Origin of the sequence: Planococcus sp. CP5-4_YE (genome assembly GCF_019042655.1) — a bacterium.
In the GTDB taxonomy this organism is placed as follows: Bacteria; Bacillota; Bacilli; order Bacillales_A; family Planococcaceae; genus Planococcus.
In genome coordinates this window covers 1-55,946 of record NZ_JAHPZO010000017.1, presented here as the reverse complement: position 1 = coordinate 55,946, position 55,946 = coordinate 1, and the positions used below count along the sequence as shown (strand labels likewise).

The window sequence follows — 55,946 nt, the reverse complement described above, 5'->3', positions numbered from 1 at the left end:
GCGTTAGGTATAGGAGGATTTACAATGATTAAACGAAATAAAGCTTGGGCTTTGACAATAATCGCCAGCTTGGCTGTAATACTCGCAGCATGCGGCGGGGAACAGGAAACTGCGACAGATACAGAAAGTACTGCAGAACAAGACGGACTGGACAGTGTCCAGGAACTGCGCTTGACGACAGGGTCTGGGGTTCCGACCATGGATTCCGTGTTGGCGGACGATGCAGTATCATTCACTATGCTGAACAATGCAGGCGAAGGTTTGTATCGCCTGGATCAGGAGAATAAGGCGATTCCAGCTATGGCTTCGGCCGAGCCTGAAATCAGCGAAGACGGCTTGAGCTATACCTTTAAATTGCGTGATGCGAATTGGTCTAACGGCTCCCCTGTGACGGCGCATGATTTTGTCTTTGCGTGGCAGCGTGCAGCCGATCCGGAAACAGGCTCTACTTACGGGCCGTATATGATGGCTGGAACGATCAAAAATGCTGAGGCGATTGCGGCAGGTGAAATGGATAAATCGGAACTCGGCATCCAAGCGGAAGACGATCAAACACTGGTCGTCACGCTGGAACGGCCAATTCCTTATTTCTTGTCCTTGATGGCATTCGGAACGTTTTACCCGCAGAACGAAGCGTACGTGACTGAACATGGAGATGACTATGCCATGGACTCATCCAAACTGATATCGAATGGGCCGTTCACGTTGACAAACTGGGACGCTACGGCGATGTCGTGGGAATTGGAGAAAAACCCTGAATACTGGGATGCGGAAAATGTGAAATTGGATACAGTCGAATTCAATATCGTTCCGGATCCAGGGACTGGCGTTAATTTATATGAGACTGGGGAAGCGGACCGTGCCGGCTTGGCTGGCGAATTTGCCATGCAATACGCAGACGATGAAGAAGTCGTGCGCGTATTGAAGCCGTCTGTTTATTATTTGCAATTCAACCAACAGCGTGAAGGCGAATCGACACCACTTGCGAATCCGAAATTACGCAAAGCTTTGGCGCTGTCGTTTAATAAACAGGATTTGGCGGATATCGTTCTCGCCAACGGATCGATTCCGGCAGATTTCTTGGTCCCAACGGAGTTCACATTTGATGCGAGTAATGAAGATTTCCGCACCGTCAATGGGGATATGATGGAATTCAATGCTGAGGAAGCGAAAGCATTATGGACAGAAGGTTTGGAAGAAGAAGGGCTGACGGAAGTGAGCTTGGAGTACTTGAGCGGCGATACGGAACTTTCCAAAAAAATCGATGCCTATATGCAAGACCAGATGGAAGGCAATCTGGCTGGTTTGACGCTTGAGATGAGCCAAGTGCCATTCAACGTCCTGCTCGATAAAAACGAAGCCCAGGATTACGATATCCAAAGCACAGGCTGGGGCCCTGATTTCCAAGACCCGATCACATTCCTTGATTTGTTCGCGACGGAATCACCTCAAAACACGATGGCGTATTCCAATGAGCAGGTGGATGAATTACTCGAACAAGCAAACGGCGAACTTGCGTTAAAGCCAGAAGAGCGCTGGCAAGCGTTAGCGGAAGTTGAGAAAATCCTCGTGGAAGAAGATGCAGCCATTGCCAATATGTATCAATTCGGCAGCATGGCATTGCAAAAACCGTATGTGCACGATGTCATTACGCATCCGTTTACTGGCGACTTCAGCTATAAATGGGCGTATATTTCAGGAAGAGAATAACAAAAGGAGGATGGCAGCTGCCATCCTCCTTTTTGTTCAAATATTTAACTTAAAACGCGCCCGAGCCGCCGCCACCGCCGCCGACTCCGCCTCCAGTTCCGGCCATTCCACCGCCGCTTGCGCTGGCTGTTGCACTTGTCGTGGTGCTGGCCGAAACGAATACAGCCGTCATGAGGACCGGGTTTATCGCGAAGCCAGAGACATCGTTTGCCGGCTCAGCGGCTGTAAAGGCATTCGCTTTTCGCTCGGCTGTTTTCTGGTCGCTGCCGAGTAAGTATGCATAAGCGCGCTGCTTTTCGTCCGGCGTTAACTGCTCCCATTGCTTAGTTGGTAAGTTGTCCATAGCGGTTTGCATGCTGCGCCATTCATAGCGCACCCGGTGGCCTTCACGCGTAATCGGCGAATAGCCAATCGCAAATCCGAGAGCGAGCATCGCAAGCGCAATAGATGCGGCCATCCAGGGCAATAATCCGTAAATGCCCGAAACGATGGCGAGGCCGATGAAGACCGCGCTCATGCTGCCGGCCGCCCAGCGTAGGCCGCTGTGTTTTTCATAAAAGTCGTGAGCCGTTACTTCGGCTTTTACTTCTTTATTCCACTCGGCGGTTGCTGCATTGTAATCTTCGTGATTGAGTTCATTTTTTGTATAGATCTCCACTTCTTCGAGCGTGAACTCCTGGCCGTCTCCGATCGTATCGAACAATAGCCCGATCAGCACCGCTTCGTGCGGGTGGTCGGTGTTGCGGTCGGCCAGTGCAAAATGGTCTTCCGAGAGTTGGCGGACTTTGCCTTTTCTCATCAAATCCAAAATCGCCGCCGACATGCCGTTCGCCGCTACATAGGTCGGATTCGTGAAATGAAGCAGTGCAGGAATGCTCATCGAATCTTCCGGAACGAAAAATTCATAAGTCCCGCTTCGGACTTCCCGTTTACGTCTTGATGCCTTCAGCCAAGTAAATAGCACGAGCCCGATGAGTAGCGCACCGAGTATCGCAATGGCGGGAATCCCAAGTGATTTTGCGATTTGCTGATTGCGGGCGAACGCTGCTGCTTCATTTTCGAGTTCTTCGCGGTCATCCGCGAGCTCATCGCGCACTGTGCCGTCTTGCGCTGTGACAGCAGGGAACAATCCGGATTCAAAAATGGCACGGATGTCCGCATTTTTTTCGGCTGGCACATTGCCTAAATCAAAAACCGCAGTCCCGTCTTCTGTAACGCTTGCTGTATCAAACGCCTCACCATATCCGAGCACTTCGGTTTCCGATGCGGGGGCAGGCGGGATGACTGTAATCGTCATATCGCCGTACTCGCTTTCGTTGCTTGCATCAAAGAACGGCCAGTAGAACTCGGCCCCGTCTTCAAACTTTTCGACAGCCCCAACGATCCGGTAGTTCAGCTCGACTTGGATCGTATCGCCTTCATTGCCGGAGCGGTAGATTTTGTACAGGCCGTTTTCGACTTCCACTTCCAAGTCCCGGCGGCTGTCGCTCGCGGTAAACTCCTCGATCGACGTTCCTTCTTTTGGAATCAAGCTTCTTGTGATCCCATTAAACTCATCTTCGAATTCGTACGTGAATTGCTCCGTAACATCCGCGGTGCCGTCTTCATTCAACTGGGCCTCGATTTGCACTTCCGTAATATCGAAATCAACTGCAAACGCCTGGACCGGGACGAGCAGCAGGAAAATGAAAATGACTAAAGCAATTGCTTTTCTATTTCTCACGATTCATCACCTCTTGTATAGGAGTACGGTTGAGGAGAGAGAAGGTTTCAAATGAGATGAATGCAGAGGGGGCGCTTGGCTGTACGAAAATAAAAAACCAGGCAAGGGAGAAGTTCCGAGCCTGGTTTCGATTCATTTATCAATCGCTTATTCAATTTATCAATTCAACCGTAATGCTGCCATTATCCGACTGTAAATCCACTACATTCTCGCCGCTGCCGAACACGCTGTGGCGGTTTTTCACGCCGAACACGGAAACCGTTCCCCAATCGACATTCGCCCGGATCGTTGCGTTTGTTGGCTTCACTCGTGTTTCCACAGAAATTGCGCCGTTATCGGCTTCGAGGCTGATCGTCCGGTCGAGGTCGACAGTGGACAAATGGATGAGCCCATTGTCGGTTTTCGCACGCACATTGCTTTCGATATCTCTCAAGTCAATAGCGCCATTGTCCGTTGAAACTTCAAGTTCATCTGCCTGGATGTTGCGAAGCTGAAGCTGTCCGTTGTCAGTGCCGACTTTCAGTTTCTTCGCCAGTACCTGTGCCAATTCGATATCGCCGTTGTCCGATTTGACGCTTGCTTGATCCGCATTCATTTGCGTGAGTTCGATGCGGCCGTTATCCGTTTCGATGGACAATTGGCGGCTGTCGAGACTCTCGCCAGTGATCATGCCGTGGTCGGAATCGATTCGGATTTTGTCATACAGTTTCTTTGGCAAGCGGACGTCGAGCTTTGGTGATTTCATGCTGCCGGTAAAGCTGAAGATACCCCATTTTCTTGGCTCTTCTTTCAAGGTGATGACGAGCGTCCGGTTGAGGATATCGACAGACAACTGCTGGCGGTAGCTTTTATCGGTGATGTCGGCATGCATCTTGCCGTCTTCCGAAGGGCCGATGGTAAGCATGCCGTTATCAATCTGTATGTCGACTTGATCGAATTTATCTTCCGTCAGTTCATTCGCCGCCGTGCTGATGTCGTTTTGATTGAAATCAAACGACTCGATCAGTTCATCGGCGATTTCTTGTGGCGAGCCGAGTTCATCGGCAATTTCGCTATCTGTCTTGCCATCTGCCTGCCCGTTCGCGAAATACTCGCGGATGTCCTGGAGAATATCGTTTTGTTCTTCTTTCGGCAATTGTTTCAACGCTGTTTCAAGTTCTTGCAAAAATTGGTTTTCAGTCATTTTGCACACCCTCTTCAATTAGTTGGTTGACCCCATCCGTGAAACTTTTCCATTCTTCGAGCTGTTCCTGTAAATACGTCCGGCCGAGTTCGGTGAGTGAGTAATATTTCCGCGGCGGGCCTTCGCTTGATTCCTGCAAGTAGGTGGTGAAATAGCCTTCCTTTGTGAGCCGTCGGAGCAGGGGATAGACGGCGCCTTCCGAGATGGCGATGCGGCTCGAGATTTTCTGGACGAGTTCATAGCCGTAGCGGTCCTGTTTATCCAACAGCACCAGCACACATAAATTCAATACGCCTTTTTTAAACTGGATGTTCAATGGGATTTCCTCCTTTCTTAGCTAGTATTTTATAAACAGTAGTGATTAATGAATAATATATCATCTAGTATTGTTCAATGCAAGGTACTGAGATCAATTAATTGAAAATTATTTTTTCTATAGTCAATTCGCTTTCTATAAACATAGAAAAGCTAGCTCCCATTATGTAGAAAGGGGGGAGCCAGCTGTTAAGGCGATTATTCAAAAAAATCCGGCCTTATTTCGTCGTCATCTTTTTTATGTCATTCAAGCTCAAGCCAGTAGCCATTGGCGATGAAGCCGAAAGCGGGATCGCGTATTTCACATCGGCCTGTGTGCCGAGCGGGTGGGGCTTCAGTTGAAAATGATCGATGGCTGTACCGATCGTGTGTGCAGCCGACTTTAATTTCGGATCCATTAAAGGAATGTAATCGATGTCAATCAAGGACTCGGATACATCAATGATCCTCACCGCTTGTTCATCCAGGACCGCCGCTAGTTGGAGAAAGGTCCATTGTTCCCTGGCGGCGATGGAATTGTAATGGTTGTGCCCATTGACATACAGCCCAGCACGCTGCTTGGGTTTCAGCAATTCCCACATCGGGATATCCGGCGCAATGCAGCGTTTTTCTTTTTCGGAGTTTTTGGTCGTTCCATGGACGGGATGATGACCGAAGACGATAAGCGGCAGGTCACCGGATTCTTGGACTACTGTTTCGAGCCATTGTTGTTGGACAAGGTCCAAGGTTCCGCCCCAGTCTTCGTAATTTTGTTCTTGGGCAGTATCCAGAAAAGCCAAGACGGCATGGTCTGTTGAAATCGTATGAAAACGCTCTTGCTGTGTGATATGGAGGACATCTTTTCGGTTCATGGCATAGACATCATGGTTGCCGAGTACGTGGACAAACGGTTTTTGATGGTGACGAATTATAGCGTAGATATCTTCCAATTCGTCAGCTGAACCGAAATTCGTCAAATCACCAATCGATACATACAGATCCGCGGGAATCGAGAAAAACTGTTCCATGAAAGACTCGAAAAACGACTGCCGATCTTCCCGGATAAACGCATAGCTCTCTTTTACCGAAGGAAAATGCAAATCTCCAATCACTGCAATTTTCATTCTGTTCAACAACTCCCTCTGCATTTAATAACACCAGTATCTCAGACGACTGCTGAGCTGCAGTAAACGCAGTGTAAAGAATTGTGAAAGTGCGGATCTAAAGGTCACTGTAGAAGAATGCAGTCATTAAAAAAGCTACACCCATCCATGCGTAGGGCATGTAGGTATAGCCTGGCTGAAAGTCAAAGAATCCCTTCGGCAATAATCTTATCCAGCTTGCGGATATCGACTTTCTTATTCAAATTCAGTTTGAAGTTTCCGGCTCTTGTCCAGAGTTGGATTTCCGCGTTGGCATCGAACGTGCCGGCATTCTCGGTCGAGTACATATTGATCGACTTGAACGGAATCGTATAGATTTCAACTTTTTTGCCGGTCATTCCCTGTTTGTCTGAAATGATGATGCGCTTGTTTGTCACAACAGCGGTATCTCGCACGGTTTTATAGGCGACTTTCGCTTGTTCGCCGTCCACCAGCAAATCCTTGACCGAGTCCGGTACATCAATTTCCTGGACAAATGTCCAGCCCATCATTGCATTCAATTCTGCCATTGGAATTCCCCCTATCTGTTATTGATACCAGTATGGCATATGTCAGAAAGAGGGGCTATAAAAATGAATGGACTATTCAATTGACAGTCGTCGGATCAAATGGCTGTTCGACACAGGCTGAATGGGAAATTATAGTATGTTAAAATGACCAGGAAAGAAGTGTTTTAAAGGATGTTCAGTTATAGGAATCATCCTTTATTATGTAACGGAGGAGGACCATAATGCTTGCCGAAATGTATAAAAAACGTGAAAAACTCGCCTATGTATTTCTCGTCGGAACGCTGGCCAGTGCGCTGATATTTTTCATATTCGCGACGCCGAAAACACCCTCGGACTGGGTGGAACTGCTGTTTTTCCTGTTCCCGATTGGCTTAAGCATAGCGATCGTATTGATCAGCCGAGCGCATTATAAAAAAGTGAAGGACATTGAAATTCCACAATCCGAAAAGCAGCTCCTGGAGCTGAAAGATATTGTCATCAAGAAAGATGCAGCGCTTATTCCGAGGCTGTTACTATTCGAAAAAAGCGGTCAGTATGTCGGAAGTGTCGAAATCGCGAAAACTTCCTGGTGGGTGTATCCGTTCCTATTTTTTGCTTCTTCGCTAATTAGCTTGTTTCCAATGACTTATAAACTGGCAAGCAACGACGGCACAAGCGAAATAACCTTCCGGAAAACAGGATGGCTGAAGCAGTCGAAAGTTGAGATTTTCAATAAGGAACAGAAAAAAATCGGTACGTACATACAAGAAGAATTAAAAGCGCTGTTCAATATCAGAGGAGTATTGTATGACGAAGAGGAAGAAGCGGTGCTGTCCATTAAAGCGTCCGGATTCTCTGGCAGCTTCAGTTGGAATGACCAACAGGGGAGGCGCTTGGCGTACTTCTATAATGGCATGTTTCCTCATGAATACACGCATCTCTTCAGGGATACACATAACGACATCGTCGAGCTGGCGGAAGATACTGCAGATAAGGACAAGATTCGTTTACTGGCAGTCATCGGATTTATTTTCTTTACGCGAATCGAGCAATAAACGACGTGAAGACACTGCAATGGAGGAAGTGTTTGTACAATGACTCCATCGACACGGAAAGAAATGATGGACCGTCTGGATTTCCTTATCGGAACTTGGGCAATCGAAGTGTTTCATCCAGAGCTTCAACCACCGCCGATTACAGGGGAGGCAAGTTTCGAGTGGCTGGATCACCGTTATATTATTCAGCGCACGCGGATCGACAAGCCTGAATTTCCAAGCAGCATGATCATCTATGATTGGGACGATGCAAAGGGGCAGTACGTGCAGCATTATTTTGATTCGCACGGCGTGACGCGCTTATACGAGATGAGTTTTCAAGATGGCCTCTGGAAGTTGTGGCGGACCACGCCCGATTTCTCACCGCTCGATTTTCATCAGCGTTTCAGCGGCACAGTGAATAGAGCGGGAAACCTTATCGAAAGTTCCTGGGAACAATCAGCAGACGATGTTCAGTGGGAGCATGATTTCGGGTTGAATTATGAGAAAAGTAAAGAGTGAAAGCCTCCTGGATTGCTTGGGGGGCTTTTTGACTGTGTAAATGAAAATTTTGGGAATATTAGATCAGAGACAGGACTTTTGATGTCTTTATGAGTATTGTAATAAAAATATCGAAATTTATATTGAATTATTTTTTAATTCAGACTATTATTTGTTGTAGCAAGAAAATAAAGGAAATGGAAGGAGAATAATATGAAAAAAGGAATTACTGGAATCTTTATGGGGTCGCTTTTATTTGTAGGAGCTTCTCTGAACGTAGCAGCCGATGAACATGTCGATAAAGACTGTGGTGATTTTTCAAGCCACGAAGAAGTTATGGAGTTTTGGTACGCGAATGGGTATAGTGCAGAAAACGACCCGCACGATCTTGACCGCGATAATGACGGGCTCGCTTGCGAAGTCAGCCAATCAGAATACGATGATTATGTAGCGAGCCAAGAAGCTGCCGGATCTGATGACGAGGATTCTAGTGATCAGGAAGAAGCCGTAGAAGAGGAAGAAGAAGGCGCAGCTTTGCCGGATACTGCTTCGAACGGGCCTTTGATGATGTTATTTGGCGCTGGAGTTGCCGGGGCAGGATCACTGCTGTTATTCCGTAGAAAGAGACAAACAGCCGATCAGCAATAGGCTGTCTGATCAGCACTTATACAAAAGAGCAGCGGGATTGAATATTCGCCGCTTTATCCGAATCTAAAAAGGACTGCCCTTAAAAGTCATGATTATGACCTTTTGGGGCAGCCTCTTTAATGCGAGGTGATGCTAGATGAAGCGTTGGTTGGGCTTGGTGCTCCTGTTTATTGGTGTAAGTATTATCATAGTGAATTTTTTGGAGTGGAATACTGGCCATACAGCTGCACAGGATTTCACTGAGAAAGAAGCGGATGAAGTGGCGGAAGTGGCTCAGACACTGGAAAAAGAAATGATCTTTACACCGCCTTCCATTGAAGAGCCGACTCCCGTGTTCACAAGCGATATTCAACAAGAGGCAGGTGCGAATATCGCGACATTGCTTATCCCCAAGATTGAACAAAAATATTCGATTTATTGGGGAACAGATCCTTCAACCTTGACTCAAGGCGTCGGCATGTTCGTCAGTGATTTGACGACGGTGCCTGGCGGTTACGGCCATACCGTGCTAAGCGGCCACCGGGATACGGTTTTCACTCGATTAGGTGAACTCGAAAAGTCCGATTTGCTTCATGTGCAATACGGCGATGAAATTTTTATATACGAAGTCACGGATACGTGGATTACGCACGAAGACGATCGAACAGTCATTGTCGAAAAAGAGGAATCTACTCTCACTTTGACGACTTGCTATCCTTTCGACTTTATTGGCTATGCCCCGGATCGTTATATCGTTCAAGCCGAGTTAGTTGCTGAACAAAAAATCAAGAATTAATAATTGAAACCTAATGGATGCAAGTTAGCTTGCAAGTCAGTTTTATAGCCACGAAAAAACAGCTGCCCGGGTGGAATTTCCATCCCAATGGGCGGCTGTTTTAAATTGGCGAATGCCAAGCTCAGGTGATGGATCGGCGAACGGTGTTTCAGTCTGCATTCATGCTGTAGGTGTCGGACGTTTCGCAGACGGCTTTTAAATTGTTCAAGGTTTACTCCATGGAGTTGTTCATCAGCTTTTGGATGATGAGTTTGTTGACGACTTTGCCCACCAATTTCCCGGGCAGTTCATAATTCATGCCCAAAGAGATTTCGAGGCCTTTTACTTCCGGGATATAAGTTCAAAACTGATCGGATGTGATCCCTCCCTTAACGGTGCCTCTCCATGAATAGCCATTGCCGTCTTTGCCTGTTTCCACCACTTGAACTTCAATCGGCAAATGCATTCCGAGCATTGTGTATTTCATATCCATGGTCGTGCCGGCCTCTCCTTGGCCCACCAAATTTTCGGGTTCCGAAAGGCCGAGATACCATTGAAACCAGTGGCGCGGGTCAATTGCGTAATGATAAACTTCATCAATCGGCCGGTCAATATAAACGCTTTTTTATATTCCACATACCATGATCCTCCTCATTCGTGCTCCGGATACGGGAAGTGAGGTTCGAATGGTTCTTCGCCTCATAGGTGTTGAAACGATGTGGGAACTCTTTGTGCCGATTACAACTAATGCCAAACAACCGCCAATTCTTTAAACTGAATTCGGTGAATGTGCAACTACAGAAAATGAACTGAATTCATTTTGCGATAAATTAGGCACTACTGTTATATAGAAAATGGGGCCAAACTGCAATTTATTATTAGAGTATTCAAACTAAATGAAATTGTACCGACTAATATCAAATACGAAAAGGAAGGACTTTGAAAATTTCTTAGCGAATATGCTTGTAGAGATAGATTCTAAGCATATGGGCAATAAAAAGTAGCGACAGGAGGAGTCGAAATGAAAATCCTGATTCTCGGCGGCACCCGGTTTTTGGGGCGCTTTCTCACAGAGTCGGCGTTAAAGCGCGGGCATGAAGTGACGCTATTCAACCGAGGGAAAGAAAATCCGGAACTTTTTCCGGAAGTGGAGAAATTGATTGGCGACCGGGGAGGCGATTTGTCGGCGCTAAAAGATGGCGAGTGGGACGCGGTCATCGATACATGCGGATTTGTGCCGCACGTGGTTCGTGAATCGGCCAAGATTCTTGCAAAACGCACAGGGCATTATACTTTCATCTCGAGTGCCTCCGTTTACGATGAATTGGAAAGCCCGGGAATCAGGGAGGAGCATCCCGTCGGCCAGATGTCTATGTCGGATGCAGAAGAGATGACGGAAGGCATGACCAATCTGCCAAATAATGAATACTACGGAGAACTGAAGTTTTTATGCGAGCAGGAAGTGGAACAGCAGTTTACCGGGCATAGCCTCATCGTCCGCCCTGGGCTGATCGTCGGGCCATATGATTTCACAGGACGCTTCAGCTATTGGATTAACCGTGTGGCAAAGGGCGGCCAAGTGCTGGCACCCGGCCGTAAAGACAAGCGTATCCAATTTATCGATGTCCGGGATTTAGCAGAATGGATCATCCATCTGGTTGAACAACAGCAAAGCGGGGTGTTCAATGCGGTCGGGCCCCAATCGCCATTGACGATGGAAGCTTTTTTAGGCGAATGCCAAAAAGTGTTGAAAAGCGATGCGGAAATTGTTTGGATAGATGAAGCGTTTCTTCTCGAAAATGACGTCGGCTATTGGATGGAGCTGCCTTTATGGATACCGGACAGCGAACGGATGGAAGGGTTTCTATCGCTTGATATCGATAAAGCGCTTGGGAAAGGGTTGTCGTTCCGCCCGCTTTCTGAAACCATCCTCGATACGCATAAATGGGAGCTCGGAAACAAAGCTCTGGAGCGTAAAGCAGGGCTTGCCTGTGACAAGGAACAAGTGGTGCTGAAGAAGTGGAAAAACCAATAAATGGATATCTAAACTTCGGATTTCCCACTTAGCCCACTTGTGACAACTATGCTTTTTCCGGGATTTCTTCCAAAGTTTAGCGGTAATTCATTTCGGGAAACTAAAAGACTGTACTTAATTAAAAGCAGGTTAATAGTTGGAATGGAGGAGAAATAAGATGGCACAACAGCATACTCATGAAGATGCAGTAGAAACGGTCAAAGATCTCATCAAGGATATTAAGGTCGCAATGATGACGACGGTCGTGGACGGCAAACCCGTGTCGCGCCCGATGCAAACGCAGGAAACCGAATTCGACGGTGATTTATGGTTCGTCACTTTGAAAGACACGGATAAATACGATGAGATTGCGTCGAACCCGACGGTCAATTTGGCATATGCCGGAAAATCTTACGTCTCCGTCAGCGGTACGGCTGAATTCATGGAAGACCTGGAGCGCAAGAAGAAATACTGGAACCCGATCTTCGATAAAATGCTGGAGACCAGCTACGACGATCCGAACGTGGTACTAATCAAAGTGACGCCGGAAACTGCAGAATACTGGGAGTCGGGCAATAAGCTGAAAACCGTGAAGAAGTTTGCGCAAAAGCTCACGAGCAACGAATCGGAAGATGACAATGATGGGGAACTGAACGATACGGTCGACTTCAATAAGCCCAATTAATGCATGAAGAAACAGCATCTCTTTTCAAAGGAGATGCTGTTCTTTATTGGAGAAATACTATGATAAACTGAAAAAAGGAGATGGATGATAGTGAAAGAACAATGAGGTTTCACAAGTAGGGCTTAAATGAAGAAAAGTTTTGAGTTCACATATGAAGGCCGCCATACCATCATTGAGAATCCGTGATTTAAAAGTCGAAAATTATTCATGGATCATCAATTGGACTACTCCAGTAAGGCGTAGACAATTGGGCATGACTAATTGAAGAAGATTGCAACGAAAGGGATGATATCAGATGGCAATCCGTAATCAATTGTCAGCGTCAGGAACAACTCACGCAAAGCCTGTATGGAATGGCGATCCTCTGTGTGGGGCAAGTAGGAACTGAATCGCCCATCACGCGTCATTTCAGCACATGGCTTCCTTATTAACAGAAAAAATCTACTTAATAAGGAGTGTCTCAAAATGACGCAAACAGAACAGAACCGTGCTGAGAACAACATCTCTGGTATGCGGGTGGACGCATTCATCCGCAATGACCAGTTTAATTTTATCAAAAACCAAGCAAAAATCCTGGTTCATGGCAAGGCGGCGAGCAACGACCGCGAAATAGTGGAGGTGCTGCGGCATTTGGCGCAGGAGAAAGTCTTCGGTTTATTCCCAACGGTCACTGAAGCGCAGGCATCGCTGCTCGGGGAATTAAAGGATATCGCAGATCAAGCACAAGCCGATGCTTATTTGGAACAATTGGAACCTTATCTTCTACCGTTCAAACAAGTAGCGCCAGCAGAATTGAAGAGGCTGTTTCCGAAAGCGAAAAAGCTGAAAGGGCCGAAACTTGAATCACTGGACTTTAAGCGAACATCTTATCTGGGCTGGATCGAGAGCTCGAATTTGATGTGCGTGGTAACGGAACAAAATGGGCAACTGTATGGAATCCATGGCATCTTCACGCGCAGTTCGAAACAAGGCATCTGCTCGATCTGCAACCGCCACAGTGAGGTCGGCATGTTTATCGCGAAAACGAAAGGGTCCATCCAGGATCACTTTATCAAGCGTGGCAATTATATTTGCCAGGACAGCGAAACTTGCAATGAACACATCGATACCTTGGAGCGGTTGGCGGAATTCGTCGGCCGGCTGCAAAAATAAATGGCCCAAAAGCTCTCCAGCAAATGCTGGGGGGCTTTTTGCATGAAAATTTTTGATCTTCAATAGGCGGAGCGGTGTGAAATAGCGGGGATGGGGGTACTGTATCTGTAATTACGAACTCTGCCACTGCTGCCGGCGCACCGTGTCTAGTATAGGCCAAAACCAATTGCGTTGTCGGAGAGGATGGGTTCGATGGGACCGGAACAGAATAAAACAGCGTTCAGCCTTGCTGCTTCTTGGTTCATGAAATGGGTGCTGAACAATAAAGCGGTATCTGTGCTGATCATTTTACTATTGATCCAAGTGAATATCCTGCTGCTACCGAGAATCAGCTTCATTTTCGAGCCGCTTTTGGCCTTGTTCGGCGTCATGGGCTTGCCGCTCATCATGGCCGGAGTCCTGTATTATCTGCTCAATCCGTTGATCGACTGGATGGAGTCGAAGAAAATCCATCGCATCGGGGCCATATCGATCGTTCTCATTGTGATTATTGGACTGATCGTTTGGGGGATTGCCACTTTGATCCCGGTTATTCGTGAGCAGACCATCAGCCTGCTGGATAATTGGCGGGAATATGTGGACCGGTTCATTGCACAGGTCGATGCGTTCTTCCAGATTGATTTGCTGTCGAGGCTGCAGGCGCAATTGACGGGAGGGGAAGGCAATTTGTCGACGTCGATTACGGAGCAGGCCGATGAAGTGGTGGGGACGACTGTCAGCGGCATCGGCAATGTCTTCGGCATCGTGTCGACGACCGTGCTGGCGTTGATCACGACTCCTTTCATCCTGTTCTATTTGCTGAAAGACGGCCACCATCTGCCGTATCACATCATGAAATTCGTACCGTCGCGCATGCGGGAGCAGACTTACCGCTTGCTGCGTGAAATGAATATGCAGATCAGCCAATACATCCGCGGCCAGCTGCTCGTCGCATTCTTTGTCGGTTTGATGTTCTGGATCGGCTTGAGCATCATTGGCCTCGAATACGCATTGACGCTCGGGATACTGGCAGGCGCATTAAACCTGATTCCGTTTTTGGGAACGTTTATCGCCATCATCCCGATTGTTGTCATCGCCATCGTGTTGCATTCTCCGTTTATGCTGTTAAAAGTGTTGGCTGTCTTTACGATTGAACAAACGCTGGAAGGGCGTGTGGTGCAGCCGCTCGTTCTCGGAAGCAGCTTGAATATCCATCCGGTCACGATCATCGCGGTCCTTTTGACAGCGGGAAGTTTGTTTGGGCTGCCGGGAGTGATTCTGGGCATCCCAGCTTATGCGGTGCTCAAAGTAGTATTGGTTCACTTGTTCACGTGGTACCAATCCTATACGGGCATGTATGCCGATGATTACAATCCAGCCCCGAAGCCCTTGGTTTCCGAAAAGAAAAAGAAGAAGCTGCTGAAACGGAAGAAGAAAATGACTTAGTTTTCAACGAGCGATGGAACGGTCGCGCAGGCAAAAAAATCCCGGCCATGAGAATTTGGCCGGGAGTGTTCTTCTATTAGCGAGTTTCGCTTTTAATGACTGGGCAAGACGGGTCGCTTGTCCATTCGTTCATGGAGCCGTCGTATACGGCCACATTCGGCTGTCCGAGTTTATTCAGCAATAAAGCGTTCCAGGTTGCTGCGATGCCACCCCCGCAATAAGTGATAACTTTTTTTGTGGGGTCGAGCGCACCGGTCTGTTCAAAGGCAGCACGCAGTTTTTCATCATCGTATAAGGCTTTTGTCTGTTCGTCTGCAAGGTCTGCGAAAAAGACGTTTTGGCTGCTTGGGATGTGGCTGCCTTCGTATTCTTCCGGCGACAGGCTGTCGATGAGAATGGTTTGTTCGTCATCGATGGCTTGGCGGACGTCTTCTTTCGTGGCGAGCATATCGCTGCGCCGCTGCCCTGAGAAGCTGGCTTTTGGATAGGGCGCTGCGTTTGTTGATAAGTCGCGGTTTTCCGCCTGCCATTTTTGCAAACCGCCTTCTAAAATGGCGATTTGGTCAAATCCTTCATAGCGCAATTGCCACGCGAGGCGCGAAGCCCAGTACGAAGCGGCAACCGATTCGCCGACGAGTGCGTTTTGGTCATAAACGACGGTGCGCGTGCCGTCGCCAATGCCGAGCTCGGTCATTTTGTCGATAAAAGCGTCGCGCGGTGGCACCGTGAACGGCAAATCCGATTCGCTGTCCGTCAACTCTCCGAGCAAATCAGCATACACCGCTCCCGGGATATGGCCTTGTGCAAAGGACTCCTTGCCGGACTCTACATCCGGCGGCCCACCGGCTTCCGGAAATTTCATGAATACCGTCGCATCCACAATCCGCAAATCTGGATCATTCAAATGTTCTGCTAGCCAATCGGTTGTCACGATCAATGGAATATCATTCATCTAAGAACTCCTCCTTTGTGTAATTGTCTTTACTGTAAGCTTTGTATGAGAACTCCGTCAAAAATTAGGTTTCTAAAAAACGGATAGCATGACGACCAACTCCATTTGTTGGTCCGCTATTGACCAAAAGGGGAAATGTCCATGATCTATGCAGCGCTGCTTCGCGGAATCAATGTCGGCGGCAACAATAAAATCAGCATGAAAGAACTGAAAGAAGTGTTCGAACAAGCAGGCATGTCGTCGGTCAAAACGTATATCAACTCAGGGAATATCATCTTCAAAGACGCCCGTAATAAAGAGCAAGTAACGCTTGTTTTGAAAGAGGCGATTTTTGAACGTTTCGGGCTGCGCATCAAGGTGCTCATTTATTCATTCGACGAATACAGCCGCATTGCACAAGCGGTCCCGCCGGAATGGGCCAACGACGAAGGATTGAAAAGCGATGTGCTGTTTTTATGGGAACAAGCCGATGATGAAGGCGTGCTGGAGCAATTGACTTTGAAGCCAGGCATCGATCGCGTGCAATACGTGCCCGGGGCAATTCTTTGGTCGGTCGACCGAGGGGATGTCACCAAAAGCGGAATGGCGAAAATCGTCGGGACCAAATTATATAAGCTGGTCACCGTCCGAAATGTGAATACCGTCCGCAAAATTTATAAGCTAATGGAGGAACTGAAATAAAAATAGCCAAAATATATTCCTTATTGATGGATAATTCTGATAATATAAGATTGATACAAAATATGGAAGTGGAGGCGATAAGATGGAGTTGGCAGGCAAAGTGGCAGTGGTGACAGGCGGAGCTTCTGGAATCGGATTGGCGGCGGCAAAAGCATATTTAGCGAAAGGCGTCAAAGTGGTCATTGCCGATTTTAATGAAGAAGGCGGCAAACAGGCAGCAGAGAGCTTGAAGAACGATGGTGACATCCTGTTCATTAAAGTGGATGTGGCAAGCGAAGATTCGGTGAAAGCGATGATTGATTTCGCGATCGATCAGTTTGGCACAATTGACCTGCTCGTCAGCAACGCCGGCATTGGTGCGCTGACGGAAACCCATGAGCTGAGCTATGAAGATTACCATAAAGTCATTGCGGTCAATCAGGACAGCATCTTCTTCGGTGCGAAGCACGCCATTCGCCACATGATGAACAATGGAGGCGGCGCCATCATCAATACTTCCTCGATCCTCGGAAGTGTCGGCGAAGGAGCAGCGTTTGCCTATAACGCATCCAAAGGCGCGGTCAACCTCATGACGAAATCCCTGGCGCTGCAATATGCCAAGCATAATATCCGCGTCAACGCTGTCGCGCCGGGCTATGTCGAATCCGGCATGGTGAGCCGTGAAGCGCTCGGCGAAGAGTTCTACGGCCAGCTGGTCAGCAAGCATCCGATCGGCCGTCTCGGAAACGCGGATGAAATCGCCCATGCGATCATTTTCCTTAGTGAAAATGATTTCACCACTGGCACCACCATCCTGGTTGATGGGGGCTATACCGCGCAATAACCGTGAATGCAGTAGCAGTATTCGAAAACACCTGTGCTTTGGATGGTTCGTCCAAGACATAGGTGTTTTTTTGATTTTCCCGGATTGGCGGCGCAGGGGAGTTTCTGCCAGCGCTTGGCGAGTGGAAACTAGGTGAGGCAAAAGAAGGGTTTCCGGTAAAATACATAAGTTCAGAAAACATAAAGGCCCTGCAGGTGATATGATTAGAAGATACGATCGACAGCGAAAACTCGAAGAAACCAGCCGGGCTATTGGGCTTTTTCAGTTTGGCAGAACAGGTGATGACACAATGGCAACGCAGACAAACACATACCAGACGTCTATACGTCTAACTAAAACCGCATCGGAAAAGATGAGAGGGTTCGGCATCAGCGAACGCTCATTTTTTATGGCGGACAACCCGTTTCAGGTATTTCTTGAACGCTATCCGTCGACTGCGGATGGCTCTCTTTCGGTTGCGCTGCTGTTCAGTGCAGAACAGACTGGCAGGCTGACCGACCAAGCGTCAGGGCAACTCGCTGTGCTTCACTGCGTGTTCACCAACCATCAATTATTGGTGACCAACGTGACGCTCAGAAAATCCTATCAGGCGCTCGGCACCAATTGGCAGCGCGAGGAATCGATTCAGTTCAAGAATTCGCGCGATCCGGTGCCGGTGGCATTCATGAATTTGATCAACCGGATGACACCGGCGAAAGAGCGTTCGGATTACGTGAAAAAGCGCATCTCGAGCTGGGAAGGCTATTTGAAAATCCAGGAACAGGGCATGGATATTCCTGATATCAAGACGGGCTATTCGAATCTGGCGTTCAGCCACGACTTCAGCCGCATCACCTTGACGGGCTGCCGCATGGACGACAAAGAATGGAAAAACCTGCGCAATTTGAGCGTCCGCTTGACGGGGATCGACGGCGATGTCGGCAGTGTCCTCAAGACGAAAAACCGGGCGATCGAAATCGAATTGAATCCATACATCATCAAGCAGCTGCGCGAAAAAGCGCATGCTCTTCATAAGAAGGAAGTCGTGTTCAGCAATTTCGCGGCACTCAGCCAAATCCGGAGATTGCGCCAAGGCTTTACCAATCTCGAGAAAGGCCTCGCGGTTAACCCGCAGCTCGACCGCTTATTGTTCGAAGAGCGGCCGAATGTGGCGCCATTAAAAGAAATGCCGAAGCTCACGTTCCACAACCGTTTGAATGAATTCCAGCAGCAAGCGGTGACAGGGGCGATGTCAGCGGAAGATCTCTACGTTATCCAAGGGCCTCCCGGAACCGGCAAGACGACGGTCATTTCAGAAATCTGCCTGCAAAACGCGAAAAAAGGCTTGCGCACACTCGTCGCTTCCCAGTCGAATCTGGCAGTCGACAATGCGCTCGGGCGTTTGCTTGCCCATAAAGACATCCGCATCTTGCGCGTCGGGCGCACCGAAAGCATCGAAGAAGACGGCCAGAAATTCATCGAAGAAAACGTTGGCCAGTATTGGAAAGACCATACCTTAAAAGAAATCACGGCACAGTTCGAGGCGCGTAAAGCCCGCGAACAAGAAGTTGCCCACAAGCTTGAAGAAACGGAACAGGCCTATGCAGAATTGCAGCCGGTTTTTGAAAAATGGCAGCAAGCCGTAGAAGATAAAAAGACAGCCCAAGCGAAACAGCGCGAATTGCAGTCGTCCATCGAACCGTTGCAAAACAAAACACGGGCAATCGAGCTCGAACAGCGGCAAGCAAGAAGTCGCAAGCAAAGCATCCAAGAGAAAATGGATGTTCTGCAAACGGCAATCGATAAAGCGCAAAGTCTGATCGATAGCGGGCATGGGCCCGAATGGTTCGAACAGCAACAGCAGCAAACAACCGAAACGATCGAGCAGCTCGAACGCGTACGCGAGTCCACTGAGCTGACCAAACAGTTGTCAGCACTCCGCCGCGAGATGGCATTGATTGAAGAAAAGCGCGACGAAGTGATGGAGAAAGCTAAGGAAAAGCAAGCCGTGCTCGAAACAGTCGAGGGCATGAAGAAAGTCGGCAGCTTGCTTGATGTGATGAAAGAACAGCAGATCGAAGAAGTGCCGGCGATCACTTTCTCACTCAGCAAACTCGATATGATCCGCGACAAGATGGCCGAGCGTAAAAAACTCGAAGCCTATAATACGAGCGTCACTTCAGCGATCGGCTATGTCGAGAAGTTGCTGGGGGGTTCTGGCATCGATGCGACGCAAGTGAAAGAAAGCGCCTTGTCGCAAGCGGAATCGTTCACCTCGGCTAATATCGATGAGTTTCTGGAAAAGCTGCGCGCGGTGCTGAAAAATTCGCAACACATCGATTCGAGCGTGCTCACGAAAGCGCTGAGCGGCTTATACAAACGGCAGAACGACGTGTGGCGGAGAGGCGCGATGCTAAAAGCCGCCGATGTTTATATAGAAGAATCGCAACGTGCATTCGGCCAATTGAAAAAAGCGCTGTGCATGGAACTCGAAAAGCAAAGGCAGCGCTACCTGGACTTGGACGAACGAGGACTGGAACAAGCGGAACGGCAGCGCGCAGAAATTTCGCGCATCGAACGGCGAGTGGCTAGTTTGTCCGTTTCGATTGAAGTACCGGAAGATATCGCACAAGCAATTGCCAATCACCAAACACAATTGACGCAGCTACGAAAAGACCAAGCGGATTCCGTCCAAGCGGCAGCGGATTTGGAGCAGCAGCAAGCCCAGTTGCTCGCTGAACAAACGGCATTCGACCAAGCTGAACAGCGAATCGTGGAGATTGCAGCGCAACTTGACATGGCGATGCGGCGTCTAACAGAGAAAGAGCAGGAACTTCAAGCTTTGGAAACCATCCTGTTGGCGGATCCGGAAGCGGCATACGAAGAAACCGCGAAACAACTCGCTAGTTTGTCATTCGATGTGGAATCGCTCAAGCAAGAGCAGAAAAACTTCCCCTTATTGCAATCGGTGCAGAAGCAATGGATCGGGCTTCTCGAGTCGGCGAATGAGCACGATTTAGATGAAATCCGCAAGCTGTACATCAAACACGCCAATGTCATCGGCACGACTTGCGTGGCATCTGCGCGCAAGGATTTCCAGGACAATTATCCGGTATTCGATGTCGTCATTATCGACGAAGTGTCGAAAGCGACGCCTCCTGAACTATTGTTGCCAATGCTCAAAGGCAAAAAAGTCATTTTGGTCGGGGATCACCACCAATTGCCGCCATTGCTCGGCAACGATACATTGGAAGAGACCTTAGAAGAAATGATTAAAGAGGGCAGCGGCTTTGAAGAAAAGCGTGAACTCGAAAAAATGCTCGAAGAATCGTTGTTCGAACGCTTGTATAAAAACTTGCCGGAAACCAATAAGACGATGCTCGCCATCCAGTACCGCATGCACAAAGACATCATGGAAACTATCTCGCCGTTCTACAAAGACGAGAATGTCCAATTGCAATGTGGCTTGGCTGATTCAGACAAAGAACGCGACCATTTCCTTGAGTCGGCATCCGTCAAACGCAACAACCATCTCATGTGGCTCGATTTGCCGAACGAACCGGCGTATTTCGAGAAGCGCATGAGCGGCGGGAAAAGCTTATTCAACCCGTCGGAACTTGCGGAAATCAGCCGCCTGCTGGTGGAACTTAACGATGCGGTGGCCGAAGCGAAAGCGGCCGGGCGGATTCCGGCGGACGAGCTGAAAACCGTCGGCGTCATTTCGTTCTACGGCGAACAAGTAAAGCGGCTGCAGCGCATGATCGACCAGGAATTGCGACTGCCGCATTTGACTATCCGCACCGGCACGGTCGACCGATTCCAAGGCAGCGAAATGGAGATTATCCTCCTGAGCATGGTGCGCAATAATCACAATGACCGCGGCGATATCGGCTTCGCGAAAGATTACCGCCGATTGAACGTGGCGTTGTCGCGCGCCAAGCAATTACTCGTGATGGTCGGCAGTTCCACGATGTTCACAAAACGTGCGAAAAAAGAACAGACGAAACGGATGTATCAGCATGTGCTCGATGTGGCCGAACAAAAACAAGGCGTAAAAGTGCTGCAGAAGGGGTGAGCAAGTGGACAAACTGAATAATAAGCTGCGCGCAGAATTGGCGTCCAACAAGGACGTGACGATTGTTAAAGAACTTTCGTGGCATTTGCCGTTGGTTTCTTATGACGTGTCGTTTGCCCGCGTCAAGCGGCTCAAAATGGACATTTTAATGAAAATGCTGCTGCTGGCATTTCAAGAGGCAGACATCCGACGCCCTGCCACGCTCGCTGAGATGCTGTTTGTCGAAGAGCTGTTCATCCGCGATTTGATCGATAAAATGCACAGTACGCAGTTGATCCGCTTGGATGCAAAAGGCTACCGGCTGACTGATAAAGGTTACGGCCATTTGGAAAAAGGCATTTTCGAAGAAGCGATGGAAGACGATGAGGCCATCGTATCTTTCAGTGCCGTGCACGATAGTTATGGGCTGTCAGAAGATGTGCTTGAAGAAGGCGGGAAAAACTTCCCGCCCTATCGCTATGCAATTAGCCACAATGCTGATACCGAGCGCATCCATGAGCTGTTAACGGCAGAAAAAAACAGTGCAGAAGATGGCTATCAAGTGATCGTCGCAGACATTTCATCGTGCGAAGAACATGGCACTGAATACATTCCGTGCATCGAGTTTCAATTATATGACCAAAAACAGGACCTCTTTTACGCTCGTGTCTGGAATACCCGGCTCGGCGCGTGGGATGAGATGCTTGAAAAACAGATCGAAGAAAAGGAACTTGTCGAATGGCGGGAAGCGATGAAAAATGCTGAACCGTCTTAACCAGCCGCTTTAAACTTTGAATTTCCGGAAAATGGGAGTACAATAGAGTTTGTTTCTTTAAAGCAGGCACACAAGCTTGCCTTCAGATAATCGATGATGAAAAGGTGTAATGCAAAATGAAAAATAAAATGAAAATGAATAACTACATGACCTTATTTCTCTTGGCAGTTGTCATGTTGTGGGCGAAGACCTATATCTCGCAAAAAACCCAATTTACGCTGGAAGTGGAAGGGGCGCTGCAGGAATTCCTGTTGGCAATCAATCCTTTAGGTTCATCACTGCTATTGTTGAGTTTCTCGCTATTCTTCAAAGGAACGCGGAAATACTGGGCGCTGCTTTCGATTTACCTCGGCATGTCGATCCTACTGTATGCAAATGTCGTCTATTACCGCTTCTTCAGTGACTTCATCACGTTGCCGACTTTATTCCAAACGCAGAACTTCGGCGATTTGGGCGGCAGCGTCCTGACTTTGATCCAACCGATGGATTTCCTGTACTTCGTGGATGTATTGCTTCTCGGTGCATGGGTAATTTCCAAGCGGACGGAAAAAGATATGCGCATCATCAAAAAGAGAATGGCCTTGCCGTTAATTGCGGCGGCTTTGTTAATCTCTCTCTTTAATTTGTCGCTCGCGGAATCAGACCGTCCCGATCTATTAACACGCGGCTTTGACCGTGCGTACATCGTCAAGTATTTGGGAATGTATAATTACGCCCTATATGATACGGCGGAGACCTTGAAAGCTTCTTCCCAGCGGGTCATGGCGGACAGCGACGATAATACGGAAGTATTGAACTACACGAAATCCAATTACGCGAGCCCGAATGAAGAATATTTTGGTGCAGCGGAAGGCATGAACGTCGTCTATTTGCATCTCGAATCGTTCCAGACTTTCCTGATGGATTATGAACTGAACGGGGAAGAAGTCACGCCGTTCTTGAATTCGATGATGGATGACCCGAATACGATGTACTTCGATAATTTCTTCCATCAGACAGCGCAAGGCAAAACTTCAGATGCGGAATTCATGCTGGAAAACTCCCTATTCGGCTTGCCGAAAGGATCTGCATTCATTACAAAAGGCCAGAACACTTATCAATCGGCTCCAGCCATCTTGAAAGATGAAGGCTATACGTCGGCTGTATTCCATGGCAATAATGGGACGTTCTGGAACCGCTCTGAAATCTACAAGTCTTTCGGCTATGATCATTTCTTCGATATCGAATCGTATCCGAATACGACAGAAGCGGATATGGCAGAATACGGCTTGATGGATAAACCATTCTTCGAGCAGTCGGCACCGCTTTTGGAATCGCTGCCGGAACCGTTCTATTCGAAATTTATCACCGTTTCGCATCATTTCCCTTATAAAATGGACCAGCAACTGGCGACCATCGAAAAAGGGACGACAGGCGATGCGAGCGTCGATAATTATTTCCAGACGGCACGTTATGCAGACGAAGCAATCCAGCAATTTTTCGAACAGCTTGAAGCGTCCGGGCTTGCGGACAATACGATGATCGTCATGTACGGCGACCATTACGGCATTTCCGATAACCACAATGAGGCGATGTCTGAGGTATTGTCAAAAGACATCACGCCAGTAGAGAACGCTAAACTTCAGCGCGTGCCGTTGTTCATCCACGTACCGGGCATGGAAGGCGGCATCAACGACACATATGGCGGCCAAATTGACCTATTGCCGACCGTGATGCATTTGCTCGGTGTGGAAACGCAGAAGTACGTGCATTTCGGAACCGATTTATTGTCGGAAGAACACGAAGAACTCGTCATGTTCCGCAACGGTGATTACGTCAGCCCTGAAGTCTATTCCATTGGCGAAGCATTCTACGATGCGGAAACCGGCTTGCCACTCGAAGATGAACAACAGCTCGAGCAAGCCGGGACCCTGAAGCAGCACGGAAGATATGAATTGCAGCTATCGGACCAAGTCGTCAATGGCGACTTATTGAGATTCTATACGCCGAACGGCTTTACGCCGGTCGACCCGGCGGATTATTATTACCAGCAATCCGCAGATTCAACTGAATGATTCAAAGAGATGCCCCGAACCATTTTCTGGTTTGGGGCATCTCTTTGAATTTAAATGGAGTTTTTCCGAGTGATTGGCCAACTTAATTGGCAAAAGGTTTCAAAAGAGAGATAATGGCGATAATCAAACAACATCGGCATCGAATCGGGGGCAAGTGCTGCAAAATCCGAAAAGGAGCTGGTCGGCATGGCACAGAAACTGTCGATTTTTGGAGCAATCGCTGTGTTTTTCTACGTTTTCCACGTCCTGCTTGGCGGATGGCTGTGGGAAGGTTACCGCCACTTGCATCAGCCAATCAGCGATTTGACGGCTCAAGGCGCGCCGGACCGCAGGGTATTGACCATTATTACGCTGTTGTACGGCATCTGTTCGATTGTATTTGCGGCGAGTGCTTATATCGCATTCAAACGCTTTGCGCCGAAAATTTCACGCATAGGCATGCTGGTTTTTCTAGCAATGCATCTCGTGTCGATTACCTACGGCTTGTTTCCACAAGACGCCCCGGGAGCCCCGTTGAGCTTTACCGGCATGATGCATTTGGCGGTCACGGCCTTGATCGTCCCTTTGACCATTTTGGCTCCGCTGCTGGTCGGGCTTGGATTGAGAAAAGATCGCGATTTCAAGGTCTACGGACAGTATTCCCTTGCAACAGGCGTGTTCATCTTGATTGCCGGCGGGACGGCCGCGATCTTTTTCGCGCAGGGCTGGCCGTATTTCGGTCTTGTCGAACGTTTCAATATCGGTGCGTTGCAATTATGGATGCTCGTTAGTTCACTTCTGCTTTTTACTATGAAACAATAAATGAATGTTGAATCTACGATCAAAGGAGCGACAGGATATGTTCACGTTTTTTAAGAAAAAATGCGCGGTGTGCAAACAAAAAGCACGGCAGCCGCGAAAATATTATAACGACCGCGATGAAGCGGTTGTCGTCTGTGCGCAATGCGCCATATACGCCGAAAGACGCGCGTTCCGGAAACTCAGTGCATAAAACAGAAAGCCTGCCAGATCATCGGCAGGCTTTTTCATGTTAAAGGAAGTTTCGTTTTCCGCTATAATTAAAGAAACCATAGTTATGGAAGGGGAAGCGCATGAATCACCACATCGAACTCAAATCCGAAAATCTCCATTCTTCATTTAATAAAGAATACAGACCCATTTTAACAGTCCAATCGGGCGATACGATCGAAACGAGGACACCGGATATCCAATGGGGTTATTCGGCGCATAAGGATGAACAACAGGTCATCTACAATTCGCGCGAAAACGAAGAACGGCTCGGCCATCCGCTCATCGGGCCGATTGCCATTGAAGGCGCAAAGCCTGGAATGGTGCTCGAAGTGCGCATCAACCAAAATGTCCCTGGCTGGTACGGGCGCAATTGGGCGGGCGGCACGCCGGCTTGGCAAAATGAGAAACTCGGCATCGCGGACAGCAAACGCCTTCAAGTGGACTGGACGCTGGACCGTGAGCAGATGACCGGCAAATGCACCTTGTCCGACAAGGAATTCAGCGTCGCTTTGTCGCCGTTTCTCGGGCTCATCGGCCTAGCGCTTGGAGAAGCGGGAACGCACCCCACTTCGCCTCCGTACCGCACGGGCGGCAATATCGATTGCAAGGAACTGGTCGAGGGCAGTTCGCTGTTTTTGCCGATCGAAGTGGAAGGTGCGCTGTTGTCGTTCGGTGATGGCCACGCCGTACAAGGCGATGGCGAAAATTCCGGAACAGCGATTGAATGCCCGATGGATCTCGTCAATTTGACGGTTGTGCTTCATGAAGAGATGGAACTCCATATGCCAAAAGCCAAAACGCCAGCCGGCTGGGTAACTTTCGGCTTCGATGAAGATTTGAACGAAGCCGCAGCGACGGCGCTCGATGAAATGGTCGGCTTGCTCCAGCAGTTTCATTCATTATCAAAAACGGAAGCGACCGCGCTCGCAAGCGTCGCTGTCGACTTGCACGTCACACAGATCGTCAATGGGGTTAAAGGGGTACACGCCATTTTGCCGCACGGGGCGATTCGTTAATAAGCCATAGGAAAAAGCTGTTCCGCAGATGCTAATCATCTGCGGAACAGCTTTTTTTAATGAGCCTTCCTTTTACATCTTGATAGGGGCACGCTTCGTCAAAATCCTCATGGCCAGGAAGAGCACAAGAATCATGGCGGCCGAGCCGAGTGCTGTCAGCCAGAAATCCGCCTCGAGCGGCTCATACGGCAACCAGTCCAGTGTGTAGTTTCCAGGTTTCCACAAATAATCGTTGAGGCCAAAGACGATGAACGTTAAGGCAATAAAGCCAAATCCAGCAATCCAGCGGAAGCGGTAATAGCCAATGCTGATGAGCCAGCCGGCTAAATAATAAGTTAGCACATTCATGAACAGCGCAATAGCGGCAGCAACCATGCCAGCTGTGGTCTCGAAAGCGACAGCGGTATCCAGCGCTACCGGGAATACCGAGACTTTGGCCAGCAGGTGTTGAATGCCATTGATGACAAGCGGCACCACTGTCAGGAACAAGGAAAGTCCAATCGCGGCAAGGGAGATGCCGAAAAAGGAATCCCGGCGGCTGACCCCCTGCTGGATATGCCGGCCCATAAACGTATAGGCCGACATGATGCCAAGCACCAACATAAAGATACTCGTCGAGTACTGGGAGAAGGTGAAGAACCCTTCAATTGGGCTTGGCCCTCCATTCAGCCAAAAAATTCGGATTAAATGAATCACCAACAGAATGGAGAAAAACCATAGACTCCACCGGATCATTTCGGAAAAAACAGCAGTGGCTACTTTCAGATAGCGGCGTGATGTCATATTAGTTCGCCTCCTCGGTTAAGTAGATAAACAGATCTTGCAGCGAGACGGGACCTATTTCCAGCCCTAAAGTTTGAGCTTCCCGGCGTTTCGATTCGTCCAGCTCGCCGTAGACCATGACAGATTTCGTGCCGCCGAGCTGCTGTTCGTTCAAGTGCTTCATATCTGCCGTGAACGCCTCGACATCAGAGGCTGCGCCGGTCACTGATGCGCCCCGTGCTTCAAGTGTTTCATATGGTTCATTCAATACAAGCTGGCCTTGGTCGATGATGACGACATGGTCGAACAAATAATCCATCTCCGACACTAAATGGGTCGATAGGATAAACGTTCGCGGATGTTCTTCCTGGTCTTTCAAGATTTCTTTATAGAAGATCTCGCGTGCCGGCGCATCCATACCAAGATAGGCTTCGTCGAAAATCGTCAACGGTGCGCGGCTGGCGAGCCCCATCACGACATTCATCGCAGATTGCATGCCTTTCGATAGTTTATTGACGGGTTTGTTAACCGGCAGTTTAAAGCGTTTGATCAATTGCTCTGCGTAGTCCATGTCAAAATGTGGGCGGTAATGGGAAGCAAGCGCGATTAACTTCTTTGCTTTCTCGGTTTCTTCTTTATAGTCCTTATCGTAAACGAACGCCACTTGCTCCATCTTCTCCGGATTCTCGAACACCGGTGAACCGTCGACAAAGATGCCGCCGGATGTCGGTTCACGGAAAGCGGCAATCAGCGATAACAAAGAGGTCTTGCCGGCTCCGTTTCGTCCGATGAGGCCATGGATTTTACCCGCTTCCAATGTCAGCGATACATCTTTCAAGGCTTCAAACTTTTTGAATTTCAATGTTACGTCATTGAGTTGGACTGAAGCTGCCATCATGCATCACGCCCTTTCGTGGATTTGATTAATTCGATAATTTCTTGTTCGGTGATACCTAGTTTTTCTGCTTCCTGTACAAGCCCAGTGACATAATTATCGACAAATGCCTTTTTCCGCTGCTGGACCAAAGTTTTTTTTGCGCCTTCTGCTACAAACATGCCAATCCCTCGCTTCTTAAAAAGTATGCCTTCGTCGACAAGCTGGGTGATGCCTTTAGAGACGGTTGCGTGATTGATTTTGTAGAAATTGACCAATTGATTTGTCGACGGGGCTTGGTCGCCTTCTTTCAATTGATCATTGACGATCTGGTCTTCGATCAATTCGCGGATCTGCAAAAACAGGGGCTTCGTTGAATCGGATGGGTTGACCATAAAAACACCTCCTTGGGTGAACTGGTAATATGGTTATATACTTATGTATATAACCATATACCGTTAATGTTTATTTGTCAACAAAGTTGTCAGAAAAATTTCAGGCATAAAAAAAGAGCCGCACAAGTGGCAGCTTTTATGAATGGGGAACGAATTCAGACAGTGACTGTTCGACTAACTGGATAAACTGGTCAATATCGTCGTTGCTGGTTTCTTTACGGAATGAAATCCGGACAAATTTTTTCGCCGCGTCGCTTTCCGTTCCCATCGCAAGCATCGCGGACATCGCTTCGCCATAGCCAATCTTGCAGGCGGTACCGGTTGAGATGGCGATCTGTGCGCGGTTGCAGGCGAGCATCATCCATTGCCCTTCAACATGCGGCAAAACAAGTCCATGAATGAACGGGGATTTCGACTGTATGTCACCGGTCGCGATGACGCCTTCCGGCAAGTGTTCAATCAAATAGTCCTGGAGCTTGCGAGCGTGTTCATAGCTCTCAGGCTGTTCCGTGATAGCGTGTTTCGCGGCGATGGTGGCGGAGACGATACACGGCACATCAATGGTTCCTGCACGAAATCCATTTTGATGCGTCGTCCCTTCGTAAACCGATTGCCAGTGGATGGACGGGTCAAGATAGGCAATGCCGACGCCTTTGGGGCCGCCGATTTTATGCGCTGAACACACAGCAGAGGCGACGCCCCATGATCCGATGTCGACGGGTAGTTTCCCGAAGCCCTGGACGATATCCGAGTGAAGAGGCACGCGGAAGCGCTTGGCAATTTGCGCACACTCTTCGACCGGCTGCACTGCGCCCATCTCGGAGTTGACCAGCTGCATGATGACGAGCGCCGTTTGTTCGCTGACCAGTTGTTCGTAAGCATCCAAATCGATCCGCCCGAACCGATCGACCGGAACATAGTTGATGTCATAGCCTTCTTGCTCAAGTTCATGAAGCACCGATAGCACGGAAGCGTGTTCGAGCTGTGTCGACACGATTGACCGGCAATGGCCGGGACGCCCTTTCAATAAAGAGCGGATTGCGAGCTGGTTCGCTTCGGAGGCGTTGCCGGTGAAATAAATACCATCAGACCGGACATTCAGGAATTCTCCCCATAACTTGCGGCATGAAGCCAAGTAGTCTGCGGCAGCGGATCCCGCATCATGGAGACTTTGTGTATTGCCAAATGCTTTTTCCGCTGCTTCTGCGTAGGCGGCGATCGCTTCTTTTCTCATCGGGGCAGTTGCCGCCGAATCCAAGTAAATCATCATTTCCCATCAACTTCTTTCCCTATCCGAGTTTATTCTTGTAATCACTGTATCTTTATGTCATTAATAGTGTCAAGACACTTGTAAAGAAGGTGTAAAGTTTGTTCGATGTTTGCATCATCGGAGGAGGCGTCGCCGGGCTCATGCTCGCGCGTTCGCTTCCTGATAATTATTCCATCGCAATCGTCACGAAAGAACATGCCGGAACGGGAAATACAAGCCTCGCGCAAGGTGGAATCGCCGCAAGCCTGAGTTTTGATGACCGTCCCGAATCCCATGCCGCGGACACTTTGCTCGCATCGGCAGGTCACGCCGATGCTGGGCGCGTTGATATTTTGGTCAATGAAGGATCGGAACTCATGAAGAATTTGCTGGTGCAGGGGCTGCCATTCGATGGGGACGAATTCGGGCTGCCAGCGCTCGGCATGGAAGGTGCCCACAGCCATCGCCGGATTGTGCATGCAGGAGGCGACCAGACCGGCAAGATGCTCATGCACTATCTAATGGAAGAAACGTACCAAAAAATCACCCGTTTTGCTTTTCATCAAGCCTTGGAATTAAGGATGGAGCACGGCCGCTGCACTGGCGTACTCGTTTCGGATCGGTCTGGAAAACGTTCAGTCGTTCAAGCGGACCACATCGTCCTCGCGACAGGAGGCATCGGCCAATTGTACAGCGCAACTTCCAACTCATCCGTTTCAACAGGCGACGGGTTGTCATTGGCATATCACGCAGGCGCTGTACTGGAAGATCTCGAATTTGTGCAATTCCATCCGACCGTTCTGACGCTTGAAGGCAAGTCGTGCGGGCTCATCTCGGAAGCAGTGCGCGGTGAAGGCGCTGTATTGGTTGCGGGAAATGGCAAGCGTGTCATGGACGGCATCCATCCGCTCATGGAACTCGCGCCGCGCGATATTGTCGCAAGGGCAATCGAGCGGCACTGGCAAACCGAAGGGCCGGTCTTTCTCGACGCCAGGCAGTTGGCCGATTTCCAACAGCGTTTTCCGTCGATTTATGAAAATTGCCGGAACCACACAATCGATCCGACAGAAGCGTTGCTGCCGGTCCGGCCAGGGGCACATTTTCATATGGGTGGTGTGAGAACGGATAGTTACGGCCAGACATCCATCCCAGGGCTTTACGCTGTCGGAGAAGTCGCATCGACCGGCGTCCACGGCGCCAACCGGCTGGCGAGCAATTCCTTGTTGGAAGGCTTGGTATTCGCTAGGAGGCTAGCTGAACGGATTAGCGGAGAGCAGGAAACAGTTGGCATCACATCGAGCTTACCGCAAGCAGTTGATATTGTACCGTCTACATATTTTGAAAGTTTGGATGAAGACCATCTGAAACGAAACATGACGGAAACGGCGGGAATCCTGAGAGAACCGTACGCGCTACAGAATTTTTTACAAGCTCATCCTCTAAAAGGTTATGTGCTGAAGGATTACACGGATGAGCTCATTGCGCAGATTCATCGCCAAACCGCGAGCAGCCTTATTGCTACAGCTGCGTTATTGCGGAAAGAAAGCAGGGGCGGCCATTACCGGATCGATGCGCCTGAAACGAAACCCGAATGGGCCGGAAAAGTCATCGGCATCTCAAACCGCGGTGTCCAGTTAACGACACGAAAAACGAAGATCAAGGAGACCATATGATGAATCGTTTAAAAGCAGAACAAGCATTAACACAATTTCTACTCGAAGATATCGGAGACCGCGATGTCTCCTCTGTATTGTTCGATCGAACAGATACAGGCGAAGCATTCGTGCGCATGAAACAAAGCGGTATCGTAGCGGGTCTCGATTGCTATGAATGGGGCTATCGCCTGCTCGATCAGTCAGTTGAAGTGGAATTATTAAAACAAGATGGAGACCGTGTAGAAGCGGGAGAGGCGATCGTGAAAATCTCTGGGCCTGTCGCTTCACTTCTTGCGGGAGAACGGGTGCTGTTGAATCTGATCCAGCGCATGAGCGGCGTTGCGACATTGACGGCGAAATGCGTAGAAGCACTCGGTTCCTCCCATACTAGAATCGTTGATACCCGCAAGACGACACCGGGGCTGCGCATGTTCGAAAAATACGCTGTCCGCGCAGGCGGTGGATTCAATCACCGAAATGGCCTTTACGATGCAGTCATGCTAAAAGACAATCACATTGCGGCAGCAGGATCAATTAACGAAGCGGTAAAAAAAGTGCGCGACTCGCTCGGCCATATGACGATGATTGAAGTCGAAGTGGAAACGGAAGTTCAATTGCATGAAGCGATTGAAGCACGTCCCAATACCATCATGTTCGACAATCAGGCACCTGAGACGATTCGACGCTGGGCGCAGCTCGTGCCAGAATCCATCCGGACGGAAGCATCCGGTGGCATTGACCTCGAGAAACTGGCACATTACCGCAATACTGGCGTCGATGTCATTTCCATCGGTGCCTTGACACATAGCGTGTCGAATCTTGACATGAGCATGAATCTTTCCATATCCCCTAAGGAGGTACTCACAACATGACTTCTTTGCTTGAAGAACTGCAAATGGCAGATGCCATGCCAAAAAGTTATTTAACCGCATCGACTGAAGAACTGCACAAACGGGCGAAACAGGCTCGTAATATGCTTGGTGACAAACTTTATATACTCGGCCATCATTACCAGAAAGATGAAGTAATCGAGTATGCCGATGTGAAAGGCGACTCGCTGCAATTGTCCCAGATTGCCGGTCGGCAGACGGCGGATTATATCCTGTTTTGCGGCGTCCATTTTATGGCAGAGACCGCAGATATTCTGACCGAACCGCATCAGGCGGTCATTTTGCCGGATATGCGGGCGGGTTGTTCGATGGCGGATATGGCCAATATCGACCAAACGGAACGCGCTTGGCAAAAACTTCAGAAGTTATACGGAGACACCATCGTTCCGCTAACTTATGTCAACTCGACAGCAGCCATCAAAGCATTTGTCGGCCGCAACGGAGGAGCGACTGTGACCTCCTCGAATGCTGAAGAAATGGTCGAATGGGCTTTGTCCCAAAAGCAGCGCATGCTGTTCTTGCCCGACCAGCATTTAGGGCGCAACACCGCTGTGAAGCTTGGCATTCCGCTCGAGCACATGGCTGTGTGGGATCCAATCAAGCAACAGCTTGAACTCGAGTGTGCGGTTGAAGATGTGCAAGTGATTTTATGGAAAGGTCATTGCTCGGTGCATATGAACTTCCTGCCGAAACACGTCGACAACCTGCGCGTCAAAGAACCGGACCGCAACATCCTTGTTCATCCGGAATGCACGTACGAAGTCGTCAGCGTATCTGACTTTGCCGGTTCGACCAAATACATCATCGACATGATCGAAGCGTCCGAACCCGGATCGAAATGGGCAATCGGTACAGAGATGAACCTCGTCAACCGGCTTATCAAGGATTTCCCGGACCGCGACATCGTGTCCTTGAATCCGTTTATGTGCCCATGCCTGACGATGAACCGCATCGACTTGCCGCATTTCACCTGGATCTTAGAAGAACTCGTAGAAGGCCGCGTCCTTAACCGCATTCAAGTGGATGAGAAAACAGCGAATGAAGCGAAGATGGCTTTGGAGAAAATGTTATAACGAGAAAGTCCGCTGACCTTAACAAGGGCAGCGGCTTTTTGTATGCTTTTAGTAGATTGAATTTTAAGATATTTATATTTACAATTGAGTAGCGAATAAAATGACCTGCGATAACTAATTCCGATATTTTAAAAGACCGAAATGGAGTGAATGATGTGTCGAGCAAACTTACATTCATGCCGATCAGCTATACCGGCTGGGGCGCATTGGAACAGCTAACGGTTGAAGCGGAACGCCTGAATGCCAGCAATATCCTCATCGTCACCGATCCGTTTCTGGAGGAACTCGGGATGACGAAAAAAATTGTCGAACCGCTCGAAGCAAAAGGCTGGCAGACAAGTGTCTACACAGAAGTCGTGCCGGAACCTCCGCTTGAGGTGGGTGAAAAACTGGTCGCCTACACGAAAGAACATAAATTCGACCTAGTCGTCGGCCTTGGCGGCGGCAGTGCCCTAGATCTCGCGAAACTAGCAGGAGTCCTGGCGACGCATGAAGGAAACGTGGCCGACTATTTGAATTTGACGGGGGATCGTACGTTAGCCGATAAAGGCATTCCGAAAATACTGATCCCGACAACGTCAGGAACGGGTTCTGAAGTAACGAATATCGCGGTGTTGTCATTGGATTCCACGAAAGATGTCGTGACACATGATTATCTATTGCCGGACGTGGCGATTGTCGACCCGGCGTTGACGGTCTCCTTGCCGCCGAAAGTGACAGCTGCGACAGGCATCGACGCATTGACTCACGCAGTGGAGGCCTATGTTTCGAAAAACGCCAACCCAGTGACAGACGGCCTGGCGTTGCAGGCGATCCGTTTGATCAGTAACTCGATTCGCACGGCGGTAGAAGACGGGGAAAACAAGGAAGCGCGCACCGATATGAGCTACGGCAGCTATTTGGCAGGGTTGGCCTTCTTCAATGCCGGCGTTGCCGGTGTGCACGCTTTAGCATATCCGCTTGGCGGCCAGTTCCATATCTCACACGGTGAATCGAATGCCGTTTTGCTTCCGTACGTCATGGGCTATATCCGCTCGAGCTGTGAGAAGAGAATGAAGGGCATCGTCGAGGCGATGGGTGTCGACATCACACAAATGGATGACCAACAAGCTTCCTATGCATGCGTCGAGGAGTTGAAAAAGCTCGTCGCCGACGTGAATATTCCCGTGTCGCTGAAAGGCTTCGATATTGGAGAAGACGCTTTGGACAGCTTGGCAGATGATGGCATCAAGCAAACGAGGATTCTCGCGAGAAGCCCAATGTCGCTTGATCGACAAGACATTTACGCCATTTACCAGGCGGCCTATTCTGGAGAAGTCGCTGAAAAAGGATGATACAAAAAAAGCTGAAGCAGGAACCCATTCAGGTTCCCGCTTCAGCTTTTGTGTTTCTATAGAAGAAAGTGAGATTTACAGTTTAGCAAACTCTGGGTCAGCGACTTTCACCAATTGCTTGCCGAGGTTGCTGCCTTCGAATAGGCCAAGGAAAGCTTCTGGTGTTTTCTCGAAGCCTTCTACGATCGTTTCCTCGTATTTCAGTTTGCCTTCTTGCAGCCATTTGCCGAGATCTTGTGCGCCGGTTTTGAAATCGTGCGCGTAATCGCCAAGCGTGAAGCCTTTCATCATCGAGCTGGTCGTGATGAATTTCCACTGAATGCGCGGGCCGATATCGCCTTCTGGGTTGTTGTAAGCAGAGATTGCGCCGCACAAGACGACACGTGCGTTGCGGTTGATTTCAAAAATGACCGCGTCCGATACTTCGCCGCCGACATTATCGAAATAGACGTCAACGCCGTTCGGGATGGCTTTTTTGAATGCTTCTTTGAAGTTATCGTCTTTATAGTTCACGGCTTCGTCGAATCCAAGTTCGTTGATCAGGTAGTCGATCTTATCCTGTGAACCGGCGATGCCGACGACGTGTGCGCCTTTCAATTTGGCGATCTGTCCGACGACTGATCCGACAGCTCCTGCTGCGCCTGAGACGACGACCGTTTCGCCTTGTTGCGGCTTGCCGATATCGAGCAGGCCGAAGTAGGCTGTTAGGCCAGTCAAGCCGAGTATGCCAAGGCGTGTCGTGATTGGTGCGACAGTAGGGTCCACTTTTTGGACGGACTTGGCTTCTACAGCGTTGTATTCTGCCCAGTCCAGCGTGCCCGTGACGATATCGCCTTGTTTGAAATCATCGGAATTCGACTCGACGACTTCAGCCACGACGCCGCCTGAAATCGCTTTGTTCAATTCGAACGGTGCTACATAGGATTTCTGGTCTTTCATGCGCCCGCGCATATACGGGTCAACGGAGAGGTATAAAGTTTTCAGTAATAATTGATCCGCGCCGATTGCCGGGATGTCTTTTTCGACAAAATTAAAGTCGCTGTCAGTCGGCGTGCCTTCTGGGCGGTTCGCCAATTGGATTTCTTTGTATGTGTTTGGTGTCATGTAGATTCCTCCTTGGAATAAGTTTGCATAGAAGAGCGTACCACTCCCAAAGAAAGGAAGCAAAATTTCCAGCTCGCCAAGCTCGTATTGTTGTAGTTGTCCTAAGGCTATGATATTTTAATATAACTAACTTTAATTCAAAGGAAGAGGTAATTAAATGAACCCGCAATACAAACCATTATTCGAAGAAATCACGTTGCCAAACGGCGTTGTCCTTTCTGACCGTTTAGGCGTCGCACCGATGACGACCTATTCAGGAAATCCAGATGGCACTGTCTCAGATGGCGAACTTTCGTATTATCAGCGCCGTGCAGGACTCGGCAGCCTATTCGTCTCTGCCTGCATCGCAGTTTCGGAAAACGGCATTGCCTTCCCGAACCAATTTGTCGCATTCAAAGATGACGTCATGCCGCGCTTAAAGCAACTCGCGACGGAAATGAAATCACAAGGCAGCAAAGCGATCCTGCAAATGCAGCATGGCGGACGCCAAGGACAGCCGGATTTGATCGAAGCGGGCGAAACAGTCGCACCGAGCGCTATCGCAGAATCGGCCGACAAACCAACACCGCGCGCTTTGACGGGAGAAGAAATCACAGACATCATCCGTGATTTCGGTGAAACGACGCGCCGCGCGATCGAAGCCGGGTTTGATGGTGTGGAAATCCACGGCGCCAATACGTATTTGATCCAGCAATTCGTCTCAGCTACTTACAACCAGCGCGAAGATGAGTGGGGCGGCAGCTTAGAGAATCGCTTGAAATTCGCCTTGGCCGTGTTGGATGAAGTGAAGCAAGTAGCTGCCAAGCATGCAGACGACAGCTTCATCATCGGCTACCGTCTGTCACCGGAAGAAAACAATGCAGAATCCGTCGGTTACACGATCAAAGAAACGCAACAATTGGTTGAGCGTTTGATCAAAGGCGGTATCCATTACATCCACGTATCGCTGATGGAATTCAAAAAAGCGCCGCGCGGCATGGAAGATGGCGATAGCATCGTCCAAATCCTGTCGAAACAGATCGACGGCCGCGTTGCGTTTGTCGTAGTGGGCGGCGTCACGCAGCCTGAACACGCGGTAGCCGCACTTGAAGAAGGAGCGGACATTATCGTCATGGGCCGTCAAGCACTGGTCGATCCAGAGTGGACGCAAAAAGTGAAGCAAGGAAACGAAGCGGAGATCAACGAAACGATCCCGCAAGAACTGGTCGGCAAGCTCGACATCCCTGAAACGATGTGGAATGCCATCACGTCTTACGGCATGGTCAAAGTTGACGAGAAAGTTTAAACAACAGCAAGCTCCCAGGCCAAATATGGCTTGGGAGCTTTTTTTGTACAACGAAAACGTCTTTGATAGACTGATACTACTAATAATCGAAGGGAGGGATTGGGTGTCGCTCATTCCAGCTGAACAGTTAAAGCAAATCTTTTCGGTCGAGGCCAAGTTTTATCATGCCGAACTAGTGAACGAAAAGATTCTCATGCGTCGGGAAGCACGCATTGCGAGAAACAGCTCTTACGCCACTCGAGCAGATGCGGTGATTGTCATGATCAACCCGTCCAATTGCGCGCAAGCTGGCGAAACCGCAAAGAGCCCGTGGGAAGCCGAGTGGATTTCCACCCAACCGAATCCGACGCAATACCAACTGATGAATTTGATGGAGCGGCAAGGATGGAATCTAGTTACGCTCATCAATTTATCGGATATATGCGAAGGGAACATGGGCAACTTTAAAATCATTGAAAATAAGTTCAATGGAGCTGGTGTTCCTCATTCCATATTCCAAGAAGAAAACGCAAGAGAACGCGAAGCTTTATTGGACTCCGCGGATCACCTCATTTTTGCGTGGGGCTCAACGAATGTCGCCAAGAGGCTCGCGATTGAGTTCGGCTTGTTCCAAAAAGGAAGGCCGGAAGAATCGTATTCACATGCGAAAGCCTTAGTGGCAGCTGAAAATGGTTTTCCGCGCCACCCGAAACCCGCGACGGTGGCGGACCGCGTGATCTGGTTAGATAAGATGGCAGTTTTACTCAACTGAACAAACAGGAAACGAAAAGGCGGCTTCAATTGAAGCTGCCTTTTTCATGTCCATTATCTTTCTTTCAGTACACCGGCAGACACTAAATTATTCAATGCTCCTTGGTTTTTAAAGCGGAAATAGCCGCTCAGGCGGTTCAAGTCTTTGTGTGTCAGCTGAGAAAAATCAACAGCCAGTTCATAACGGTCTTCAAGCTTGGTGAGCAGGGTTTTAGCAAATTCGGCTTGTTTTGGAGTTAATGGCTTTTCGTCTTTATTGACAGCGGCTGAAGAAGAATTCGCAGTGGCTTCGGTGTTTGAAATGGTCTGTTGGATTGCTGCAGGATAGTCGCCAGCTTTGAGCCATGCTACATCATCCTGGTTCAAGGAAAACCATTCACCCTCAAGCCGCTTATCGTTGAAATGCTTATGGAAGGCGGCTTTTGTTTGATGATGGTTTCCGGATTTGATCAAATGGATCAATTTGTTTTCAAAAGGTAGCTTCACAACGAAAAGGTTCATATAGCGCTCGACATGCTTGGTTTTGCCGATTTTAAAAGAGCCATTCATATGTTCTTGCACAAAATAGATATAGCCTGGCGCTTCTCCAGGAACTTCAGGAGCTTCCATCACTTGTTTCAGGGCGACTTGATTTGGTTCATATAAGTATACTTTCGAGGCCGGAGCCGGAGGAACATCGATTGTTGCTTCTTCGACAGGTGTGGATAACCATTTGTTCAACAAGTTTTTCAGCATAAGTCTACTTCCTATCTATAATTATTTCCAAATTTATATGATATTGTGATTATAACTTAATTAAGAATATGATACTATTTAATTATAAATTTTTAACTTAAGTTGATATTATTATTTCGTTTATTCAGTTATGAAATAAACTAATTGAGAGGAATGAATGACTATGAAGGAAGTTATTTCACTGCCAGCGAGTGGAACACAAGGGATTATTAATAAGTATTTAGTTCATGCACATCCTCACCCAAGACCTTACAAAGCATTTCAATATATGACCCTTCGAAAAGAAGGTGGCTTAATGGAGCGAATATATTCTGTGAAAAATGAATTCGTACTAGATCCGTCGGCTGAAAACATCAAAGAACAAGTGGAGTTTTTAAGTGAGTCCGCAAAAGAAAAGATTTTAAGTTATATCGAAGAGCGTAGAATTAACTTTGGTTTTGAAAAGCAAGGGAAATATAAGTTCTATTTATTGAAAGTCGAACAAGAACTGACTCATGCTCCAAGAACAAGAGAGGTTTTACCATCGTACACATACTTCACTTATGGAGAACTAACAAGCGGTAGACAAATTGTGGAAATTGAATCTGCTCTAAATCATTAAAATTTGAACAATGACTTACTTACTATGGTGTTGAGAGGGAGCAAACCTATGTCGAAACTAGCTGAAAATTTGAAGGCGCTCAGAGTGAAAAATAAGTTATCGATGCAAGTGGTTGCGGATCATCTGAAAATAGTACGGGCCACTTATAGTAACTTCGAAACGGGAAAGGGTGAACCAAACCTCAAGTTGCTGGTTAAAATGGCGGACTTGTATAATGTCTCGTTAGATGAGCTTGCAGGCCGGCAATTTACGCCGAATGGTGTCGCGATTGACCGGGTTAGGATGAAGACCGAGATGGATAGAGAAATCAATAGCATGGTGAAGCAGATTGCCAATGAATTCATCCAAAGCAAAGAAGCAGATATCGTGAAGCGGATCAAAAAGAAGTTCAGTTTGGTGTAGTATTCTATATAGAAGAGACACAAAAAAGACTGGGCAATCCAGTCTTTTTAGTTGCCTATGAAGGCAGGTAAGCTAAAAAGGAGGCGGCAGAATGGACTACCGGATCAAAGAGCAACCGGGCTACTCGCCGAAAATCGGTGAACTTGTCTCGATGCTCGAGTATACACGTGCGGTTACATTGGTAGATTTGGAAGGCTTGTCGACCGAAGAGCTTGACTACTTGGCTGACGGGCATTCGAATTCGATTGGGGCGCTATTGATGCATATGGCGGCGATTGAATTTGTCCACCAAGTCATCGCGTTTGAAAACCGCGACTTGACGGAGCAAGAGCTGGAGCAATGGATTGTCCCGCTTGAACTGGGGGATAAGGCGAGAAGTGAAATCCGTGGCCATCCGCTTGATTATTACTTGGCTGAATTAAAAAAGGTCCGGGACCACACACTATCGCTTATGGAAAATGTCGACGATAGCTGGTTGTACGAAGAAGGGCAGTACTTTAACGGAGTTGTCTACAATAAGTATTTTCTCTGGTTTCATGTTGTGGAAGATGAAACGAGCCACCGGGGGCAGATCCGGATCCTCAAGCGAATGTTGGAGAATCGAAAGTAGCGGTTGGATTGTCAACCGCAACTAGCCGCTTGACTTATTCCGGGGAGATGCTAAGATGTAAAGCAATTGCAAAATACAACGACGAATAAGTTGAATGATGAATGAGTAGACTCATTGCGCGCAGCACAAAGAGACTGGACGGAGGGTGGAAGTCCAGGCAGCAATCGGGGTGAATTACGCCATCTGCAGTTTCAACGGTCAATTGAGTGGATGTTCCAAAGCGGAAGATCAACTAGGGTGGTAACGCGGAGAAAACCTTCGTCCCTTTTTTTAGGGATGAGTGGTTTTCTTTTTTTATTTTCACAATACAGGAGGAACTGGACATGTTTCATATTAAAGCGATTTTATCACCCAGCACGAAAGAAGCGGCAGCACTTGTCGCGCTTATTGTGGCCATCATTAGTTTCAGCATCATCCGATTCGAAGCGGCGCCGCATGTGCCGATTTTGTTATCGATTCTTTTATTGATGTGCTACGGCTTATTAAAGAAACTATCTTACCGCGAACTGGAGCGAGGGTTGATCGAAGGTGCTGGCGCGGGAATGGGTGCCGTGTTCTTGTTCTTCTTCATCGGCATCCTCATCAGCAGTTGGATGATGAGCGGGACGATCCCGACTTTGATCTATGCCGGATTCAGCCTGGTGACGCCATTATTTTTCTTTGCGGTGGTCTTTGTCGTCACGGCGATCATCGGGCTGTCTGTCGGCAGTTCCTTGACGACGGTGGCGACGGTGGGTGTTCCGTTGATCGGCATCGCCGGAGCGCTGGATTTGTCGTTGGCTATCACGGCAGGCGCAATCGTCTCGGGCGCTTTTTTCGGGGACAAGATGTCGCCGTTATCGGATACGACCAATTTGGCCGCTTCCATTGTCGGTGTGGATCTCTTTGAACACATCCGCAATATGGGGTGGACGACGATTCCCGCCTTTGTCTTGACCTTGATTTTCTTCGGCCTGTTATCGCCTTCGGTGACCTTGGACCACACTGAGGATATTGCGCTATTCCGGGAAGGTTTACTTGAGACAGGCTTGATCCATTGGTATGCCGTAACGCCACTCATTATCTTGATTGTCTTGACCGTATTCAAAGTGCCTGCCGTTTTGACTTTAGCGGCGAGTTCAGTAGTCGCGCTTGCTGTTTCTTTGTTTCATCAGAGCTTGCAAGCCTCATCGATGCTGGGCATCTTGTTCGCTGGCTACAAATCGTCAACGGGCATTGACGAAATCGATGCATTGCTCTCAAGAGGTGGCATGGAAAGCATGTTCTTCACCATCGCATTGGTACTCCTCGCCCTTAGCATGGGTGGCTTATTATTCAAACTCGGCATTATTCAAAGCCTGCTGGCGAAAATCGAAAGCCTGCTGAAGAAAGTGTCTTCTGTCATCGTCGCGTCGGCGTTAACGGCAATCGGCACGAATATCCTCGTCGGGGAACAATACTTATCGATCTTGCTGACGGGGCAAGCGTTCAGTGAATCGTACGAAAAAGTTGGATTGGCCGGGAAGAACTTGAGCCGCGTCATGGAAGATGCGGGAACGGTCGTCAATCCGCTCGTACCGTGGAGCGTCTGCGGGATTTTCATCGCGTCGGTGTTGGACGTTTCGACATTGGAATACTTGCCGTTTGCGTTCTTCTGCTTGCTGTCTCCTCTTCTGACGGTGTTGCTCGGAGTGAGCGGAAAAACGTTGACGTATATTGAAAAAGCTCCAGTAAAGTGAATAGTAAAGAAGCCAAAAGGCTGTCTACAAAGTCATGAAGATGACTTGGAGACAGCCTTTTTTATATTTCTACGAATTAATGATTTCGGTGCGATGCCGGGAACCGGGTTTGCGCTTGCTGAAAACACCGTACAAGCCAAGTGCTAGTTGAATAAAACTGAGGGCAAAAAAGAACACGAGCGGCAAATACCATTCCCCGAGCAACACGATTGGCAATGCAGCACTTAACAATAACAGTACCCCTAAACAAAGATTGGCCACGAAAAATGTTCGGGGTTTCCGAATAAACCCATAAACCGCTGTCACAGCGTTTCCGATTCCAAACACAATCATTCCATACATAGCTAAAGCGGACCAACTAGTAAAAGGCATGACGCCGACCCACTCGGGTGGAAATTCTACGAAAACCCCCATGACCGGCAGCATGGAAATGCCCATAAAAAACGCGCCTAACGACATTGCTAGATTAAATGCAGCGACCAGTTTTGTCAGCAAGATCTTTTCCTCCTTTGTGTTCGAAGAATGAGCGAGATGCTCTGAAATTTCCTGTTTCCAAAAAGCGAAGGAAGTTTAGTCTACTCTTCCTCCCGGTATTCGAATACGTCTCCAGGCTGGCAGTCGAGCACTTTACAGATGGCTTCGAGTGTGGAGAAGCGGATCGCTTTCGCTTTGCCGTTTTTCAGGATGGACAAATTGGGCATGGTGACGCCGACTTTTTCGGATAGCTCGGTCATGCTCATTTTGCGCTTAGCAAGCATGACGTCGAGATTTATGATGATTGGCATGGTATCACCTCAGACCGTAAGATCGTTTTCTGATTTGATGTCGATGGCGTGCGTCAGCAGCTTCTGCAAAACCGCTGCAAAAACGGCGATGACAAAGGCAGCAAAGCCGATGCCAGCGCCCATCAAGATGAGGCCTGGCGCATCGTCGATTTCTGCGATCATGTAAAACAGCGGCATCGCGAGAAAATAGATGCCCGTGATCGCAAGGGCGCACAGCTTGATGTTTTTGATCGCCTTCACTGAGCGCACAGAAAAGGCGGTATTGTCATCGATGAAACTCAGCAATTTAAATGTCTGGTACAGCGCCAGGAAATAAGCGATTGCGGTTGCGTAAAGCATGACGATAAAGACATACTGCAGAAATGCCAACTGGTCTGGCCCGTCCTGAATGATGCTCGATAGCGGCAGCACCACGAAGATGCAAAGCGCAATGACCGGCAGCGCCATAAGGAACAGCACCACTTTCAAAAACAAAGTCTCCCGTTTCATAAAACACACCTCTTTGCTTGTTAATAACCAAAGTATAGCGATTTATTTATCGTTTATCAATAAATAATTACTGTTTAGCGATATTACAATTTTGAAAGAGAGCGATGGATAGATGCGTTTTAAATTAGTTTTTTTAAGTTTTGCCTGTTGAATAAAGATAATCACCTTAATTGTAAATTCTCTAGTCTTTTATTATCAGAATATTGAAATATATGATGAAACGCAGTACACTTAGAGTGTTTAGGCCTATGGAATTTGTCGCACGCCATCCGAATTTATAGAGTGAAAAAAGGAGGAGTAGCAGTGACTAAGTTCGAAGAAAAACAGCCTTCCGTATCTGTCGACAAGCTGATGTGGATGTACGAGCAAATGGTCAAGATTCGCTATTACGAAGACCAGATGGTGGAGGCGTACACGGAAGGCAAGTCGCCGGTGTTCAATATCGGCAAAGGCCCTGTGCCGGGTGAAATGCACCTCGCGACCGGCCAGGAACCGGCCGCAGCAGGCATGATGGTGCATTTGACGAAAGACGATACGGTAACCGCGCCTCATCGTCCGCATCACCACGCAATTGCCAAAGGTGTCGACTTGAAGAAAATGACGGCAGAGATTTTCGGCAAGGAAACAGGACTTGGAAAAGGAAAAGGCGGGCATATGCATTTGTTCGACCCGCAAGCGAAGTTTTCGTGCGGCGGCATTGTCGCAGCCGGGATTCCGCATGCGGTCGGCGCGGCTATGGCCAATAAAATGAAAGGAAAAGACTGGGTCGCCGTGGCATTCATCGGTGAAGGCGCGGCGAATGCCGGTGCGTTTCATGAATCGCTGAATTTGGCGGCGCTGTGGAATTTACCGCTCATCATCGTCGTCGAAGACAATTCTTACGGCATCTCGATACCGAAAACGGCATCGACTTCAGTCGAATCAAACGATCTGCGCGCTTCGGCATATGGCGTTGCGGGTGCTTATGTAAAAGACAACGATCCGGTTGCGATGTACAAAGCCGCAGAAGAAGCGGTCAACCGTGCGCGCAACGGACAGGGTCCGACGATCATCGAAATCGAGACTTTCCGGTTCCTTGGCCATTTCCAAGGCGATCCGGAATTGTACCGCGACAAACAGGAAGTTCCCGGACTCCGCGCGCGAGATCCGATTATGAAACTGCGCCAGCAGCTCTTGGATGCGGAACATGTGAATGAACCGGAACTGGAAGAAATCGAAGCTCGTGCCAAAAAAGAAGTGGACGAAGCTTACCAATTCGCACGCGACAGCGACTACCCGAAGCCTGAAGCCGCCTTAGATGACGTCTTTACATCTTAATCCGAAAAGGAGAGATTCCGAAATGGAGACAGCGAAAAAAAGGGTGCTGACGGGTAACAAAGCGATGGCGGAAGCGATTGCCCAGGAGATGGAGAACGACAAAAATGTATTCGTGCTTGGTGAAGATATCGGGAAGTACGGCGGCATTTTCGGATCGACGCAAGGCTTGATGGAGAAATTCGGGCCGGAACGTGTGCTTGATACGCCGATTTCCGAGACGGCGTTTATCGGCGCGGCAATCGGGGCAGCGGCAGAAGGCATGCGGCCAATTGCGGAATTGATGTTCGTCGATTTCTTCGGCGTCTGCATGGACCAGATCTATAACCATATGGCGAAGATTCCGTATATGTCCGGTGGCAATGTACGGTTGCCGATGGTGCTCATGACTTCGGTCGGCGGCGGTTATAGCGACGCTGCGCAGCACTCGCAGACTTTGTATGCGACATTTGCCCATATGCCGGGGATGAAAGTGGTCGCGCCGAGTACACCGTATGACTTAAAAGGCATGATGACGTCCGCGATCCGTGACGACAATCCGGTCGTTTTCATGTTCCATAAATCGCTTCAAGGACTCGGCTGGATGGATCAGCTCGATTATGCGATCGGTCATGTACCAGAAGATTCGTATATCGTGCCGCTCGACAAGGCGAATGTGATGCGCGAAGGCAAAGACGTAACCATCGTCGGTATCCAGATGATGACGCATTATGCGATGGAAGCGGCAGAGCGATTGGCACAAGATGGCATCGAAGCGGAAGTTATCGACCTGCGCTCCTTGGCGCCGATCGATAAAGACACCATCCTCAATTCAGTGAAGAAAACGCATCGGCTGGTCGTCGTCGATGAAGATTACCGTTCATATGGCATGACTGCTGAAATCGCGGCCATCGTCTCGGAAGAAGCACTCTATGAACTCGAATCGCCAATCAAGCGCTTGGCAATTCCGGATGTGCCGATTCCGTACAGCCATGTACTCGAAGATTTTGTTTTGCCAGGCCCGGATAAAATCGTCGAGACAGTCAAACAGATGATGGATGAAGCGTAAGAGGAGGCTAGGGAATGCATGATGTAACGTTGCCGAAGCTATCTGAAGATACGGATAAGAGCTTGATTGTCCTATGGTTCGTGGACGAAGGCGATTACGTCGAAGAAGGCGCCGTGTTGTGTGAAGTCCAGACGGAAAAAGCGGTGTCAGAAATTCGTGCCGAAACGAGCGGAACGGTGAAGAAAATCCATGTGAAGCGCGGAGATTCCGTCAAAGCCAGCACGTTGCTTGCAGTTATCGACCCAAAAGGCAAAGCAGCCAGTAACATAGGTACTGCTGAGAAAGTCCACCTCGAACAAGCGGAGGAAAACGAAGCGTCACAAGAGACCGCGAGCTTTACCCGCGTGTCGCCGAGACTTCGCCATCTCGCGAAAGAACTGAGCGTTAAACTTGAAGACATTAAAGGCACTGGAAAGGGTGGGGCGATTACCGAGCAGGACATCCGCGATGAATCGGGATTGTGAATAGAAAAAAGGCGCACCCGACTTGATCGGTTGCGCCTTTTTTATTGATGAATAGATTATTCATCCCCTCTGAAACAGAGCGAGAACAGCACTTGTGCCATTGTGCCATTATTACGCGCGACTTTATAAGCAGTGAAATAGCTTGAAAAATGTCTGTGCTTATTGAGTGAAGCGTGAATGAATAGTCTTATTCCATTATTTCCGGATACACCGTTTCCGCAACTAACTGCACGGCTTCGCCAATGCGCGGCCCAGGGCGGGAAGTGATGTCGGAATCGATGAAATGCACTTCGCCGTTCTCGATCGCTTCAACAGCCGACCAGCTGTCGCGTGCTTCGATATCACCGACGGCATCCTCCACGTAAGACACGGTCGTCAAGATGACTTCCGGATCGCGGGTGATGACTTCTTCTTCAGAGATATTCGGCCAGCCTTCCAGATCATCAAAAACGTTGGTCACTTGGGCGTGGTTCAGAATCTCTTGCTGGAACGTCGATTTTCCGGTTGTGTAAATTTCAGGGGACGGGCTGATTTCCACGTATACTTCTTTTTGTTCTTCGACCGCTGCAAGGCGTTCTTGGACATCTTCGATTTGCGTTTGGATGTCTTCAATCACTTCAGCGCCTTGTTCTTCCTTGGCAAGAACAGAGGCGATTTGTTCGATATCGCCGTATACTTCGTCGAATGAAGTAGCCGATTCAATAACGAATACCGGAATATCGGCATCTTCAAGCTGGGAAAGGGCAGGTGGCGCTTCGCCGGTTGAATAAGCCAGGACGACATCCGGGTCGAGCTGGATGATTTTCTCGGCATTGAATTCAACGGAATCACTGACGCGTTCGATGTCCTGTGCCGCTTCCGGGTAGTTGTCATAGTCAGTTACGCCGACCAATTGATCACCGGCATCAAGTGCAAAGACGATCTCGGTGTTGCTCGGGATGAGTGACACGATCGTTTCAGGCGCTTGTTCGAATTCGAGTTCTTCGCCGCGGTCATCGGTGACGGTGTACGGTGTGTCGCTTGCCGTTTCAGTGGATGCTTGTTCGGTCGCATCTTCTGTTGCCGGTGCTTCGGCAGCGTCATCTTGGCAAGCACCGAGTGTTAAAACGAGTGGAATGCTGAGTAAGAGAAATGATTTGATTTTCACGAGTGAGTCTCCTTTTTCTTCATGCGTTTTGTTGGATAAGATTTGCTGACGAACGGGATTTCATCGACGCCGTGCTGTTTATTGGCATAGACGGCCATCACGAAAAAGACATTGGCGAGCAGGTTGGCGTAGTCCATCAAATGCTCCGGCACTGCGCGCTCAAGCGTCACGTAGTGAAGGGCGCGTACTGACTTTTTCGCTTCACTGCGGCATACGTGAAGAATGCACGCACCATGCGTTCCTTGCGGCAGGACGAATTGATCGATTTCCTCTTTCACTTCCGCGACGTAGCGGTCATACAAACTGCTGAGATCGGCGAGGTCTTGTTCGGTAATCGCCAGTTTCCCGCGCACTGAACCGTTCAAGTGGTAAACCATCGGCTGCAGGTAGCGCAAATCGTCGATGATTTGAGGGACATCATTGACCGCAATGGCTTCTCCGATTCGTGTCGTCAAGGAATCGGTGCGGATCTCGAAATCGACTGTTGAAGCGCTTTCCCTCATGAACGGGTAGCACAAATAGCGCATGTCTTTTTTCATCTGTTCACCTCCAAAATAATGTCCGTAAATATCAGCAGACGTATCGCTTTCAAAAAAGAGACAAAAAAAGCCACTCTCAACGAAGAGAGTGGCACGATTGCGAATATCCAGCACAAAGCTGTCCATAGGAAAAAGTTGCCGTAAATCCTCTTATCTTCCGAAGAGCAAAAATACGTTCAGAAAAAGGTAGGTCTCCTGGCTTGTGCATCGCTTTACTCTAAGGCCTTCCCGGGTCTCCCCAGTGGCATCTCTTATTTCATACGCACTTACAGTTGCGGAAACAGCTCCGGATTTTCACCGGATTCCCTGTTACGCTGACGAATCAGCACCTTTTTCCTGCATGATTATTTACTTAGTTTCAGTGTAGCACTTTTGTTTTGGATTTAGGAGAGGATAATGAAATTGTTTGTAGCTTAAGTAAAAAGGCTAGAGGGGGGCTTAAGAGCTTTTATGAGTTTGGCATATTGGTAAACAAAAAGGGTAATTGAACAATAGTACGGAAAATGAGTGTTTTTTATAACCTTAAGGAGGGGGATCATGGAAAATCATAGCGGCCTAACATGCCCATTTTGCCAATCGGTAATGAAAAAAGGATTTATCCAGAGTGGCACAAGACTCGCGTGGGTGCCGAAAGTATCCAAACTGAGTGCTGAACCGAGCCTGACTAAAGGTTCTGTATTGTTATCGGAACAAAGCCGTTTTTCCATCAACCATGTCGATGCTTTTCTGTGTGAATCATGCAAGAAGGTCGTCATTGATTATGAAGGTAATGAACAAGAACAATAACATGTATTCACTTGAGGAAAATAGCAGATCAGTTTTTCCATCAAAATAAGAAAAAGAGCAGCGACGTCGTTGCTCTTTTTTTGTTTGAATAAATGAAGTGTTCAAGTCATTTATTGATTAATAAATACACGTGCTATAATGGCGCTATACAAGATAGAGGAGGAGTTCAACATGTTACCAACAAATTTGACAGAAGCGTTAAACGCTCAATTCAATAACGAACTTCAAGCCGCACACGCGTACACAGCGATGGCCTCGTACTTTTCAGGAAAAGGGTATCACGGATTTGCCAACTTCTACTTGATCCAATCACGAGAAGAACATGTACACGCGATGAAATTCTATCATTACTTGGTGACAATGGATGAACAGCCTGTACTCCAGGCGTTGACAGAACCAAGAAACGAATATGCAAATGCTCTGGATGTTGTGGAAGCATCACTTGCGCAGGAAAAGTCAGTGACGGCAAACATATATAAATTGGTAAGCTTGGCCGATGAACTGCAGGAACATGCTACGCTTTCATTTTTGGATTGGTTCATTGAAGAACAAATGGAAGAAGAAAAAATGTTCCGGGACATGATCATTCGCATAAAAGGCATTGAAGAAGGCGGCGAGTATTTCCTGAAAATGGACGACGAGTTTGCGGCAAGAAAATTGGAAGAATAATAGGCTAGAAAACAAACAGCACACGGCTTAGCGTGTGCTGTTTGTTTTCATGGAAAGAAGTGGTGAGCTATTGAAGAAAATCGGATTCTACCGATGTAATTTGACCGCTATTTGAGTAATCAAATAGTAATCGGTCTTGCTCTTTAAGTTGAGGATCTTCTGAAATCAATAACACAGCATATTGTTCTCCATCAGTGATAGTAGCGGGGAGCTTGCTGATTTTGTTTTTCTCCCACTCTTTGGGAGAGTTCACATTGGAATCATTGAGCAAATAAGCTTCTTTTATTGAAATGCCGCCAACTTTAACGGATGCTAACTTTGTGCCGTTAGGGATATCTTGAGGGGTAAAAACAATTTTCATGTAGTGGTCGGAGGCTTGCTGGTATTCTGAGATCTCAGTGACCAAGAAATCTGCTTCATTAGAACAACCTGACATCAAAAATAGTACTCCGAATACCCCGATGATAGACTTTTTCATATAGTTCCTCCAAAAGAATTTTGGTTTGTCTCCGTTTACCAAGGTTGTTTAAATGAACCTTCGGGTTAGTGTAGCTGCGGATGAGATAGCAAGCACAGCAAGATGACTAACATAAGACGCTAAGAAACTTTTTTTACACATTCGCTCCCATATTTACAGCGGCTGCTCTCAAAGAAAGCTATTAAGAGCTTGGAAAGTAAGAAGTGAGGTCGTATATTTCAAACAGAGAGCGATCATCATTTAGCAAAACTTCATAAGTGTATTCTTTTCCCTGCTCATTTTTCACGATAACTACATACCTTCCTTGACCATAATTATAGTTAGTACCACCGTGAAATAAAGGCTCATTTTCATCATAAGACTTTGCTACTTCTACAGATGCATAATGAAAGACAGCCATTTCATTTTCTTTATGCTCACTATACAGATATGTCGACCCAACGATGATTCCGATAAGCAATACAGAGATGAAAAATATAGCGAAGATTCTTTTCATGAACTGTGCTCCTAGGTTTTATTTTACGGCTGCTTTTAATTATTTACGAATACTGATAATGGCCGATTGTCGATACTGTCCTTATTTTCTATTACAATAAGTACTTCAAAAAAATTGGCTGGCACGGACCCAGTGAAATACCGAGCTCATGACAGCCAATTCGCTTCATAGCCTTAAACTCTAGCTTTAAGGGCTCGCTAGCTACCCAATCACTTTTTTTCACGTTAGTTAACCATTAGTCCCCATCCCTCTGTGTATCCATCATAGGGCTTACATAATTCGTCCAATCGTTTTTGTATCGCAATTATCTCTTCGTACTTTAAAAGCATGGTGATATAACAATAACAAGTCCATTCTTCCATTTCATCATCTTGTTCTAATTCACAAGTAAATCCATTACTTCTTAAAGTTTCTAAAACAGCTTCACCATTCTCTCTATCCGGAACTGCTATCACAAAATCAAGGTTTTGTGGTTCTTTAAAATCGACACCTTGTTTATATAACATTTTCAATACTTGTCCATCTTCATCCTTAGGAAATACTGCCATGTTTTCGTCTCCTTCAGTTCTTGAGTAGTGAATTATTTCTCGTTAATTTTTTACCGCTTTTTACAATTAAACTACTTCATTAGGAAGGTAATCAAGAAAAAACGTCGATCATTTTAATTAATAGTCAGGTTCATAAATTGTCATGATTCATCGTGACTTAAAGAATGATCATTTTCTAACCAATCAACAATCAAATCTACGATGATTTTTTGTTGTTCACTAACGGTGATCTGCGCTTCATTGTCGCCGGATTGACTCCCATATACGCCGAAATACGCGTGATTTCCGCCTGGAATTTCAATGAAATCTGTTGTTTCCGGCAAGTTCGAGCTGTTTTCCTTAATTTTTTCAGGCGTACTTAAGCCGTCTTCTGAACCGCTTATGGATAAAACGGGTAAGGTGGATTCGCTTAAATAATCATTGCTTGCTGCGTATGCCCCGAGTAATATGAGCCCGTTGACGCGATCTAAATGTTGATCGGCATACATAGCGGCTGCTGCGCCTCCCATGGAATGGCCCGAAACATACCATTCGATGCTGTCGTCACTTTCTATTATTTCATCAGCTTTTGACACATCTAGAATTGATAAATTTAATCTGACTGAAGGGATGGCGACTGTGATATTTTGCTTTGATAATTCTTGTGCCAAATAGCCGTATGCTTCAGGTTCAACTTTTGCGCCGGGATAGAGGATTAACCCTTTGTCTGCATTTTCTGCTCTATAGATATACCATCCGTCCTCAGATTCTATAACTCCCTCCATTTCGATTTGATCAGCATCTATCGCTTCAAATGTATTTTGAGACCATATGAAAAAGATAGTGAAGCTTAGAATTACAAGTAAAGCCAGTGTGAAAAGCGAGATGAATAGGGTTTTTTTGTTTAGAAATTTTTTCATCATCATTACCGAATTATTCCTAATCCAATCAAGTAGAAAGATAGAGACAATCCACTAATTAAAATTATGAATAATTTTCCTTTCTGGATTTTTTTGAAATACTCATTTAATTCGAATTAAATTAATCTTTCGTTCAACTCAAGTGTGAGCATTAGAGGATTATTTACACATATTAAAAATAAAATATAATCCACGTATTGTGTTTTTTAATGAAATTAAACTATATGTTGTTTTGGAATCAAAAGTATAATGGAATCGCAAAGAGAACAATAAAGGGGAAATGTTATTCATATGATAAAACGTATTTTGAAAAAACTCCCTAAGATGCAAGAACATCTTAAGGGAGTAAAGAAAAGTTTGTATACATTATAATAATCTTTTCTCTCTGTGATGAACAGATGGAATTTAAGTCTAAACCAGAATGTCCATGCTCTTCCATCTCTAACCGTAGACAGTCGCTTGATTCAAAGCCAAATGCGAATTTGTATCATTCACCCCACAAGCAGTTAAAGGAAATACAAAACAAAATAATAGTGTAAACCAAAGACTCAGTTTAATAATTTTAACAGGACTATTATGGTTATGTTCAGCTTTCGACTTGTTATTCAAAGATTTATGAAACGAACATTTATTCATCGATTTTATTCTCCCTTAGCATGGTCCACATAGGTTGATTAATAACGGATAGGTTCATTTCATCAAGTATCTTAAACCCAAACCGCTCGTATAAACGAACATTACTTTCTGTTTCGGTTTCCAAATAAATTGGAAGTTTGGCTTCATCTGTCATTGCTATGAGTTCTTTAAGTAATTTCCCTCCATGTCCTTCTCCTTGATTTTCTGAAGCTACGCCTATAATTTGTAAATAGGCAAAAGATTTATTTTTCATGTGTTTTTTTCTAGTCTCATCAATAGGACTGAGTGCACCTGCTACCATCATAAATGATTTAAAGCCAATTGAGAAAAATGAGAAAATACTACCACTTCTAATCATGCGCCATAAACTCATATAGGTATATTCATCTTGAGTGATTGCCATAATGCCTTCAAACTTATCTGAAGAAGCGTAGACATCACCATATCTATAACAATATCTAATCATAAACTTAGCAACCGAAGTATATTTATATGAATTTTTCTCAGCGTCCCCAAATAATACTTTAAACAGCGGATCTTCTTTAAAGGCATCTGCTAAAACTACCGTCGCTTGCCTAATTTCATCCTTATTAACTTTATGAAGATTTTTAATTTCACCCATGGGAGTACTGCTTGTTCTGCCAGATGTCAATTTACTCGTTATGCTTTCAATAATTATGAATAAAGTAATTGTTATGACTGTACTTATTGCAATACTTGCCCATGGTGACTCCAAACCAAACAAAGGTGTAACGAACCTTCCGACCAACAGGCCTATGGCCACTGGAAATAAAACTTTTAATATAAGAGATTTGTTTTTCATTTAACATTAGCCTCCTTTACATCAATATCCTGTGTAGAATAGATATCTATAAACTTGGGCTTAGAATCGATTAGCTTTACAGATATGTCAGTCTCCTATTTAGAGACATATTTTTTCTTTATAATAGGGTTAATAGGTACTACTAGAAGACTAGGAATTCCAACACCTATCCCAAGACCAAATAATATTTTATCAACAACCATCCAGGTAGGCGTTGTCATTATAAAGAAAGTAACTGCTTGTCCTATTGCAAGACCTAATACAATTCGAAGTAAACTTTCTAATATTTTTTCTCTTTGATTTCTATAATTCGTCTTCTCCTTTTCTTTTAGAGCTCCAAAAGTAAAAACACTTTATTGCATTTTAGCAACGAGGAAATATCTCCTATTTTCCACAGCTGTTCTCATTGTTTACAATTTCAAATATGTCTTCTACGGTGCAACCAAAGACTTTAGAAATATCCATGGCTAGTTTCAAAGATGGATTATATCTTCCATTCTCCAAATTACCTATAGTCTCTCTCCTTACACCAACAGTCTTAGCTAGATCATCCTGTGTCATATCAAATTTCGCTCTATATTCTTTAATGTGAGTTTTAAATATTCTCATCTTTTGCACCATTGCTTTCCTTAATTTCATAGATGGCATGAGAAACTGCAAACGAAAGATTGCCGATTATAAAACCTAAAAATAGGCCCCAGTGAGTAAATTGCATATTTCTTGTTATTGTGACCAATATTATTGTAATCATCATTACAAATAGCAATATAAAAAAAGATATGGCTGAAGCTTTTAATAAATGCTCTTTGAACATTTCATCTGCAATCACATTAAAATAATATGCATATCCAAAGTATCCAAAGAACAAAAACAACAAATTATGCCCTGTGAAAAACCCTAAGAAACCTAATAAGCCTAATAAACTAAGGTATCCAAACTTATTTTTCTGTTTCATATTAAAACTCCTATGTGGTATATTTCTATCTTATTGTTATAAATATACCTCATAAGAGTTTTATTGTCATGATATCTGTTTATTAAAAATCATTAAGTAGAAAATTATTAAGCTTAAAATCATTCAGCTTTTTCCAAAGAAAAATCCACCGATTCTGCACCAGTGGATTCATATTTACTATTCAATTTCTTATATCCTTATATTCACATCTAAAAACCAATCCTTTTGTCGACAAAGGCTTTCAGCGCCTCTTCGCCCTGTCCGCTCATCACTTTTGTCATATTGGAAATGGTTTGTGGCGTTTAATAATGGCCGTACATCTTCTCGATCAGATCCGAGATCTCAGACATCGTCACGCCTTTTTGGAACATGTGGATGACAAACGACTCCAGCGTATCATTTAAGCGCTTGTAGGGTACGACCGTCTGTTGGTTGAATTCGCCATTTTGGTCACGTGGAATGGACAGATTTAAATCTCCGTACTTCCTATGCAGTCTCCGTGTGTAGGCACCGTTCCGCGAATTGTGCCCGAATTGAACCCAATGCGATTGTATTTCTCGTAATCCAGAAACGCTGTCAATTCTGTTTTCAAGAGTGTATTAACCGCCGTTTCCAAGTGCATTCGAAAAAATTCGGAGATGTCTTCTTTTTTTACTAGAGCTTGCATAATATCTGTTGTAAACTGAGTCATGGGGAAGGCCTATTTTCTGTAAATTGGTTGTGGTGACTTAATTCTACAAGAAAAGGTCTTCCTTTTTCTATTTATTCATTTACACAAGATATTTTACGCTCTCGTAGAAAGATATAGACATTTCAATAATTAGGAGTATTAATAATTTTCCTTTCTGGTTTTTTGAAAGTATTAATTTAATTCGTATTAAATTAAAGCTTCGTCCAACTTAAGTATGAATATTAAAGGGATGCAATTACTAATATGCAACAGTTAATTTTTCACTTTATCTTTGTAATAAAGGCTCAAGCGCAAAAAAAAGCAGTCGAATTTACTCTTGCCTAGAAGGTTTGCTAAACAACTTGCTCTTGAAGCCAAAAAATTTTGAGAGCAATTCGAAAGGTGCTTTATTTCTCTTTTTGCTCCGAATCTTTTCTATAGTTAGCTTTTAAGGTTGTATTAATATTAATTAAAGCCATTAATATAAAACCAAGCATTATGAAAGTTACAATTTCACCTGTGAAAAAAGATACAATCCCTAATATCATGGCGTATACCCCGTACCACCTATTGCCGTATCAGCTCAAAGATAAAACGAAAGGACAGACAAAAAAGAGTGGCCACAGCCACTCTTTTTTGAAGCGTTTACCCAACAATTGAGTTAGTTTGCTGAAATATTGTTTAAGTACTAGTAAAAAGGCTTTATACCTACAATACAAATATAGAAACGCCCAAAATAAATATCGTAGTGATCAACAGTAACTTAAAGTGTTCGGTTTTCTTATTAATTAACATTTCAACTAGCTGTACAACATTTGATAATCCTACGGAAAGGAGCATACTGAAAAGTAAAATATTCATGTTGTCTGGTGAAAGCCTCTCAGTCGTTAGCGCTGCCACAGAAACGAATATAACTCGAACGGCAAAGTAAGTTGCAACTACATTTGTAAAAAACTTTAAGAAAAAAACACCTTACTTTTTCTATACTCTGTTTGAATTTTACCTAATATCTTCACTTTCGCCACTTCACTCCTTCATTAATAATCTAATCGGTTTGTTTAAACTAACATGCCAGTAAATATTACATCAGAACACCGTTTACCGCTTTATTTAATTTTTCAATAAGGGGATTAAATCCTTATGAATCAATTAGTTATTGGGATTTTATCTTTATTAAGTGGAACATACGATTGCTAGCGATGTCTATACAAGAATATTATTCGGTTGTAAAAATAGAGATCGGAGTCAACCAATGAAAATTAGAAATAGTGTAAGGCGCGCTGCAGAAAATAAAATATAGTTAATATTAAGTTATAGAGTAAGAAGAAGTAGTAAACATCCTATTAGAAACGATGGTTTATAAGAGCGGGAGAAGAAAATTGAAATCTTCTTCTTTATATGATATATTTATGGTGTTATTCAGCATTTAAAGTAGGCAAAGGGGCGTTTATATTGCAATTAACTATTCGCACGACAGGAGACAATGTCAAAGCGGTCTCATACTTACTAGCAAAAAATCCAAATAATTTATACGAAAGAAATCAAAAAGGACATATGGTGCGCATGTTTTATAGCAAGTTTACCGATAAAGAGCTCGAGATGACCATTTTTGTTACGCCAGATCCGATTGAAATGAGCCAGAAT

Annotated in this window: 58 protein-coding genes, 2 pseudogenes and 1 riboswitch; of the genes and pseudogenes, 33 read left to right on the top strand and 27 right to left on the bottom strand. The window is 46.8% G+C overall.

What is annotated here, in order from left to right:
• Positions 1-24: 24 nt before the first annotated feature.
• Complete coding sequence (locus KTG14_RS15335; RefSeq protein ID WP_254178198.1) at positions 25-1,710, top strand: peptide ABC transporter substrate-binding protein; 1,686 nt, start codon at positions 25-27, stop codon at positions 1,708-1,710.
• A gap of 49 nt (positions 1,711-1,759) precedes the next feature.
• Here KTG14_RS15335 and KTG14_RS15330 read toward each other — a convergent pair whose 3' ends face one another.
• The 5 genes from KTG14_RS15330 to KTG14_RS15310 all read right to left on the bottom strand — a co-directional run bounded on the left by KTG14_RS15330 (position 1,760) and on the right by KTG14_RS15310 (position 6,582).
• Complete coding sequence (locus KTG14_RS15330) at positions 1,760-3,433, bottom strand: DUF2207 domain-containing protein (protein ID WP_216971709.1); 1,674 nt, start codon at positions 3,431-3,433, stop codon at positions 1,760-1,762.
• 151 nt (positions 3,434-3,584) lie between these two features.
• Positions 3,585-4,616, bottom strand: coding sequence for a DUF4097 family beta strand repeat-containing protein (locus tag KTG14_RS15325; RefSeq protein WP_216971708.1), 1,032 nt, complete (start codon positions 4,614-4,616; stop codon positions 3,585-3,587).
• On the bottom strand, positions 4,609-4,932 hold the full coding sequence (locus KTG14_RS15320) for a PadR family transcriptional regulator (RefSeq protein WP_058381572.1): 324 nt from the start codon (positions 4,930-4,932) through the stop codon (positions 4,609-4,611). Before KTG14_RS15320 ends, KTG14_RS15325 begins: the two co-directional genes overlap by 8 nt.
• A 217-nt stretch (positions 4,933-5,149) precedes the next feature.
• Positions 5,150-6,034: a metallophosphoesterase family protein gene (locus KTG14_RS15315; protein ID WP_254178201.1), complete on the bottom strand. Its 885-nt coding sequence runs from the start codon at positions 6,032-6,034 to the stop codon at positions 5,150-5,152.
• Between the two features lie 182 nt (positions 6,035-6,216).
• Positions 6,217-6,582 carry a PH domain-containing protein gene (locus KTG14_RS15310; protein ID WP_216971706.1) on the bottom strand — a complete coding sequence of 122 codons (366 nt, stop codon included), beginning with the start codon at positions 6,580-6,582 and terminating at the stop codon, positions 6,217-6,219.
• A gap of 221 nt (positions 6,583-6,803) precedes the next feature.
• Here KTG14_RS15310 and KTG14_RS15305 point away from each other — a divergent pair, with 221 nt between their 5' ends.
• The 4 genes from KTG14_RS15305 to KTG14_RS15290 all read left to right on the top strand — a co-directional run bounded on the left by KTG14_RS15305 (position 6,804) and on the right by KTG14_RS15290 (position 9,519).
• A complete protein-coding gene (locus KTG14_RS15305; RefSeq protein ID WP_216971705.1) occupies positions 6,804-7,616 on the top strand; it encodes a hypothetical protein in 813 nt (270 codons plus the stop codon).
• Between the two features lie 39 nt (positions 7,617-7,655).
• On the top strand, positions 7,656-8,117 hold the full coding sequence (locus tag KTG14_RS15300) for a hypothetical protein (protein ID WP_216971704.1): 462 nt from the start codon (positions 7,656-7,658) through the stop codon (positions 8,115-8,117).
• 192 nt (positions 8,118-8,309) lie between these two features.
• Positions 8,310-8,744: an excalibur calcium-binding domain-containing protein gene (locus tag KTG14_RS15295; protein ID WP_216971703.1), complete on the top strand. Its 435-nt coding sequence runs from the start codon at positions 8,310-8,312 to the stop codon at positions 8,742-8,744.
• A 136-nt stretch (positions 8,745-8,880) separates the two neighbouring features.
• Positions 8,881-9,519, top strand: a complete 639-nt coding sequence (locus tag KTG14_RS15290) for a class D sortase (protein WP_216971702.1) — start codon at positions 8,881-8,883, stop codon at positions 9,517-9,519.
• A gap of 340 nt (positions 9,520-9,859) precedes the next feature.
• Here KTG14_RS15290 and KTG14_RS17970 read toward each other — a convergent pair whose 3' ends face one another.
• A complete protein-coding gene (locus tag KTG14_RS17970) occupies positions 9,860-9,991 on the bottom strand; it encodes a hypothetical protein (protein ID WP_258048461.1) in 132 nt (43 codons plus the stop codon).
• A gap of 528 nt (positions 9,992-10,519) precedes the next feature.
• Here KTG14_RS17970 and KTG14_RS15285 point away from each other — a divergent pair.
• Both KTG14_RS15285 and KTG14_RS15280 read left to right on the top strand, forming a co-directional pair.
• A complete protein-coding gene (locus KTG14_RS15285; RefSeq protein ID WP_216971701.1) occupies positions 10,520-11,533 on the top strand; it encodes an SDR family oxidoreductase in 1,014 nt (337 codons plus the stop codon).
• 157 nt (positions 11,534-11,690) lie between these two features.
• The gene (locus KTG14_RS15280; protein ID WP_216971700.1) at positions 11,691-12,197 is read left to right on the top strand and encodes a pyridoxamine 5'-phosphate oxidase family protein; all 507 of its coding nucleotides are present in this window, start codon (positions 11,691-11,693) and stop codon (positions 12,195-12,197) included.
• Between the two features lie 257 nt (positions 12,198-12,454).
• Here KTG14_RS15280 and KTG14_RS15275 read toward each other — a convergent pair whose 3' ends face one another.
• The gene (locus tag KTG14_RS15275) at positions 12,455-12,604 is read right to left on the bottom strand and encodes a hypothetical protein (protein ID WP_216971699.1); all 150 of its coding nucleotides are present in this window, start codon (positions 12,602-12,604) and stop codon (positions 12,455-12,457) included.
• A gap of 58 nt (positions 12,605-12,662) precedes the next feature.
• Between KTG14_RS15275 and KTG14_RS15270 the strand changes: the two genes are divergently transcribed.
• Both KTG14_RS15270 and KTG14_RS15265 read left to right on the top strand, forming a co-directional pair.
• The gene (locus KTG14_RS15270; protein ID WP_216971698.1) at positions 12,663-13,349 is read left to right on the top strand and encodes a FusB/FusC family EF-G-binding protein; all 687 of its coding nucleotides are present in this window, start codon (positions 12,663-12,665) and stop codon (positions 13,347-13,349) included.
• A 192-nt stretch (positions 13,350-13,541) separates the two neighbouring features.
• A complete protein-coding gene (locus KTG14_RS15265; RefSeq protein ID WP_216971697.1) occupies positions 13,542-14,774 on the top strand; it encodes an AI-2E family transporter in 1,233 nt (410 codons plus the stop codon).
• A gap of 76 nt (positions 14,775-14,850) precedes the next feature.
• On the opposite strand, the gene KTG14_RS15260 is transcribed toward KTG14_RS15265, so the two are convergent.
• The gene (locus tag KTG14_RS15260) at positions 14,851-15,726 is read right to left on the bottom strand and encodes a sulfurtransferase (protein ID WP_216971696.1); all 876 of its coding nucleotides are present in this window, start codon (positions 15,724-15,726) and stop codon (positions 14,851-14,853) included.
• Positions 15,727-15,867: 141 nt separating this feature from the next.
• On the opposite strand from KTG14_RS15260, the gene KTG14_RS15255 reads away from it, so the two are divergent.
• The 8 genes from KTG14_RS15255 to KTG14_RS15220 all read left to right on the top strand — a co-directional run bounded on the left by KTG14_RS15255 (position 15,868) and on the right by KTG14_RS15220 (position 26,119).
• Positions 15,868-16,407: a DUF1697 domain-containing protein gene (locus tag KTG14_RS15255; protein WP_216971695.1), complete on the top strand. Its 540-nt coding sequence runs from the start codon at positions 15,868-15,870 to the stop codon at positions 16,405-16,407.
• Positions 16,408-16,489: 82 nt separating this feature from the next.
• Positions 16,490-17,230: an SDR family NAD(P)-dependent oxidoreductase gene (locus KTG14_RS15250; RefSeq protein WP_216971694.1), complete on the top strand. Its 741-nt coding sequence runs from the start codon at positions 16,490-16,492 to the stop codon at positions 17,228-17,230.
• Between the two features lie 289 nt (positions 17,231-17,519).
• A complete protein-coding gene (locus KTG14_RS15245; RefSeq protein ID WP_216971693.1) occupies positions 17,520-21,284 on the top strand; it encodes an AAA domain-containing protein in 3,765 nt (1,254 codons plus the stop codon).
• A gap of 4 nt (positions 21,285-21,288) precedes the next feature.
• Positions 21,289-22,038 carry a hypothetical protein gene (locus KTG14_RS15240; RefSeq protein ID WP_216971692.1) on the top strand — a complete coding sequence of 250 codons (750 nt, stop codon included), beginning with the start codon at positions 21,289-21,291 and terminating at the stop codon, positions 22,036-22,038.
• Between the two features lie 116 nt (positions 22,039-22,154).
• Positions 22,155-24,092, top strand: coding sequence for a lipoteichoic acid synthase (gene ltaS / locus KTG14_RS15235; protein ID WP_216971691.1), 1,938 nt, complete (start codon positions 22,155-22,157; stop codon positions 24,090-24,092).
• 186 nt (positions 24,093-24,278) lie between these two features.
• Entirely contained in the window at positions 24,279-24,893 is a 615-nt protein-coding gene (locus KTG14_RS15230) for a DUF998 domain-containing protein (protein ID WP_216971690.1), read from the top strand.
• Positions 24,894-24,930: 37 nt separating this feature from the next.
• Positions 24,931-25,083: a hypothetical protein gene (locus KTG14_RS15225; protein ID WP_216971689.1), complete on the top strand. Its 153-nt coding sequence runs from the start codon at positions 24,931-24,933 to the stop codon at positions 25,081-25,083.
• A 100-nt stretch (positions 25,084-25,183) separates the two neighbouring features.
• On the top strand, positions 25,184-26,119 hold the full coding sequence (locus KTG14_RS15220) for an acetamidase/formamidase family protein (protein ID WP_216971688.1): 936 nt from the start codon (positions 25,184-25,186) through the stop codon (positions 26,117-26,119).
• 72 nt (positions 26,120-26,191) lie between these two features.
• Here KTG14_RS15220 and KTG14_RS15215 read toward each other — a convergent pair whose 3' ends face one another.
• From KTG14_RS15215 to KTG14_RS15200, 4 genes are all read right to left on the bottom strand, one after another.
• Positions 26,192-26,902 (bottom strand): hypothetical protein, encoded by a 711-nt coding sequence (locus KTG14_RS15215; protein WP_216971687.1) that lies wholly within the window; start codon positions 26,900-26,902, stop codon positions 26,192-26,194.
• 1 nt (position 26,903) lies between these two features.
• Complete coding sequence (locus KTG14_RS15210; protein WP_216971686.1) at positions 26,904-27,776, bottom strand: ATP-binding cassette domain-containing protein; 873 nt, start codon at positions 27,774-27,776, stop codon at positions 26,904-26,906.
• Positions 27,776-28,150 carry a GntR family transcriptional regulator gene (locus tag KTG14_RS15205; RefSeq protein ID WP_211653448.1) on the bottom strand — a complete coding sequence of 125 codons (375 nt, stop codon included), beginning with the start codon at positions 28,148-28,150 and terminating at the stop codon, positions 27,776-27,778. The genes KTG14_RS15210 and KTG14_RS15205 overlap by 1 nt, the downstream gene beginning before the upstream one ends.
• 136 nt (positions 28,151-28,286) lie before the next feature.
• Entirely contained in the window at positions 28,287-29,420 is a 1,134-nt protein-coding gene (locus KTG14_RS15200; RefSeq protein WP_308461999.1) for an IscS subfamily cysteine desulfurase, read from the bottom strand.
• Positions 29,421-29,518: 98 nt separating this feature from the next.
• On the opposite strand from KTG14_RS15200, the gene nadB reads away from it, so the two are divergent.
• From nadB to KTG14_RS15180, 4 genes are all read left to right on the top strand, one after another.
• The gene (nadB, locus tag KTG14_RS15195; protein WP_216971685.1) at positions 29,519-31,072 is read left to right on the top strand and encodes an L-aspartate oxidase; all 1,554 of its coding nucleotides are present in this window, start codon (positions 29,519-29,521) and stop codon (positions 31,070-31,072) included.
• Positions 31,072-31,926 (top strand): carboxylating nicotinate-nucleotide diphosphorylase, encoded by an 855-nt coding sequence (gene nadC / locus KTG14_RS15190; protein WP_216971684.1) that lies wholly within the window; start codon positions 31,072-31,074, stop codon positions 31,924-31,926. Before nadB ends, nadC begins: the two co-directional genes overlap by 1 nt.
• Positions 31,923-33,017 carry a quinolinate synthase NadA gene (gene nadA, locus KTG14_RS15185; protein ID WP_216971683.1) on the top strand — a complete coding sequence of 365 codons (1,095 nt, stop codon included), beginning with the start codon at positions 31,923-31,925 and terminating at the stop codon, positions 33,015-33,017. Before nadC ends, nadA begins: the two co-directional genes overlap by 4 nt.
• A gap of 155 nt (positions 33,018-33,172) precedes the next feature.
• A complete protein-coding gene (locus KTG14_RS15180; RefSeq protein WP_308461998.1) occupies positions 33,173-34,351 on the top strand; it encodes an iron-containing alcohol dehydrogenase in 1,179 nt (392 codons plus the stop codon).
• Positions 34,352-34,426: 75 nt separating this feature from the next.
• Here the strand turns inward: KTG14_RS15180 and KTG14_RS15175 are convergent, their stop codons facing one another.
• On the bottom strand, positions 34,427-35,455 hold the full coding sequence (locus KTG14_RS15175; RefSeq protein WP_216971682.1) for an NADP-dependent oxidoreductase: 1,029 nt from the start codon (positions 35,453-35,455) through the stop codon (positions 34,427-34,429).
• A gap of 157 nt (positions 35,456-35,612) precedes the next feature.
• Between KTG14_RS15175 and KTG14_RS15170 the strand changes: the two genes are divergently transcribed.
• Positions 35,613-36,740 carry an NADH-dependent flavin oxidoreductase gene (locus KTG14_RS15170; protein WP_216971681.1) on the top strand — a complete coding sequence of 376 codons (1,128 nt, stop codon included), beginning with the start codon at positions 35,613-35,615 and terminating at the stop codon, positions 36,738-36,740.
• A gap of 103 nt (positions 36,741-36,843) precedes the next feature.
• A complete protein-coding gene (locus KTG14_RS15165; RefSeq protein ID WP_216971680.1) occupies positions 36,844-37,491 on the top strand; it encodes a DUF1643 domain-containing protein in 648 nt (215 codons plus the stop codon).
• A gap of 53 nt (positions 37,492-37,544) precedes the next feature.
• On the opposite strand, the gene KTG14_RS15160 is transcribed toward KTG14_RS15165, so the two are convergent.
• On the bottom strand, positions 37,545-38,225 hold the full coding sequence (locus KTG14_RS15160) for a GIY-YIG nuclease family protein (protein WP_216971679.1): 681 nt from the start codon (positions 38,223-38,225) through the stop codon (positions 37,545-37,547).
• Between the two features lie 163 nt (positions 38,226-38,388).
• Here KTG14_RS15160 and KTG14_RS15155 point away from each other — a divergent pair, with 163 nt between their 5' ends.
• The 4 genes from KTG14_RS15155 (at position 38,389) to nhaC (ending at position 41,556) form a co-directional block, all read left to right on the top strand.
• On the top strand, positions 38,389-38,826 hold the full coding sequence (locus KTG14_RS15155; RefSeq protein ID WP_216971678.1) for a hypothetical protein: 438 nt from the start codon (positions 38,389-38,391) through the stop codon (positions 38,824-38,826).
• 48 nt (positions 38,827-38,874) lie between these two features.
• Positions 38,875-39,228 carry a helix-turn-helix domain-containing protein gene (locus KTG14_RS15150; RefSeq protein ID WP_216971677.1) on the top strand — a complete coding sequence of 118 codons (354 nt, stop codon included), beginning with the start codon at positions 38,875-38,877 and terminating at the stop codon, positions 39,226-39,228.
• A gap of 91 nt (positions 39,229-39,319) precedes the next feature.
• Complete coding sequence (locus KTG14_RS15145; RefSeq protein ID WP_216971676.1) at positions 39,320-39,838, top strand: DinB family protein; 519 nt, start codon at positions 39,320-39,322, stop codon at positions 39,836-39,838.
• A gap of 323 nt (positions 39,839-40,161) precedes the next feature.
• Complete coding sequence (nhaC, locus tag KTG14_RS15140; protein ID WP_216971675.1) at positions 40,162-41,556, top strand: Na+/H+ antiporter NhaC; 1,395 nt, start codon at positions 40,162-40,164, stop codon at positions 41,554-41,556.
• A gap of 69 nt (positions 41,557-41,625) precedes the next feature.
• Here nhaC and KTG14_RS15135 read toward each other — a convergent pair whose 3' ends face one another.
• From KTG14_RS15135 to KTG14_RS15125, 3 genes are all read right to left on the bottom strand, one after another.
• Positions 41,626-42,051 (bottom strand): hypothetical protein, encoded by a 426-nt coding sequence (locus tag KTG14_RS15135; protein ID WP_216971674.1) that lies wholly within the window; start codon positions 42,049-42,051, stop codon positions 41,626-41,628.
• A gap of 80 nt (positions 42,052-42,131) precedes the next feature.
• Positions 42,132-42,341 carry a helix-turn-helix domain-containing protein gene (locus tag KTG14_RS15130; protein WP_216971673.1) on the bottom strand — a complete coding sequence of 70 codons (210 nt, stop codon included), beginning with the start codon at positions 42,339-42,341 and terminating at the stop codon, positions 42,132-42,134.
• A 9-nt stretch (positions 42,342-42,350) separates the two neighbouring features.
• Positions 42,351-42,830 (bottom strand): DUF2975 domain-containing protein, encoded by a 480-nt coding sequence (locus tag KTG14_RS15125; protein WP_216971672.1) that lies wholly within the window; start codon positions 42,828-42,830, stop codon positions 42,351-42,353.
• Positions 42,831-43,181: 351 nt separating this feature from the next.
• On the opposite strand from KTG14_RS15125, the gene KTG14_RS15120 reads away from it, so the two are divergent.
• From KTG14_RS15120 to KTG14_RS15110, 3 genes are read left to right on the top strand one after another with little or no spacing between them, the layout of a single operon-like run.
• A complete protein-coding gene (locus KTG14_RS15120; protein WP_216971712.1) occupies positions 43,182-44,147 on the top strand; it encodes a thiamine pyrophosphate-dependent dehydrogenase E1 component subunit alpha in 966 nt (321 codons plus the stop codon).
• A gap of 22 nt (positions 44,148-44,169) precedes the next feature.
• Positions 44,170-45,192, top strand: coding sequence for an alpha-ketoacid dehydrogenase subunit beta (locus KTG14_RS15115; RefSeq protein WP_216971671.1), 1,023 nt, complete (start codon positions 44,170-44,172; stop codon positions 45,190-45,192).
• Between the two features lie 14 nt (positions 45,193-45,206).
• Positions 45,207-45,656 carry a biotin/lipoyl-containing protein gene (locus KTG14_RS15110; RefSeq protein ID WP_216971670.1) on the top strand — a complete coding sequence of 150 codons (450 nt, stop codon included), beginning with the start codon at positions 45,207-45,209 and terminating at the stop codon, positions 45,654-45,656.
• 187 nt (positions 45,657-45,843) lie between these two features.
• Here KTG14_RS15110 and KTG14_RS15105 read toward each other — a convergent pair whose 3' ends face one another.
• Both KTG14_RS15105 and KTG14_RS15100 read right to left on the bottom strand, forming a co-directional pair.
• Complete coding sequence (locus KTG14_RS15105; RefSeq protein ID WP_216971669.1) at positions 45,844-46,803, bottom strand: ABC transporter substrate-binding protein; 960 nt, start codon at positions 46,801-46,803, stop codon at positions 45,844-45,846.
• Positions 46,800-47,342, bottom strand: a complete 543-nt coding sequence (locus KTG14_RS15100; protein WP_216971668.1) for a hypothetical protein — start codon at positions 47,340-47,342, stop codon at positions 46,800-46,802. Before KTG14_RS15100 ends, KTG14_RS15105 begins: the two co-directional genes overlap by 4 nt.
• 168 nt (positions 47,343-47,510) lie before the next feature.
• Positions 47,511-47,690, bottom strand: a riboswitch (cobalamin riboswitch).
• A 189-nt stretch (positions 47,691-47,879) separates the two neighbouring features.
• Between KTG14_RS15100 and KTG14_RS15095 the strand changes: the two genes are divergently transcribed.
• The gene (locus KTG14_RS15095; protein ID WP_216971667.1) at positions 47,880-48,128 is read left to right on the top strand and encodes a PF20097 family protein; all 249 of its coding nucleotides are present in this window, start codon (positions 47,880-47,882) and stop codon (positions 48,126-48,128) included.
• Between the two features lie 171 nt (positions 48,129-48,299).
• Positions 48,300-48,797 (top strand): ferritin, encoded by a 498-nt coding sequence (locus KTG14_RS15090; protein WP_121300527.1) that lies wholly within the window; start codon positions 48,300-48,302, stop codon positions 48,795-48,797.
• 67 nt (positions 48,798-48,864) lie between these two features.
• Here KTG14_RS15090 and KTG14_RS15085 read toward each other — a convergent pair whose 3' ends face one another.
• The 8 genes and pseudogenes from KTG14_RS15085 to KTG14_RS15050 form a co-directional block, all read right to left on the bottom strand.
• A complete protein-coding gene (locus KTG14_RS15085) occupies positions 48,865-49,275 on the bottom strand; it encodes a hypothetical protein (protein WP_216971666.1) in 411 nt (136 codons plus the stop codon).
• A 181-nt stretch (positions 49,276-49,456) separates the two neighbouring features.
• Positions 49,457-49,771 (bottom strand): hypothetical protein, encoded by a 315-nt coding sequence (locus KTG14_RS15080; RefSeq protein ID WP_216971665.1) that lies wholly within the window; start codon positions 49,769-49,771, stop codon positions 49,457-49,459.
• Positions 49,772-49,995: 224 nt separating this feature from the next.
• Positions 49,996-50,319 carry a ribonuclease E inhibitor RraB gene (locus KTG14_RS15075; RefSeq protein WP_216971664.1) on the bottom strand — a complete coding sequence of 108 codons (324 nt, stop codon included), beginning with the start codon at positions 50,317-50,319 and terminating at the stop codon, positions 49,996-49,998.
• 140 nt (positions 50,320-50,459) lie between these two features.
• Positions 50,460-51,224, bottom strand: a complete 765-nt coding sequence (locus KTG14_RS15070; RefSeq protein ID WP_216971663.1) for an alpha/beta fold hydrolase — start codon at positions 51,222-51,224, stop codon at positions 50,460-50,462.
• Positions 51,225-51,846: 622 nt separating this feature from the next.
• Positions 51,847-52,677 carry a GNAT family N-acetyltransferase gene (locus KTG14_RS15065; protein WP_216971662.1) on the bottom strand — a complete coding sequence of 277 codons (831 nt, stop codon included), beginning with the start codon at positions 52,675-52,677 and terminating at the stop codon, positions 51,847-51,849.
• A 384-nt stretch (positions 52,678-53,061) separates the two neighbouring features.
• Entirely contained in the window at positions 53,062-53,286 is a 225-nt protein-coding gene (locus KTG14_RS15060) for a helix-turn-helix transcriptional regulator (protein WP_216971661.1), read from the bottom strand.
• Positions 53,273-53,632 (bottom strand): DUF3796 domain-containing protein, encoded by a 360-nt coding sequence (locus KTG14_RS15055; RefSeq protein ID WP_216971660.1) that lies wholly within the window; start codon positions 53,630-53,632, stop codon positions 53,273-53,275. Before KTG14_RS15055 ends, KTG14_RS15060 begins: the two co-directional genes overlap by 14 nt.
• A 218-nt stretch (positions 53,633-53,850) precedes the next feature.
• Positions 53,851-54,323: pseudogene (locus KTG14_RS15050) on the bottom strand (transposase); the annotation flags it as partial.
• Positions 54,324-55,754: 1,431 nt separating this feature from the next.
• On the opposite strand from KTG14_RS15050, the pseudogene KTG14_RS15045 reads away from it, so the two are divergent.
• Positions 55,755-55,946: pseudogene (locus tag KTG14_RS15045) on the top strand (3' terminal RNA ribose 2'-O-methyltransferase Hen1); the annotation flags it as partial.

What these genes read in the sequence shown, in the direction of transcription:
- KTG14_RS15335 (WP_254178198.1), top strand. Translation starts at nt 25, where the DNA reads ATGATTAAACGAAATAAAGCTTGGGCTTTGACAATAATCGCCAGCTTG.
- KTG14_RS15325 (WP_216971708.1), bottom strand. Translation starts at nt 4,616, where the DNA reads ATGACTGAAAACCAATTTTTGCAAGAACTTGAAACAGCGTTGAAACAA.
- KTG14_RS15315 (WP_254178201.1), bottom strand. Translation starts at nt 6,034, where the DNA reads ATGAAAATTGCAGTGATTGGAGATTTGCATTTTCCTTCGGTAAAAGAG.
- KTG14_RS15310 (WP_216971706.1), bottom strand. Translation starts at nt 6,582, where the DNA reads ATGGCAGAATTGAATGCAATGATGGGCTGGACATTTGTCCAGGAAATT.
- KTG14_RS15305 (WP_216971705.1), top strand. Translation starts at nt 6,804, where the DNA reads ATGCTTGCCGAAATGTATAAAAAACGTGAAAAACTCGCCTATGTATTT.
- KTG14_RS15300 (WP_216971704.1), top strand. Translation starts at nt 7,656, where the DNA reads ATGACTCCATCGACACGGAAAGAAATGATGGACCGTCTGGATTTCCTT.
- KTG14_RS15295 (WP_216971703.1), top strand. Translation starts at nt 8,310, where the DNA reads ATGAAAAAAGGAATTACTGGAATCTTTATGGGGTCGCTTTTATTTGTA.
- KTG14_RS15290 (WP_216971702.1), top strand. Translation starts at nt 8,881, where the DNA reads ATGAAGCGTTGGTTGGGCTTGGTGCTCCTGTTTATTGGTGTAAGTATT.
- KTG14_RS17970 (WP_258048461.1), bottom strand. Translation starts at nt 9,991, where the DNA reads ATGGATATGAAATACACAATGCTCGGAATGCATTTGCCGATTGAAGTT.
- KTG14_RS15285 (WP_216971701.1), top strand. Translation starts at nt 10,520, where the DNA reads ATGAAAATCCTGATTCTCGGCGGCACCCGGTTTTTGGGGCGCTTTCTC.
- KTG14_RS15280 (WP_216971700.1), top strand. Translation starts at nt 11,691, where the DNA reads ATGGCACAACAGCATACTCATGAAGATGCAGTAGAAACGGTCAAAGAT.
- KTG14_RS15275 (WP_216971699.1), bottom strand. Translation starts at nt 12,604, where the DNA reads ATGACGCGTGATGGGCGATTCAGTTCCTACTTGCCCCACACAGAGGAT.
- KTG14_RS15270 (WP_216971698.1), top strand. Translation starts at nt 12,663, where the DNA reads ATGACGCAAACAGAACAGAACCGTGCTGAGAACAACATCTCTGGTATG.
- KTG14_RS15265 (WP_216971697.1), top strand. Translation starts at nt 13,542, where the DNA reads ATGGGACCGGAACAGAATAAAACAGCGTTCAGCCTTGCTGCTTCTTGG.
- KTG14_RS15260 (WP_216971696.1), bottom strand. Translation starts at nt 15,726, where the DNA reads ATGAATGATATTCCATTGATCGTGACAACCGATTGGCTAGCAGAACAT.
- KTG14_RS15255 (WP_216971695.1), top strand. Translation starts at nt 15,868, where the DNA reads ATGATCTATGCAGCGCTGCTTCGCGGAATCAATGTCGGCGGCAACAAT.
- KTG14_RS15250 (WP_216971694.1), top strand. Translation starts at nt 16,490, where the DNA reads ATGGAGTTGGCAGGCAAAGTGGCAGTGGTGACAGGCGGAGCTTCTGGA.
- KTG14_RS15245 (WP_216971693.1), top strand. Translation starts at nt 17,520, where the DNA reads ATGGCAACGCAGACAAACACATACCAGACGTCTATACGTCTAACTAAA.
- ltaS (WP_216971691.1), top strand. Translation starts at nt 22,155, where the DNA reads ATGAAAAATAAAATGAAAATGAATAACTACATGACCTTATTTCTCTTG.
- KTG14_RS15230 (WP_216971690.1), top strand. Translation starts at nt 24,279, where the DNA reads ATGGCACAGAAACTGTCGATTTTTGGAGCAATCGCTGTGTTTTTCTAC.
- KTG14_RS15225 (WP_216971689.1), top strand. Translation starts at nt 24,931, where the DNA reads ATGTTCACGTTTTTTAAGAAAAAATGCGCGGTGTGCAAACAAAAAGCA.
- KTG14_RS15220 (WP_216971688.1), top strand. Translation starts at nt 25,184, where the DNA reads ATGAATCACCACATCGAACTCAAATCCGAAAATCTCCATTCTTCATTT.
- KTG14_RS15215 (WP_216971687.1), bottom strand. Translation starts at nt 26,902, where the DNA reads ATGACATCACGCCGCTATCTGAAAGTAGCCACTGCTGTTTTTTCCGAA.
- KTG14_RS15210 (WP_216971686.1), bottom strand. Translation starts at nt 27,776, where the DNA reads ATGGCAGCTTCAGTCCAACTCAATGACGTAACATTGAAATTCAAAAAG.
- KTG14_RS15205 (WP_211653448.1), bottom strand. Translation starts at nt 28,150, where the DNA reads ATGGTCAACCCATCCGATTCAACGAAGCCCCTGTTTTTGCAGATCCGC.
- KTG14_RS15200 (WP_308461999.1), bottom strand. Translation starts at nt 29,420, where the DNA reads ATGATGATTTACTTGGATTCGGCGGCAACTGCCCCGATGAGAAAAGAA.
- nadC (WP_216971684.1), top strand. Translation starts at nt 31,072, where the DNA reads ATGAATCGTTTAAAAGCAGAACAAGCATTAACACAATTTCTACTCGAA.
- nadA (WP_216971683.1), top strand. Translation starts at nt 31,923, where the DNA reads ATGACTTCTTTGCTTGAAGAACTGCAAATGGCAGATGCCATGCCAAAA.
- KTG14_RS15175 (WP_216971682.1), bottom strand. Translation starts at nt 35,455, where the DNA reads ATGACACCAAACACATACAAAGAAATCCAATTGGCGAACCGCCCAGAA.
- KTG14_RS15170 (WP_216971681.1), top strand. Translation starts at nt 35,613, where the DNA reads ATGAACCCGCAATACAAACCATTATTCGAAGAAATCACGTTGCCAAAC.
- KTG14_RS15160 (WP_216971679.1), bottom strand. Translation starts at nt 38,225, where the DNA reads ATGCTGAAAAACTTGTTGAACAAATGGTTATCCACACCTGTCGAAGAA.
- KTG14_RS15155 (WP_216971678.1), top strand. Translation starts at nt 38,389, where the DNA reads ATGAAGGAAGTTATTTCACTGCCAGCGAGTGGAACACAAGGGATTATT.
- KTG14_RS15150 (WP_216971677.1), top strand. Translation starts at nt 38,875, where the DNA reads ATGTCGAAACTAGCTGAAAATTTGAAGGCGCTCAGAGTGAAAAATAAG.
- KTG14_RS15145 (WP_216971676.1), top strand. Translation starts at nt 39,320, where the DNA reads ATGGACTACCGGATCAAAGAGCAACCGGGCTACTCGCCGAAAATCGGT.
- nhaC (WP_216971675.1), top strand. Translation starts at nt 40,162, where the DNA reads ATGTTTCATATTAAAGCGATTTTATCACCCAGCACGAAAGAAGCGGCA.
- KTG14_RS15130 (WP_216971673.1), bottom strand. Translation starts at nt 42,341, where the DNA reads ATGCCAATCATCATAAATCTCGACGTCATGCTTGCTAAGCGCAAAATG.
- KTG14_RS15125 (WP_216971672.1), bottom strand. Translation starts at nt 42,830, where the DNA reads ATGAAACGGGAGACTTTGTTTTTGAAAGTGGTGCTGTTCCTTATGGCG.
- KTG14_RS15120 (WP_216971712.1), top strand. Translation starts at nt 43,182, where the DNA reads ATGTGGATGTACGAGCAAATGGTCAAGATTCGCTATTACGAAGACCAG.
- KTG14_RS15115 (WP_216971671.1), top strand. Translation starts at nt 44,170, where the DNA reads ATGGAGACAGCGAAAAAAAGGGTGCTGACGGGTAACAAAGCGATGGCG.
- KTG14_RS15110 (WP_216971670.1), top strand. Translation starts at nt 45,207, where the DNA reads ATGCATGATGTAACGTTGCCGAAGCTATCTGAAGATACGGATAAGAGC.
- KTG14_RS15100 (WP_216971668.1), bottom strand. Translation starts at nt 47,342, where the DNA reads ATGAAAAAAGACATGCGCTATTTGTGCTACCCGTTCATGAGGGAAAGC.
- KTG14_RS15095 (WP_216971667.1), top strand. Translation starts at nt 47,880, where the DNA reads ATGGAAAATCATAGCGGCCTAACATGCCCATTTTGCCAATCGGTAATG.
- KTG14_RS15090 (WP_121300527.1), top strand. Translation starts at nt 48,300, where the DNA reads ATGTTACCAACAAATTTGACAGAAGCGTTAAACGCTCAATTCAATAAC.
- KTG14_RS15085 (WP_216971666.1), bottom strand. Translation starts at nt 49,275, where the DNA reads ATGAAAAAGTCTATCATCGGGGTATTCGGAGTACTATTTTTGATGTCA.
- KTG14_RS15080 (WP_216971665.1), bottom strand. Translation starts at nt 49,771, where the DNA reads ATGAAAAGAATCTTCGCTATATTTTTCATCTCTGTATTGCTTATCGGA.
- KTG14_RS15075 (WP_216971664.1), bottom strand. Translation starts at nt 50,319, where the DNA reads ATGGCAGTATTTCCTAAGGATGAAGATGGACAAGTATTGAAAATGTTA.
- KTG14_RS15070 (WP_216971663.1), bottom strand. Translation starts at nt 51,224, where the DNA reads ATGATGATGAAAAAATTTCTAAACAAAAAAACCCTATTCATCTCGCTT.
- KTG14_RS15065 (WP_216971662.1), bottom strand. Translation starts at nt 52,677, where the DNA reads ATGAAAAACAAATCTCTTATATTAAAAGTTTTATTTCCAGTGGCCATA.
- KTG14_RS15060 (WP_216971661.1), bottom strand. Translation starts at nt 53,286, where the DNA reads ATGAGAATATTTAAAACTCACATTAAAGAATATAGAGCGAAATTTGAT.
- KTG14_RS15055 (WP_216971660.1), bottom strand. Translation starts at nt 53,632, where the DNA reads ATGAAACAGAAAAATAAGTTTGGATACCTTAGTTTATTAGGCTTATTA.